At 65.0% G+C, this 56,875-nt stretch carries 48 protein-coding genes and 1 pseudogene (1 of these 49 cut by a window edge); 16 read left to right on the top strand and 33 right to left on the bottom strand.

The genetic code is table 11. The annotated features are described in order from the left end of the window. The 5 genes in view from ABIB24_RS19300 to ABIB24_RS19280 are tightly spaced (at most 52 nt apart) and all read right to left on the bottom strand, a layout consistent with a single transcriptional unit that may run on beyond the window. Positions 1-176, bottom strand: partial view of a 2,3-butanediol dehydrogenase gene (locus ABIB24_RS19300; RefSeq protein ID WP_230386520.1) — the start only. It extends 889 nt beyond the left edge of the window; the window shows 176 of its 1,065 coding nt (coding positions 1-176); it begins with the start codon at positions 174-176; its stop codon lies beyond the left edge, outside the window. 52 nt (positions 177-228) lie between these two features. Next, positions 229-1,335 carry an acetoin dehydrogenase dihydrolipoyllysine-residue acetyltransferase subunit gene (locus tag ABIB24_RS19295; protein ID WP_274078656.1) on the bottom strand — a complete coding sequence of 369 codons (1,107 nt, stop codon included), beginning with the start codon at positions 1,333-1,335 and terminating at the stop codon, positions 229-231. Continuing rightward, positions 1,332-2,354 (bottom strand): alpha-ketoacid dehydrogenase subunit beta, encoded by a 1,023-nt coding sequence (locus ABIB24_RS19290; RefSeq protein WP_013970705.1) that lies wholly within the window; start codon positions 2,352-2,354, stop codon positions 1,332-1,334. The genes ABIB24_RS19295 and ABIB24_RS19290 overlap by 4 nt, the downstream gene beginning before the upstream one ends. Before the next feature lie 33 nt (positions 2,355-2,387). Next, positions 2,388-3,365 carry a thiamine pyrophosphate-dependent dehydrogenase E1 component subunit alpha gene (locus ABIB24_RS19285; RefSeq protein ID WP_085592049.1) on the bottom strand — a complete coding sequence of 326 codons (978 nt, stop codon included), beginning with the start codon at positions 3,363-3,365 and terminating at the stop codon, positions 2,388-2,390. Positions 3,366-3,387: 22 nt separating this feature from the next. Next, the gene (locus ABIB24_RS19280; protein ID WP_137162904.1) at positions 3,388-4,443 is read right to left on the bottom strand and encodes an ATP-NAD kinase family protein; all 1,056 of its coding nucleotides are present in this window, start codon (positions 4,441-4,443) and stop codon (positions 3,388-3,390) included. Positions 4,444-4,726: 283 nt separating this feature from the next. Between ABIB24_RS19280 and ABIB24_RS19275 the strand changes: the two genes are divergently transcribed. Then, complete coding sequence (locus tag ABIB24_RS19275; protein ID WP_354317021.1) at positions 4,727-6,580, top strand: sigma-54-dependent Fis family transcriptional regulator; 1,854 nt, start codon at positions 4,727-4,729, stop codon at positions 6,578-6,580. Between the two features lie 192 nt (positions 6,581-6,772). On the opposite strand, the gene accC is transcribed toward ABIB24_RS19275, so the two are convergent. The 6 genes from accC to ABIB24_RS19245 all read right to left on the bottom strand — a co-directional run bounded on the left by accC (position 6,773) and on the right by ABIB24_RS19245 (position 14,991). Next, on the bottom strand, positions 6,773-8,128 hold the full coding sequence (gene accC, locus ABIB24_RS19270) for an acetyl-CoA carboxylase biotin carboxylase subunit (RefSeq protein WP_003257054.1): 1,356 nt from the start codon (positions 8,126-8,128) through the stop codon (positions 6,773-6,775). Between the two features lie 17 nt (positions 8,129-8,145). Then, the gene (gene accB / locus ABIB24_RS19265; protein ID WP_075044486.1) at positions 8,146-8,607 is read right to left on the bottom strand and encodes an acetyl-CoA carboxylase biotin carboxyl carrier protein; all 462 of its coding nucleotides are present in this window, start codon (positions 8,605-8,607) and stop codon (positions 8,146-8,148) included. A gap of 100 nt (positions 8,608-8,707) precedes the next feature. Continuing rightward, positions 8,708-9,163: a type II 3-dehydroquinate dehydratase gene (gene aroQ / locus ABIB24_RS19260; RefSeq protein WP_003255330.1), complete on the bottom strand. Its 456-nt coding sequence runs from the start codon at positions 9,161-9,163 to the stop codon at positions 8,708-8,710. Between the two features lie 179 nt (positions 9,164-9,342). Beyond that, positions 9,343-11,115: a protein-disulfide reductase DsbD gene (locus ABIB24_RS19255; RefSeq protein WP_354317018.1), complete on the bottom strand. Its 1,773-nt coding sequence runs from the start codon at positions 11,113-11,115 to the stop codon at positions 9,343-9,345. 313 nt (positions 11,116-11,428) lie between these two features. Beyond that, entirely contained in the window at positions 11,429-13,390 is a 1,962-nt protein-coding gene (locus tag ABIB24_RS19250; protein ID WP_274120386.1) for a methyl-accepting chemotaxis protein, read from the bottom strand. A 242-nt stretch (positions 13,391-13,632) separates the two neighbouring features. After that, complete coding sequence (locus ABIB24_RS19245) at positions 13,633-14,991, bottom strand: diguanylate cyclase (RefSeq protein WP_274120385.1); 1,359 nt, start codon at positions 14,989-14,991, stop codon at positions 13,633-13,635. A gap of 248 nt (positions 14,992-15,239) precedes the next feature. On the opposite strand from ABIB24_RS19245, the gene ABIB24_RS19240 reads away from it, so the two are divergent. From ABIB24_RS19240 to ABIB24_RS19220, 5 genes are all read left to right on the top strand, one after another. Further along, positions 15,240-16,307, top strand: coding sequence for a DUF2333 family protein (locus ABIB24_RS19240; protein WP_013970713.1), 1,068 nt, complete (start codon positions 15,240-15,242; stop codon positions 16,305-16,307). A 2-nt stretch (positions 16,308-16,309) separates the two neighbouring features. After that, positions 16,310-16,846 carry an NUDIX hydrolase gene (locus tag ABIB24_RS19235; RefSeq protein ID WP_025337566.1) on the top strand — a complete coding sequence of 179 codons (537 nt, stop codon included), beginning with the start codon at positions 16,310-16,312 and terminating at the stop codon, positions 16,844-16,846. A gap of 319 nt (positions 16,847-17,165) precedes the next feature. Next, positions 17,166-17,537, top strand: coding sequence for a translation initiation factor Sui1 (locus ABIB24_RS19230; protein WP_003257057.1), 372 nt, complete (start codon positions 17,166-17,168; stop codon positions 17,535-17,537). A gap of 152 nt (positions 17,538-17,689) precedes the next feature. Beyond that, positions 17,690-19,603, top strand: a complete 1,914-nt coding sequence (gene speA, locus ABIB24_RS19225) for an arginine decarboxylase (protein ID WP_025337567.1) — start codon at positions 17,690-17,692, stop codon at positions 19,601-19,603. A 234-nt stretch (positions 19,604-19,837) separates the two neighbouring features. Then, on the top strand, positions 19,838-20,293 hold the full coding sequence (locus ABIB24_RS19220) for an REP-associated tyrosine transposase (RefSeq protein WP_085705929.1): 456 nt from the start codon (positions 19,838-19,840) through the stop codon (positions 20,291-20,293). Between the two features lie 93 nt (positions 20,294-20,386). Here ABIB24_RS19220 and ABIB24_RS19215 read toward each other — a convergent pair whose 3' ends face one another. Next, positions 20,387-21,724 carry an MATE family efflux transporter gene (locus ABIB24_RS19215; protein WP_354317016.1) on the bottom strand — a complete coding sequence of 446 codons (1,338 nt, stop codon included), beginning with the start codon at positions 21,722-21,724 and terminating at the stop codon, positions 20,387-20,389. 249 nt (positions 21,725-21,973) lie between these two features. On the opposite strand from ABIB24_RS19215, the gene ABIB24_RS19210 reads away from it, so the two are divergent. Then, positions 21,974-26,875, top strand: coding sequence for an alpha-2-macroglobulin family protein (locus tag ABIB24_RS19210; protein ID WP_354317015.1), 4,902 nt, complete (start codon positions 21,974-21,976; stop codon positions 26,873-26,875). 161 nt (positions 26,876-27,036) lie between these two features. On the opposite strand, the gene ABIB24_RS19205 is transcribed toward ABIB24_RS19210, so the two are convergent. Beyond that, positions 27,037-27,330 carry a hypothetical protein gene (locus ABIB24_RS19205; RefSeq protein ID WP_025337571.1) on the bottom strand — a complete coding sequence of 98 codons (294 nt, stop codon included), beginning with the start codon at positions 27,328-27,330 and terminating at the stop codon, positions 27,037-27,039. A gap of 77 nt (positions 27,331-27,407) precedes the next feature. On the opposite strand from ABIB24_RS19205, the gene pbpC reads away from it, so the two are divergent. Then, positions 27,408-29,762, top strand: coding sequence for a peptidoglycan glycosyltransferase PbpC (gene pbpC / locus ABIB24_RS19200; RefSeq protein ID WP_354317013.1), 2,355 nt, complete (start codon positions 27,408-27,410; stop codon positions 29,760-29,762). A 213-nt stretch (positions 29,763-29,975) separates the two neighbouring features. Continuing rightward, positions 29,976-31,640 carry a ShlB/FhaC/HecB family hemolysin secretion/activation protein gene (locus ABIB24_RS19195; protein WP_354317012.1) on the top strand — a complete coding sequence of 555 codons (1,665 nt, stop codon included), beginning with the start codon at positions 29,976-29,978 and terminating at the stop codon, positions 31,638-31,640. A gap of 135 nt (positions 31,641-31,775) precedes the next feature. Here the strand turns inward: ABIB24_RS19195 and ABIB24_RS19190 are convergent, their stop codons facing one another. From ABIB24_RS19190 to ABIB24_RS19155, 8 genes are all read right to left on the bottom strand, one after another. Then, positions 31,776-32,552 (bottom strand): response regulator transcription factor, encoded by a 777-nt coding sequence (locus ABIB24_RS19190; protein ID WP_274078648.1) that lies wholly within the window; start codon positions 32,550-32,552, stop codon positions 31,776-31,778. 119 nt (positions 32,553-32,671) lie between these two features. Next, entirely contained in the window at positions 32,672-33,142 is a 471-nt protein-coding gene (locus ABIB24_RS19185; RefSeq protein ID WP_274078647.1) for a prepilin peptidase, read from the bottom strand. A gap of 275 nt (positions 33,143-33,417) precedes the next feature. Further along, entirely contained in the window at positions 33,418-33,987 is a 570-nt protein-coding gene (locus ABIB24_RS19180; RefSeq protein WP_075044499.1) for a DUF4136 domain-containing protein, read from the bottom strand. Positions 33,988-34,006: 19 nt separating this feature from the next. Next, the gene (locus ABIB24_RS19175) at positions 34,007-34,642 is read right to left on the bottom strand and encodes a DUF4136 domain-containing protein (protein ID WP_085617875.1); all 636 of its coding nucleotides are present in this window, start codon (positions 34,640-34,642) and stop codon (positions 34,007-34,009) included. A gap of 21 nt (positions 34,643-34,663) precedes the next feature. Then, positions 34,664-35,413, bottom strand: a complete 750-nt coding sequence (locus ABIB24_RS19170; protein ID WP_015268825.1) for a methyltransferase domain-containing protein — start codon at positions 35,411-35,413, stop codon at positions 34,664-34,666. After that, positions 35,410-35,715 (bottom strand): MazG-like family protein, encoded by a 306-nt coding sequence (locus tag ABIB24_RS19165; RefSeq protein ID WP_013970728.1) that lies wholly within the window; start codon positions 35,713-35,715, stop codon positions 35,410-35,412. The genes ABIB24_RS19170 and ABIB24_RS19165 overlap by 4 nt, the downstream gene beginning before the upstream one ends. Positions 35,716-35,905: 190 nt before the next feature. Then, positions 35,906-36,757, bottom strand: a complete 852-nt coding sequence (locus tag ABIB24_RS19160) for a MaoC family dehydratase (protein WP_354317011.1) — start codon at positions 36,755-36,757, stop codon at positions 35,906-35,908. Positions 36,758-36,759: 2 nt separating this feature from the next. Further along, positions 36,760-38,112, bottom strand: a complete 1,353-nt coding sequence (locus tag ABIB24_RS19155; protein ID WP_354317009.1) for a 3-oxoacyl-ACP reductase — start codon at positions 38,110-38,112, stop codon at positions 36,760-36,762. 118 nt (positions 38,113-38,230) lie between these two features. Here ABIB24_RS19155 and ABIB24_RS19150 point away from each other — a divergent pair, with 118 nt between their 5' ends. Continuing rightward, a complete protein-coding gene (locus ABIB24_RS19150; RefSeq protein ID WP_354317008.1) occupies positions 38,231-39,508 on the top strand; it encodes an acetyl-CoA C-acetyltransferase in 1,278 nt (425 codons plus the stop codon). Positions 39,509-39,703: 195 nt separating this feature from the next. Beyond that, positions 39,704-40,483, top strand: a complete 780-nt coding sequence (locus ABIB24_RS19145; RefSeq protein ID WP_075044504.1) for an AraC family transcriptional regulator — start codon at positions 39,704-39,706, stop codon at positions 40,481-40,483. Between the two features lie 126 nt (positions 40,484-40,609). On the opposite strand, the gene ABIB24_RS26925 is transcribed toward ABIB24_RS19145, so the two are convergent. The 5 genes and pseudogenes from ABIB24_RS26925 to ABIB24_RS19125 all read right to left on the bottom strand — a co-directional run bounded on the left by ABIB24_RS26925 (position 40,610) and on the right by ABIB24_RS19125 (position 45,967). Beyond that, a complete protein-coding gene (locus ABIB24_RS26925; protein WP_371053097.1) occupies positions 40,610-41,338 on the bottom strand; it encodes a methyl-accepting chemotaxis protein in 729 nt (242 codons plus the stop codon). A gap of 129 nt (positions 41,339-41,467) precedes the next feature. Then, positions 41,468-42,397, bottom strand: a pseudogene (locus tag ABIB24_RS26920) (cache domain-containing sensor histidine kinase); the annotation flags it as partial. A 324-nt stretch (positions 42,398-42,721) separates the two neighbouring features. Next, positions 42,722-43,132 carry a Cu(I)-responsive transcriptional regulator gene (gene cueR / locus ABIB24_RS19135; protein WP_025337583.1) on the bottom strand — a complete coding sequence of 137 codons (411 nt, stop codon included), beginning with the start codon at positions 43,130-43,132 and terminating at the stop codon, positions 42,722-42,724. Next, complete coding sequence (locus ABIB24_RS19130; protein ID WP_137162917.1) at positions 43,129-45,528, bottom strand: heavy metal translocating P-type ATPase; 2,400 nt, start codon at positions 45,526-45,528, stop codon at positions 43,129-43,131. Before ABIB24_RS19130 ends, cueR begins: the two co-directional genes overlap by 4 nt. Positions 45,529-45,580: 52 nt before the next feature. Next, on the bottom strand, positions 45,581-45,967 hold the full coding sequence (locus ABIB24_RS19125) for a hypothetical protein (RefSeq protein ID WP_046616857.1): 387 nt from the start codon (positions 45,965-45,967) through the stop codon (positions 45,581-45,583). Positions 45,968-46,112: 145 nt separating this feature from the next. On the opposite strand from ABIB24_RS19125, the gene ABIB24_RS19120 reads away from it, so the two are divergent. Both ABIB24_RS19120 and ABIB24_RS19115 read left to right on the top strand, forming a co-directional pair. Then, the gene (locus ABIB24_RS19120) at positions 46,113-46,310 is read left to right on the top strand and encodes a heavy-metal-associated domain-containing protein (RefSeq protein ID WP_085693457.1); all 198 of its coding nucleotides are present in this window, start codon (positions 46,113-46,115) and stop codon (positions 46,308-46,310) included. Positions 46,311-46,544: 234 nt separating this feature from the next. After that, positions 46,545-47,726: a multidrug effflux MFS transporter gene (locus tag ABIB24_RS19115; protein WP_137162918.1), complete on the top strand. Its 1,182-nt coding sequence runs from the start codon at positions 46,545-46,547 to the stop codon at positions 47,724-47,726. On the opposite strand, the gene ABIB24_RS19110 is transcribed toward ABIB24_RS19115, so the two are convergent. Further along, a complete protein-coding gene (locus ABIB24_RS19110; RefSeq protein ID WP_075044510.1) occupies positions 47,677-47,874 on the bottom strand; it encodes a hypothetical protein in 198 nt (65 codons plus the stop codon). The genes ABIB24_RS19115 and ABIB24_RS19110 overlap by 50 nt on opposite strands. A gap of 487 nt (positions 47,875-48,361) precedes the next feature. On the opposite strand from ABIB24_RS19110, the gene ABIB24_RS19105 reads away from it, so the two are divergent. After that, entirely contained in the window at positions 48,362-49,075 is a 714-nt protein-coding gene (locus ABIB24_RS19105; protein ID WP_013970739.1) for an ArsR/SmtB family transcription factor, read from the top strand. A gap of 21 nt (positions 49,076-49,096) precedes the next feature. Here ABIB24_RS19105 and ABIB24_RS19100 read toward each other — a convergent pair whose 3' ends face one another. The 5 genes from ABIB24_RS19100 to ABIB24_RS19080 form a co-directional block, all read right to left on the bottom strand. Beyond that, a complete protein-coding gene (locus tag ABIB24_RS19100; RefSeq protein ID WP_075044511.1) occupies positions 49,097-50,044 on the bottom strand; it encodes an adenosine deaminase in 948 nt (315 codons plus the stop codon). Positions 50,045-50,130: 86 nt separating this feature from the next. Further along, positions 50,131-50,817, bottom strand: coding sequence for an SDR family oxidoreductase (locus tag ABIB24_RS19095; protein ID WP_354317005.1), 687 nt, complete (start codon positions 50,815-50,817; stop codon positions 50,131-50,133). Between the two features lie 371 nt (positions 50,818-51,188). Then, positions 51,189-51,773 carry an IMPACT family protein gene (locus tag ABIB24_RS19090; RefSeq protein WP_016484768.1) on the bottom strand — a complete coding sequence of 195 codons (585 nt, stop codon included), beginning with the start codon at positions 51,771-51,773 and terminating at the stop codon, positions 51,189-51,191. A gap of 9 nt (positions 51,774-51,782) precedes the next feature. Continuing rightward, positions 51,783-52,445: a TetR/AcrR family transcriptional regulator gene (locus tag ABIB24_RS19085; RefSeq protein ID WP_003257076.1), complete on the bottom strand. Its 663-nt coding sequence runs from the start codon at positions 52,443-52,445 to the stop codon at positions 51,783-51,785. Between the two features lie 90 nt (positions 52,446-52,535). Beyond that, positions 52,536-53,453 carry a LysR family transcriptional regulator gene (locus ABIB24_RS19080; RefSeq protein ID WP_025337589.1) on the bottom strand — a complete coding sequence of 306 codons (918 nt, stop codon included), beginning with the start codon at positions 53,451-53,453 and terminating at the stop codon, positions 52,536-52,538. A 118-nt stretch (positions 53,454-53,571) separates the two neighbouring features. Between ABIB24_RS19080 and aptA the strand changes: the two genes are divergently transcribed. Then, positions 53,572-54,918 carry an omega-aminotransferase AptA gene (aptA, locus tag ABIB24_RS19075; protein WP_075044513.1) on the top strand — a complete coding sequence of 449 codons (1,347 nt, stop codon included), beginning with the start codon at positions 53,572-53,574 and terminating at the stop codon, positions 54,916-54,918. 73 nt (positions 54,919-54,991) lie between these two features. Next, positions 54,992-56,485 carry a CoA-acylating methylmalonate-semialdehyde dehydrogenase gene (locus ABIB24_RS19070; protein ID WP_023662877.1) on the top strand — a complete coding sequence of 498 codons (1,494 nt, stop codon included), beginning with the start codon at positions 54,992-54,994 and terminating at the stop codon, positions 56,483-56,485. Between the two features lie 140 nt (positions 56,486-56,625). Here the strand turns inward: ABIB24_RS19070 and ABIB24_RS19065 are convergent. Then, on the bottom strand, positions 56,626-56,875 hold a 250-nt coding region (locus tag ABIB24_RS19065), incomplete at its 5' end, for a hypothetical protein (RefSeq protein WP_354317003.1).

Genomic DNA, 56,875 nt, shown 5'->3' with positions numbered 1-56,875 from the left:
GGGTGTGGTGCCTCCACCGGGATGAATACCGGGCCGGCGACGTATTCGTGCAGGTCGGAGCCGCAGATTCCGCACCAGTCCACCTTGATCTGCACCCAGCCGGGCGCAGGGTCGGCCGGCAGGGGCACCTGTTCGACGCGAATATCATTGCGGCCATGCCAGACGGCGGCACGCATGTGGGTGTGGCTCAGGTCATTCATTGTTGTTCTCCAGGCTCACGGAAAGGGCTTAGTGCTTGCGCAGGAACGCGAGCAGTTGCTGGTTGACCTGTTCGGCCGCCTCCATCTGCACCATGTGCCCAGCCTCGGGCAGCACCAGCACTTCAGCCTCCAGCCCTTCGGCATGGCTGGCCGGGATGATCGCGTCCTTGCCGCCCCACACCACCAGGGCCGGGTGCTGCCCCAGCACCCCGCGCAGGTCGTGGCGCTGCCGGTCGCCGTCGGCGATGGCCGATGCCAACAGGCGCAACGCGTCGTCCACCCCTTCCAGGCGCTTGAACTTGAGCATGTCCTCCAGCATCTGCCGGGTGACCAGTGCCGGGTCGGCAAACAGCTGCACCATCTGCGGCTTGAGGGCATTGCGGTTGGCGGCAGCGACGAAGCCTTGCAGGTACTGCCCGTTTATCGCCTCGCCCAGCCCGGCACTGGCCACCAGGCTCAGGCTGGCCACCCGCTGCGGCGCCAGGCGCGCCACGTTCAGGCTGACCGCGCCGCCCATGGAGTGGCCGGCCAGGTGGGCCTTGGCGATGTCCAGGTGGTCGAGCAGGGCCAGCACGGTTTCGCTCAACTCATCCAGGTCGCCCCGTTGCAGGGCCTTGGCCGACTCGCCATGGCCCGGCAGGTCGAGGGCGATCACCCGTCGCTCGGCAGCCAGCGCCGGGTGGTTGAACAGCCAGTTGTTGAGGTCGCCGCCAAAACCGTGCACCAACACCAGTGGCGTGCCGCCTTCGCCCAGCTCGAACCAGCGCAGCAGGCGGCCCCCCACTTGCGCCTTCTGCGGGGCCGGCCCCTGGGCCTGGTCGGCGCCACCCTCGGCGACGAACTCGGCCTGGAAGCGCTGCACCACGGCATCGATTTCAGCTTCTTCGGCTTCGCCTTCCACCACCACCGCCAGCAGGGCACCGACCGGCAGGGTTTCATCCGGTTTGGCCACCTGGCGGCGCAACACTCCGCTGAACGGGGCTTCGACGCTGCTGCTGATCTTGTCGGTCTCGACGTCCAGCACCTCGTCGCCCTTGTTGATTTCGTCACCTTCCTGTTTCAGCCAGGTGTCCACCCGGCCCTCGGTCATCGACAGGCCCCACTTGGGCATGGTCAGGGTATGGATCTGGCTCATGCGGCACTCCTTGCGGCTTCGATCACTTTGCGTACCGCAGCCTCGATCTTCGCCGCGTCAGGGATGTACAGGTCTTCCAATGCATCGGAGAACGGCACGGGAGTATGCGGGGCGGTGACCATTTCGATCGGGCCCTTGAGCGCGCCGAAGGCCTTCTGTGCCACCAGCGCGCTGATGTCGGTGGCCATGGAGCAACGCGGGTTGGCTTCGTCGATCACCACCAGGCGGCCGGTCTTTTCCACGCTTTCCAGGATGCTGTCCTCGTCCAGCGGGCTGGTGGTGCGCAGGTCCAGCACCTCGCAGTCGATACCCTGGCGGGCCAGGTTGTTGGCTGCTTCCAGCGCCACATGCACCATGCGGCCATAGGTGACCAGGGTCACGTCGTCACCATCGCGCAGGAAGTTGGCTTCACCGAACGGCACGGTGTAAACCTCTTCCGGCACCTCGCCTTGCATGCTGTAGAGCAGCTTGTGCTCGCAGAAGATCACCGGGTCGTTGTCGCGGATCGCCTGAATCAACAGGCCCTTGGCATCGTACGGCGAGGACGGGCAGACCACCTTCAGGCCGGGAATGTGCGTCCACAGCGAGGTGAGCATCTGCGAGTGCTGGGCCGCCGCGCGCAGGCCGGCGCCGTACATGGTGCGCATCACCAGCGGGGTGACCGCCTTGCCGCCGAACATGTAGCGGAACTTGGCGGCCTGGTTGAGGATCTGGTCCAGGCAGCAGCCGGCGAAGTCGACGAACATCAGCTCGCACACCGGGCGCAGGCCCTGGGTGGCAGCACCGACCGCGGCGCCGACGTAGCCGATTTCCGACAGCGGCGCGTCGAGCACGCGCCCCGGGAACTGATGGTAAAGGCCCTTGGTCACGCCCAGCACGCCACCCCAGGCGTCATCCTCGCCGGGGGCACCGGCGCCGCCGGCAACGTCTTCGCCAATGATGAACACCGTATTGTCGCGGCGCATTTCCTGGGCCAGGGCTTCGTTGATGGCCTGCTGGTAGCTGATCTTTCTTGCCATGGTGATTCTCCTGTTGTTCTTGTAATCCGCGGCTCAGGGGTAGGCGACGTAGACGTCGGTGAGCAGGTCGGCGGGCTGTGGCTTGGGATCGGACTTGGCGCGGCGCACGGCGTCTTCGATCAGGTCCTCGACGCGAGCGTCGATGGCGTCCAGTTGCGCAGCCGTGAGCAGGCCGGCGCGGGTGGTCTTGTTGCGGAACTGCATGAGGCAGTCGCGGGATTCGCGCAGGTTCTTGACTTCGTCCGGCGCGCGGTAGGTTTGTGCATCGCCTTCGAAATGGCCGTAGTAGCGGCTGAGCTTGACCTCGATTAGCGACGGGCCTTGCCCGGAGCGGGCGCGTTCGATGGCAGCACCGGCGGCCTCGTACACGGCAAAGAAGTCGAAACCGTCGATGGTGACACCGGGCATGCCGAACCCGGCCGCGCGGTCGGCGATATGGTCGCAGGCAACCGACCAGGTCGAGGCGGTGGCTTCGGCGTAGCCGTTGTTTTCGGCCACGAAGATGCACGGCAGGTTCATGATCGAGGCCATGTTCATGGCTTCGAACACGGCGCCTTCGTTGGAAGCGCCATCGCCGAAGAAGGCCACCGACACATCGTCGCTGCCCTTGATCTTGGCAGCCAGCCCGGCCCCGGCTACCAGCGGTGCACCGGCACCGACGATGCCGTTGGCGCCGAGCATGCCTTTTTCCAGGTCGGCGATATGCATCGAACCGCCCTTGCCACCGCACACGCCGGTCTTCTTGCCGTAGATTTCGGCCATCATGCCGTACACGTCCACGCCCTTGGCGATGCAGTGGCCATGACCGCGGTGGGTCGAGGCGATGCAGTCGCTGTCGCGCAGGTGGGCCATCACCCCGGCCGCGGAAGCCTCTTCGCCGGCATACAGGTGGACGAAGCCGGGGATCTCGCCGGTGGCGAACTCCACGTGCAGGCGTTCTTCGAAGGCGCGGATGGTGCGCATCACTTCATAGGCATGCAGCAATTGTTCGGTACTGAGTTGATTGGACATCTTGTTGTTCTCCAGGGTTGTCTCAACACGGGTTTGCAGGGTGCAACCGGTGGCCGCGCGGTACGGCCAGCAGGTGATGGCGGGCGGCATGCGCCAGCACGGCCTCGACATCCACGCTCAACGGGCCTTGGTGATCGAGGGTGATGGTTGGGGTGTCGTGCTCGGCAAATTCGATTTCGCGCTCGCCGTCCAATGCCAGGGTGCCGCTGGCCAGGCTCAGGCGATGGGCTACGCCGGGCGTCAGCGGGCCGCTGGCGGTGATGCCGCAGCCTTGCAGCAGGCCGGGTGCCAGTGGTGCGAGCAGCGCCTGCTCGGCGCCGGGGTTCAGGCGTACCCAGGCGCCGTGCGGGTCCTGGCGCGAGACTGGGCACCACAGGCCGCACAGGGCCGAGAGGCCAATGGCATGGGGTTCGGCGAAACAGGCGAAGACTTCGCAAAGGTCCTCGCTGCGGCTCAGTGCCCGAGCGCCGATGAAGCGCTGGGGCGACACCGCCACCTCCACCAGGGCCCATTCGGCAAGCTGTTGTTCGGGCACCTTAACCAGCAGGCGCTTGTTGCGGCGCAGGCCGATGCTGGCCGGTACCCGGCCGCTGGCAAGCAGGCCACCGGCCAGGCCGGCGCTGGTGGCCTCGCGCAGTTCGGGGAAGGCATTGTTGGTGCCGGTGGACAAGGTCAGCAGCGGTACGTCACCGGCCTCGGCAGCGACTGCCTTGTGGGTGCCGTCGCCGCCAAGCACGGCGATCATCGCCACACCGCGTTCGACCATGCGGCGGGTGGCCAGGCGGGTATCGGCAACGGTCTGGGTCAGCGGCAGGTCGAGTATTTCGATGGCCGGCCAGTGCTGGTCACGGGCGACCGGGCCCTGGCTGGCCTTGAGCACGGCGGCGGCAATGCCGGTCATGTCACTGGGCAGCAGCACCTGGCCGATGCCGGTGGCACCGAAGGCGGCCAGCAGGCGCTGGATCGCCGAAGCCTTGTCGGTGCTCGAATAGAGCCCGGCGTTGGCGGTCAGGCGGCGCAGGTCGCGGCCAGAGGCAGGGTTGGCAATGATCCCGACGGTTGGGGCGGGTAGCGGCATGGCGCACCTCGTATTCTTGTTTGCCAGGGCAGGAGCAAGCACGGTGCCAGCTTCTTCTGAATTGGCTGAAGTGCCTGCAATAGAGCGGTTTTATTGCGCTCCGGCAGGTGCTGATGGTTCTGCTGGCGAGACGCCCGGTGCCAGCGCGGGGCCGACGTTGCCGAGACGCTGAGACGCTGCGTCTCAAGCCGGCCGGTAATCACGCAGTGCTTGTCGGGGCATGCCCGGAAGCGCTTAATGGCCGGACAACGATAAAAACAGCAACGAGAACCGGAGGGCCTGAATGCTTGCCGCGAACTCCCGAGCCCATGTCGACTGCGTCAGCAGGGTGCTGAAGAATGCCGACCGCCTGCCGCAGGCGCCGGTGCCACCGCTGATCCTCGATTCATGGCGCCGTTCCATGGAGCTGTACCGCCTCGACCCCGGGTCCCAGCAGGGGCCGCGCATCCTGTCCCAAAGCCTGCTCAACGAATGCCGCGAGCGCGCCGAACTGTTCCTGCGTATCGCCAGCGATGCCGTGGCCCGCCTGCATGAGCGGGTGCGCGGTGCCGACTACTGCGTGCTGCTCACCGATGCCTTGGGGCGCACCATCGATTACCGGGTCGAGTCGGCCATCCGCAACGACTGCCGCAAGGCCGGGCTTTACCTGGGCACCTGCTGGTCGGAGGGCGAGGAGGGCACCTGCGGCGTGGCGGCGGTGTTGACCAGCAAGGCGCCGGTCACTGTGCACAAGCGCGACCACTTCCGCGCTGCGTTCATTGGCCTGACCTGTACGGCGGCACCGGTGTTCGACCCGCTGGGCGAGTTGCTGGGCGTGGTGGATGTCTCGGCATTGCAGTCGCCGGATGATCGCCGCAGCCAGCACCTGATCCGCCAACTGGTCGAGCAGACTGCCCGCGAGATCGAAAATGCCTTTTTCATGCACAGTGCCCAGGGCCATTGGGTGATGCGTGCCCATGGCACGCCGGGCTATGTGGAAAGCCAGCCCGACTACCTGCTGGCCTGGGATGGCGATGGCCGCCTGCAGGCGATCAACAGCCTGGCGCGTCAGCGGCTGGTGGAGCACCTGGGGCGTTTGCCCGAGCACATTGGCGAGCTGTTCGACATGGACCAGCTGCGCCGCGTCAACGCATCGTCTGCCCAGCGCCTGCCGGGCCTGGGTGGGCTGTACGGCCGGGTCAGCGCACCCCGCCAGCGCCAGCGTGCGCAGCCGTTGCGCCAGGCCCAGGACGCCCGCATCGAGCAGCATTTACGCCTGGCCACGCGGGTCAAGGACTGCAACCTGGCGGTGCTTGTGCAAGGCGAGACGGGGGCCGGCAAAGAGGTGTTCGCCCGCCAGCTGCATCAGCAAAGCCTGCGTCGCGATGGCCCGTTCGTCACCCTGAACTGCGCGGCCATTCCGGAAAGCCTGATCGAGAGCGAGCTGTTCGGCTATGTGGCCGGGGCCTTCACCGGGGCTTCCAGCAAAGGCATGCAGGGGCTGTTGCAGCAGGCCGATGGCGGCACGCTGTTCCTCGACGAAATAGGCGACATGCCGCTGAACCTGCAAACCCGGTTGCTGCGCGTGCTGGCCGAGGGTGAAGTGGCGCCGCTGGGCGCGGCGCGGCGGGAGCGGGTGGATATCCAGGTGATTTGCGCGACCCACCGTGATTTGGCAGCGATGGTGGAGGATGGGCGTTTTCGTGAGGACCTGTACTTCCGCCTGGCCAATGCCCGCTTCGAGTTGCCGCCGCTGCGCGAGCGTGAGGACCGCTTGGGGTTGATTCACCAGTTGCTGGCCGAGGAGGCCGAGGCCTGCGGGGTCGAGGTGGTGTTGGCGGATGATGCGCTGCAGGCGCTGCTGGTTTACCGCTGGCCGGGGAACTTGCGCCAGCTGCGGCAGGTGTTGCGCTATGCCTGTGCGGTGAGTGAGGGCGGGCGGGTACAGGTGCAGGACCTGCCGCAGGAAGTACGCGGCGAGGTGCTCGCTTCGGCGGAAAGCAGCATGTCTTGTCCGGCCCGGCAGTTGCTGCTGGATGCGCTGATCCGCCATCGATGGAAGCCGGCCGATGCGGCGCGGGCTCTGGGGATATCGCGGGCGACCTTGTACCGGCGGGTGCATGAGCACCACATCGAGATGCCGCGGATGAAGGGGTAGGGCCCTGGGGGCGCGTTGCGCCCCTTTCGCGACACAAGGCCGCTCCTACAGGCACAGCGCCAGCCCAAGGGTTGCGCGATCTCCTGTAGGAGCGGCCTTGTGTCGCGATGGGCCGCAAAGCGGCCCCAGGATCCCCCAGGCAATAAAAAACCCCGGCACAAGTCCGGGGTTTCGGTACATCACACTACGCGATCACTCCTGGCTAGCCAGTTTGTGCTCGAGGTAGTGAATGTTGACGCCGCCTTTGCAGAAACCTTCATCACGCACCAGGTCGCGGTGCAGCGGGATGTTGGTCTTGATGCCGTCGACGACGATCTCGTCCAGGGCATTGCGCATGCGCGCCATGGCTTCGTCGCGGTCCTTGCCGTAGGTGATCAGCTTGCCGATCAGCGAGTCGTAGTTCGGCGGAACCGAGTAACCGCTGTACAGGTGCGAATCCACACGCACGCCGTTGCCGCCCGGGGCGTGGAAGTGCTTCACCTTGCCTGGGCTCGGGATGAACTTCTTCGGGTCTTCGGCGTTGATACGGCATTCCAGCGCATGGCCACGGATGACCACGTCTTCCTGGCGGAACGACAGCTTGTTGCCAGCGGCGATGCTCAGCATCTCCTTGACGATGTCGATACCGGTCACCATCTCCGACACCGGGTGCTCAACCTGCACGCGGGTGTTCATCTCGATGAAGTAGAAGCGGCCGTTCTCGTACAGGAACTCGAAAGTACCCGCACCACGGTAGCCGATCTCGATGCACGCATCGACGCAGCGTTTGAACACTTCCTGACGGGCTTTCTCGTCGATGCCCGGGGCTGGCGCTTCTTCCAGTACCTTCTGGTGGCGGCGCTGCAGCGAGCAGTCACGGTCGCCCAGGTGGATGGCGTTGCCCTGGCCGTCGGACAGTACCTGTACTTCCACGTGACGTGGGTTGGTCAGGAACTTCTCCAGGTAGACCATCGGGTTGCCGAAGGCTGCACCGGCTTCGGTACGGGTGAGCTTGGCCGAGGAAATCAGGTCCTCTTCCTTGTGCACCACGCGCATGCCGCGACCACCACCGCCACCGGCGGCCTTGATGATCACCGGGTAGCCGACGTCACGGGCAATCGCCAGGGCGACTTCTTCATCTTCCGGCAGCGGGCCATCGGAGCCCGGTACGGTCGGTACGCCCGACTTGATCATCGCGTCCTTGGCGGAAACCTTGTCGCCCATCAGGCGAATGGTGTCGGCTTTCGGGCCGATGAAGGCGAAACCGGATTTTTCCACCTGCTCGGCGAAATCGGCGTTTTCCGCCAGGAAGCCGTAGCCCGGGTGGATCGCGGTGGCGCCGGTCACTTCGGCGGCAGCGATGATTGCCGGGATATGCAGGTAGGAATCCTTGGACGATGCAGGGCCGATGCAGACCGACTCGTCTGCCAGGCCCAGGTGCATCAGTTCACGGTCGGCAGTGGAGTGCACGGCGACGGTCTTGATACCCAGCTCTTTGCAGGCACGCAGGATCCGCAGGGCAATTTCCCCGCGGTTGGCGATCAGGACTTTTTCGAGCTTCCCAGACATCGTTGGCTCTCCGCGATTCAAACGACGGTGAACAGCGGCTGGTCGAACTCAACCGGCTGGCCGTCTTCTACCAGGATGGCGTCGATGACACCGCCAACATCGGCTTCGATGTGGTTCATCATCTTCATGGCTTCGACGATGCACAGGGTGTCGCCTTTCTTCACGCTCTGGCCAACTTCAGCGAAGTTCGGCGAGGTCGGCGAAGGCTTGCGGTAGAAGGTACCTACCATCGGCGAGCGGATCACGGTGCCTTTCAGGGCCGGGGCAGCGGCAGCGGCTTCAGCGGCCGGAGCGGCAGCGGCGACCGGGGCAGCAACAGGGGCAGCGGCTACCGGAGCCGGTGCGAAGTACTGCTGGGCAGCTGGGGTCTTGCTGTGACGGCTGATACGGACCGACTCTTCGCCTTCCTTGATCTCCAGTTCGTCGATGCCAGACTCTTCCAGCAGCTCGATCAGTTTCTTGACTTTACGGATATCCATTAATCATCAACTCCCAAAGGTTCGGTCAGGGGGCGAAATACAAAAAAACGTATCTGAAACGTTTCTCTCGAACCCTGGCCCACTGAGGCCAGGGTTTTCATCATTTGGGCTGTGCGTTGGCAGCCAGTTGTTCCAGCGCGGACTCCAGGGCCAGGCGATAACCGCTGGCGCCCAGGCCGCAAATCACCCCTACGGCAACATCGGAAAAGTAGGAGTGGTGGCGGAACGGTTCGCGTTTGTGCACGTTGGACAGGTGCACTTCGATGAATGGGATGCTCACCGCAAGCAATGCGTCACGTAATGCGACGCTTGTGTGGGTGAAAGCAGCCGGATTGATCAGGATGAAGTCCACACCCTCGTTGCGTGCGGCGTGAATGCGGTCGATCAGTTCGTATTCGGCGTTGCTCTGCAGGTACTGCAGATGGTGGCCTGCGGCGCGGGCACGTTGCTCCAGGTCCTGGTTGATCTGGGCCAGGGTCACGGCGCCGTAGTGGCCAGGCTCGCGGGTACCGAGCAGGTTGAGGTTGGGGCCGTGGAGCACCAGTAGCGTTGCCATCTGCGGATTCCTTGGATTTGTAGGGCAATTCGACACAGCGCGGCGAGTGTGCCGTAAAGCGACGGCAAGTGTCCAGTTCCCGGCAATAGCCAGCACGATGTCCGAGGTTCGCGCGAAGTATGTGACCAAATAATTAAATTTGGTCACTGATTTCAGGATTTTTCACAGCTCGCGGGAAGTTATAGACCGACTTTGCCGCGCACGCGTGTCAGAATTTGCGCGAATTCACCGGCATTTATCTCGCCAATGACCCGATCAGCGGTTATTTCGCTACCGTTCGCAGCAAAGAACAACAGGGCGGGAGGGCCGAACAGCTGGTAGCGGTCGAGCAGGCTGCGTTGTTCGGCATTGCTTTCGGTGATGTCGAAACGCAGCAGCTTGAAGCCAGCCAGTTGCGCTTGCACCTGTGGAGCGGTGAGCACCTCGCGCTCGATCACCTTGCAGCTGATGCACCAGTCGGCGTACCAGTCCAGCAGTACCGGCTCGCCGGCCGCCTTGGCCTGGGCCAGGGCTGCGTCCAGAGCGGCGGGGGTAGTGATGGTCTGCCAGCTATCCGCCTGCACCGCCGGCCCGTTGCCGGTGGCCACAAGGGTTGCCGGCGGCAGCGGGCGCAGTGGGTCGCCGTGGCCGCTGAGGGCGCCGTACCAGCAGGCCAGGGCGTACACCAGCAGGGCCAGGCCGAGCAGTTGGGCCAGGCGCTGGCGCGCGGTCTTGACGACAAATTCGAGGGCACCGAGGAACAGCGCCACGCCAGCGGCGAGGAAACCGACCAGCAGCAAGGTCAGCGGGCCTGGCAGCACACGGCTGAGCAAACCGATGGCCAAGCCCAGCAGCAGGACGCCGATCGCGTTCTTCACCGAGTTCAGCCAAGGGCCGCTTTTCGGCAGCCAGGCCGCGCCACCGGTAGCCACCAGCAGCAATGGTGCGCCCATGCCCAGGCCCAGGGCGAACAGCTTGAATGCGCCGCCCAGGGCATCGCCGCTGGCGCTGATGTACAGCAACGCACCGGCCAGCGGCGCCGACACACAGGGCGAAACCAGCAGGCTGGAGAGTACGCCCAGTATTGCCGCGCCCAGCAGCGAGCCGCCCCGGGTGTGGCTGGCGACATTGTTCAGGCGGTTGCTCAGGGCTTGCGGCAGTTTCAGTTCGAACAGGCCGAACATGGCCAGGGCGAACACCACGAAGAACAGCGCGAAGGGCACCAGCACCCAGGCCGATTGCAGGCGCGCCTGCAGGTTCAGGCCGGCGCCGAACAACCCCATCAGGGCGCCGAGTACCGCGAAGCTGGCTGCCATCGGCAGCACGTAGGCCAGCGACAGCGCCAGCCCGCGCAGGCCGCCGGCCTGGCCACGCAGCACCACGCCGGAGAGGATCGGCAGCATCGGCAGCACGCAGGGGGTGAACGTCAGGCCCACCCCGGCGAGGAAGAACAGCAGCAGCGACTTCCAGGTCCAGGCGTGTTCAGCGCTGGGCGGGGTGCTTGCGCCGCCTTCGCCATCGATACTCAGGCGTGCGGTTTCCGGGGGGTAGCACAGGCCTTTGTCGGCGCAGCCCTGGTAGCCCACCAGCAGGGTGAAGGCACGCGGGTCGTTGCGCGGCAGTTCGATATCGAGCACGCCGTGGTATACCTCGACATCACCGAAGAACTCATCATGCTTGGCCTCGCCTTTGGGGATGTTTGGTGTGCCCAGGGCAATGTCGGCCGGTTCGGTGCGGAACTGGAAGCGGTGGCGATAGAGGTAGTAGCCGTCGGTAGCGACGAAGCGCAGCTTGATGGTTTGCGCATCGGCCTGGACCAGGCTGAGCTTGAAGGCCTCGTGTACCGGCAGGAAGTCGGCGTTGTTGGCCAGCGAAGCTGCGCCGAGGGTGGCGCTGGGGCGGTTGTCGAGCAGGCCCGTGGCGAAGGCAGGGCTGGCCAGCAGCAGGAACAGCAGGAAAAACAGGCGGCGCATGGCGGACTCGCGAGGTGGAACGTGCTGGGCATGATAGCGGAGTTGGTGCGGGTTGGGGCCATGCTGGTGGCGGGGGCGACACATGGCCGCTGGCTCATGTGCTGCCTGTGCCGGCCTCTTCGCGGGTAAACCCGCTCCCACAGGGCCTGCTCCAACCTCGAGGCATATGCTGTACCTGTGGGAGCGGCCTTGTGTCGCGAAAGGGCCGCAACGCGGCCCCGGCAATATCAGCTGTGATGCACAGATACTGGGGGCGCTTCGCACCCCTTTCGCGACACAAGGCCGCTCCCACAAAGGTACAGCGTATGCCTTCTCAGACCCTGAAGGCCCGCACCGCCCGGTTCAGTTCACCACCCAGGCTCAGCAGCTGCTCGCCTTGCTCGCGCCCCTCGCCAATGCGCTGCAGGTTGTCCTCACCCAGCTCGTGAATCCGCTCGCTGTGGTCGCGAATCTCGCTCACGGCACCACTCTGCTGCGCCGTGACATCGGCAATCCGCACCGCAGTGTCCGAAATGGTGCGAATGGCACAGACAATCTCGTCCAGCGCCCCATCCGCCGCCTGCGCCTGGTTGGCCGTGGCCTCGGCATGCTCAAGCTGCGCACGCATCCCGGCCACCGAACTTCTGGCTGCCTGCTGCAAGCGGTCGATCAGTGCCTGAATCTCGCCGGTCGCCCCGGTGGTGCGCTGTGCCAGCGAACGCACCTCATCGGCCACCACGGCGAAACCACGGCCCATCTCACCGGCGCGGGCCGCTTCGATCGCGGCATTCAGCGCCAGCAGGTTGGTCTGCTCGGCAATCGAGCGGATCACTGTCAGCACGCCGCCGATGGTGGCCGACTCCTCCGCCAGTTGTTCGATCATGCGGGCGTTGCCCTGCACCTCGTCGACCAGCTCACGCAAGCCCGACAGGCTCTGGCCGATCACCGCCTGGCCCTGTTCCACTGCACGCCCGGCATCGCGGCTGGCGTCGGCTGCGGCACTGGCGTCGCCGGCCACTTGCTGGATGGTTGCTTCCAGCTCACCCAAGGCATCGCGGATCTGCCCGGTGTCGCCGGCCTGGCGTTCGGCGCCGTCATGCAGGGCGGCGCTCATGCCGGCCAGGGCGTGGCTGCTGCCAGCCACCTGCTCGGCGTTGTGGCGGATGGTGCCGACCAATTCCACCAGGTATTGGCGCAGGCGGTTGAGCGATTCCTGGATGTCGCGCAGTTCGCGGTTGGTCCTGCCCAGGGCGATGGCCTCGGCGAAGTCACCCTCGGCCCAGCGCGACAGGGCCGGGGCCAGGCCGGTCAGGGTGCGCGCCAGGCGGCGTTGCAAGGTGTCGATCAGCAGGGCGATAAGCAGGATCAGGCCGATCATCAGGCCCTGGATGATGCGCACTTCGCCGGCAATTTTCCCATGCTGGGCGCGTACCTCGGGCTCCAGTGCTGCAATGGCCTGCTGCACGGCCTCCAGGCGTTGGCCGGTGCTGGCCGCCAGGGCGACGCGGCGCTCGATCTGTTCGCGGGTGCGCTGCAGTTCCGCCGGGTAGCGGCCGAGCAGGCTCTGCAGTTCGCGCTTGAGGCCGACGGCAATGTCTTCCTGCTGGGCGCTGGCCTGGGTTTCCAGGCCCATCATCGCGGCGAAGTCGTCGGCACCGGATTCGGCGCTACGGGTTACGCCCAGCAAGGGCAAGGCGTCGATCGCCTGGGCCTGGGCACGGATCAGTTGCAGCTCGCGCTCCACTTCGTCGGCCAGCTCCGGGCGGCCGCTGCTGACCAGCTTGTCCCGGGCCAGCGACAGGCGACCGAGGTGCACAGTGGCGTCAAACAGTGGCACCAGGTAGCGGTTGGCGTCGGCGCTGCCGCTGTCGCGGGCGTAGCCGGCCAGTTGTTCGAAGTTGGCGCCCAGTTCCCGCTCGGCCTGCAGCAGCAGGGCTTGCGGGTCGCCGGCCAGCTTGCCGGCGGCCAGCAGCTCCTCGGCGGTAAAGGCCTGCAGGCTGTCAAGGCTGGGGCGCAGTTTGTTGGCCAGTTCGCTGGGCCACTCGGCCAGCGCGGCCTGCAGCTGCTGGTTGGCCTCCATCGCCGCGGCGTGGCGCAGGGCATCGCCACTGCCCAGGTACGCCTGGATGTTGCGGGCCGCCTGGTTCTGGAACTGCTGGGACAGGCCCAGGTAGCGCTCCATCAACTGGTAGGGGCGCTCAAGGGCCCGCTGCGACCACCAAAGGGTGGCGCCCAGGGCGATACACACGGTTACCAGCAACAGGGTGTTGAAATTGGTCAGCCACTTCAGGCGCATAGCCGCGAGCTTCCTGCGGGGAGGGGAGAGGTCGGTGGCTGAAGTTATTGCGATTTTGTGACGGGGTGATGACGACAGGGGGTTGGCGCCATAAAAAAGTGGCACAGTGCCTCCATTTCAATCTGTGCCGGCCTCTTCGCGGCTAAAGCCGCTCCCACAGGGACTGCGCAATCCCTCAGTCCGGTGGAGTACCTGTGGGAGCGGCTTTAGCCGCGAAGAGGCCGGCACAGGCAAAGCCTGATTCAGGGCTCTACACGCACCACGCAATTACGTCCGGCATGCTTGGCCCGATACAGCGCCTCGTCCGCCGCACTGGCCATGGTCAGCGCATCCAGCCCCTCATCCATTTGCACCACCCCGGCACTGAAGGTGCACTGCAAGTCCCGTGGCTGCGCCGGGTAGAGAATCTCGGCAAAGCGCCGGCGGATTTCGTCCAGCACCTTGTGCGCCGCGTCCAGCGCGGTATTGGGCATGACAATGGCGAACTCTTCACCACCGTAACGGCCAATGAAATCGGTCTTGCGCAAGCGCTGCTTGAGAAACAGCGCCAGGCTCTTGATCACCCGGTCGCCCATGGGGTGGCCATGACGGTCGTTGATCTTCTTGAAGTGGTCGATGTCGAGCATGGCAAAGCTCAACGGCTGCTGCTCGCGACGGGCGCGGAAGCTGCAGTCTTCCAGCAGTTGCAGGATGTGGGTGTGGTTGTACAACCCGGTCAGGCTGTCGCGCACCATGCGCGCCTTCAGGTGCCGAGCGCGGGCGGCGCGGTTGCGCACGGTGGTGATCAGGTGGCGTGAGCGAAACGGTTTGGTCAGGAAGTCATCACCGCCTTCGCTCATGGCATCCAGCTGCTTGTCCAGGTCGTCCTCGGCAGACAGGTAGATGATCGGCACGCTCACATAACGGTCGCTGTGGCGGATCACCTTGGCCAGCTCAGGGCCGGTGCAGGCCGGCATGTACAGGTCGAGGATGATCAGGTCGGGCTGGAAGTCGGCCAGCTCGGCCATGGTGCGGATCGGGTCGGTCAGGCTGCGGGTGATCATGCCGGCACTGGCCAGCACGCGCTCGGTGTACAGCGCCTGGGTGCGCGAGTCGTCGATGATCAGCACGCGCAACGGGTCGTGCTGGGTGGCATTGGTCAGCAGTTCGACCTTTTCCAGCAGGCTGGAGGCTTCCAGGGTGCCGGTGAGGAAGTCCTGGCCACCGGCGCGCACGGCGGCCAGGCGGGTCGGGGTGTCGGTTTCGTGGTGGCTGAAGAACAGCAGCGGTATATGCCGGGCCAACCCCTGCTGCACCTGGGCAGCCAGCAGCAAGCCTTGGCCGGCACCGTTGAAGTCGACATCCATGATGATGGCCGAGGGCGGGTATTCGCCGATCGAGGCCTGAAACGCCGCGGCGCTGGGCAGCGCCTGCACCACCAGGCCAAAGAATTCCAGTTGCTGGGCCAGGCGCTGGGCACGTTCGTGGTCCTGCAGCAGGATGTACACCGGCTTGCGCAGGGGCGGCAGCAGCACCTGGTCGAGCGGGTCGTCCTTGCGCAGGCCGCTACGCGTCAGCTGTTGGGCGGGGCACAACGGGCTCGGCTCGGCTGCTTGGCTCATGTCCTGGCTACTTGTAGGTTGGGGTGTGCAGGGGCAATGATGGCTCTATGCTAGCAGTTCTTTTCAGGCGCGTGAGTGCGCTGCATCAACAAAGCGGCCAGAACGAATATTCAGTTGCTGACCGATTGGTCGCTTATGCGTAAGGCGGTGTCTGCTTTATAGTGCTGCCACGCGGGCTTGCCGTGGCACCCTGGCGCAGGCCTGTGGTCCAAGCCCCTGAACCGTCGTGACTGATTAAGGACAAAGCCATGCTGGACTGGAAAAACCGCGAGGCCAAAGCCGAGCCCCGCGAGCGTGTCGACGGCCGTGGCGCCGCCGCCCGTAGCTACCTTGGCGGCCTCTGGAGCCGTGCCCTGGGGACCCTGATCGGGTTGTACCTGCTGGTGTGTATCGGCCTGGGCTGGTACTGGAGCCAGGAGCCGGAGCTGTTCCCGGTGCAGCAGAACGCCCAGGCCGCAGCCGAGCGTACCGGCCAGCAGATGGTGGTGGGCTACACCACTATCGAAACCCTCAAGACCGTGGCCGGCACCTTGCTGAACAAGCCCGGTGGCTACATTTCCAACGACCGCTTCCCGCCAGGGCTGTGGATGGACAACATGCCGAGCTGGGAATATGGCGTGCTCGTCCAGGTGCGCGACCTGTCCCGTGCCCTGCGCAAGGACTTCGCCCGTTCGCAGTCGCAGTCGACCGAAGACGCCGACCTGGCCAAGGCCGAGCCGCGTTTCAACTTCGACAACAAGAGCTGGATCCTGCCATCGAGCGAGTCGGAGTTCGAAGAGGGCATCAAGTCGCTGACCCGCTACCAGACCCGTCTGGCTGCCGGCGACAAGGGCGCAATCTTCTACACCCGTGCCGACAACCTGAACAACTGGCTGGGTGACGTGGCCACCCGCCTGGGCTCGCTGTCGCAGCGCCTGTCGGCCAGCGTTGGCCGGGTCAAGCTCAACACCACGCTGAAGACCGAGTCGCTGGTCGCCGGCCAGGCACCGCAGGTGGACGAGGAGCTGGTGGAAACCCCATGGCTGCAGATCGACAACGTGTTCTACGAAGCCCGTGGCCAGGCCTGGGCGCTGTCGCACCTGCTGCGCGCCATCGAGGTGGACTTTGCCGACGTGCTGGCGAAGAAGAACGCCACGGTCAGCGTGCGCCAGATCATCCGTGAGCTGGAAGCCTCGCAGGAAGCCCTGTGGAGCCCGATGGTGCTCAACGGCAGCGGCTTCGGCATGTGGGCCAACCACTCGCTGGTCATGGCCAACTATATTTCCCGGGCCAACGCGGCGGTCATCGACCTGCGTCAGCTGCTGTCGCAGGGTTGACGATGGCGATCAGCCCGAACGAGGCCGCCCACCGGGCGGCTTCCGACCGAGAACTGGTCACCTGGGTGGACGAAGCCGACCAGGTGCTGGGTGCCTTGCCCCGCGCCGAACTGCGCGAGCGCGGCCTGATCGGGCGTTGCACGTTCATTCTGCTGTTCAACAGTGCCGGTGAGCTGTGCGTGCACCGGCGCACCCTGAGCAAGGCGCTGTACCCGGGGTACTGGGATGTGGCGGCAGGCGGCATGGTGACGGCCGGGGAGGCGTATGCCGATTCGGCGGCGCGGGAGCTGGCCGAGGAGCTGGGGATCGACGGTGTGGAGCTGCGTTTTCATGAGCGGTTCTACTTTGACCAGCCAGATAACCACTTGTGGTGTGCGGTGTATTCGGCGGTGTCGGATGCGCCGTTGCGGTTACAGCCGGAAGAGGTGATCGAGGCACGCTTCATTGGCCTGGAGCAGGCTGAGCAAGAAAGCCTGACCAAGCCGTATTGCCCGGACTCATTGGCGGCGTTGCAGCGCTACAAAGCCAGCCTGGGATGACGCCGGGGACCGCTTTGCGGTCCTTTCGCGACACAAGGCCGCTCCTACATTGATCGGCGTACGCAGGGCCTTGTAGGAGCGGCCTTGTGTCGCGATCGGGCTGCGAAGCAGCCCCAGTGTCGAAAGGAGTCGCAAAACATTCGCAAAATGCCGCATTCCAGTACTTAGCAACAGCCGGATTTATCGTTACACTGCGCGCCCTTTTCGGGCTGCCGCAGGTCTTGCGGCAGTAGCGCCGCCCCTGCCAGAGTGGGGCTTCGCGGTCGGGCTCAACCCCCTGGGGCCGACCAGTTTTTGTCCTCAGCACAGAGGAACAAAAGTGGCCAAGAAAGCTTCTTCCTTCGCCGCCCTTGGCGGTCTCGTTTACTCCACCGACACCGGTCGGCACTGCCCCGACTGTAGCCAGCCGGTGGATGCCTGCACCTGCAAGCAGCAGGTCATCCCCGAAGGCGATGGCATTGCCCGTGTGCGCCGCGAAAGCAAGGGCCGCGGCGGCAAGACCGTGACCACCGTCACCGGCGTGCCGCTGCCGCTCGATCAGCTCAAGGAGCTGGCCTCTACCCTCAAGCGCCGCTGCGGTACCGGTGGCGCCCTGAAGGATGGGGTCATCGAAATCCAGGGCGACCATGTCGAACTGCTGATCGGTGAGCTGACCAAGCAGGGCTTCAAGGCGAAAAAATCCGGCGGCTGATGCGGCCACGCGATTTTTTGCCCAGTGCTTTCTAAACTCGTTGCCGTGACCAGGGTCTACCCCAGGGCACGGACGAATCGTCATTTTTGGCTTTTACACTGCGCCCGCCTCCTTGCGGGGCAGTGTCTTCGACTTATCTATAGGGGACTTGAATGTCCGTACGACGCACACGCAAAGACGATGGTAGCCAATGGACCGTGGCCGACAGCCGCAGTGTTTATGGTATCCGCCATTGGGGCGCTGGTTATTTCGCCATCAATGAAGCCGGGCGCGTCGAAGTACGCCCCAACGGCCCCAAAAGCGCACCGATCGACCTGTTCGAACAGGTCGACGAGTTGCGCCAGAGCGGCCTGTCGCTGCCATTGCTGGTGCGCTTCCCCGACATTCTGCAAGACCGCGTACGCCAGCTGACCGGCGCCTTCGATGCCAACATCGCGCGCCTGGAATACCAGAGCAAGTACACCGCGCTGTACCCGATCAAGGTCAACCAGCAGGAAGCGGTGGTGGAAAACATCATCGCCACGCAGAACGTCTCCATTGGCCTGGAAGCCGGCTCCAAGCCCGAGCTGCTGGCAGTGCTGGCGTTGGCGCCGAAGGGTGGCACCATCGTCTGCAACGGCTACAAGGACCGCGAGTTCATCCGCCTGGCGCTGATGGGCCAGAAGCTCGGCCACAACGTGTTCATCGTTATCGAGAAAGAGTCGGAAGTGGCCCTGGTGATCGATGAGGCTGCCGAGCTCAAGGTCAAGCCGCAGGTCGGCCTGCGCGTGCGCCTGTCGTCGCTGGCCTCGAGCAAGTGGGCCGATACCGGTGGCGAGAAGTCCAAGTTCGGCCTGTCCGCTGCCCAGCTGATCTCGGTGGTGCAGCGCTTCCGCGATGCCGGCCTGGACCAGGGTATCCGCCTGCTGCACTTCCACATGGGTTCGCAGATCGCCAACCTGGCCGACTACCAGCACGGCTTCAAGGAAGCCATCCGTTACTACGGTGAGCTGCGTGCGCTGGGCCTGCCAGTCGACCATATCGACGTTGGCGGTGGTTTGGGCGTGGACTACGACGGTACCCACTCGCGCAATGCCAGCTCGATCAACTACGACATGGACGACTACGCCGGCGTTGTTGTGGGCATGCTCAAGGAGTTCTGCGACGCGCAGGGTCTGCCGCACCCGCACATCTTCTCCGAGAGCGGCCGTTCGCTGACCGCGCACCACGCCATGCTGGTGATCCAGGTGACCGACGTCGAGAAGCACAACGACGACGTGCCGACCATCGAGAACAAGGAAGCCCTGCCCGAGACCGTGCAGTGGCTGGTCGACCTGCTCGGCCCGACCGACATCGAGATGGTGACCGAGACCTACTGGCGCGCCACCCACTACATGGGTGACGTGGCCGCGCAGTATGCCGATGGCAAGATCAGCCTGGCCGAGAAGGCCCTGGCCGAGCAGTGCTACTTTGCCGTGTGCCGCCGCCTGCACAACTCGCTGAAAGCCCGCCAGCGCTCGCACCGCCAGGTGCTGGACGAGCTGAACGACAAGCTGGCCGACAAGTACATCTGCAACTTCTCGGTGTTCCAGAGCCTGCCGGACACCTGGGCCATCGGCCAGGTACTGCCGATCATCCCGCTGCACCGACTGGACGAAGAGCCGATGCGTCGTGCCGTGCTGCAGGACCTGACCTGCGACTCCGACGGCAAGATCAACCAGTACGTCGACGAGCAGAGCATCGAGACCAGCATGCCGGTGCATGCGGTGAAGGAGGGCGAGGACTACCTGCTGGGTGTGTTCCTGGTCGGTGCCTATCAGGAAATCCTCGGTGACATGCACAACCTGTTCGGTGACACCGACTCGGTGAACATCTACCAGAACGCCGACGGTAGCGTGTACCACGCCGGTATCGAGACCCACGACACCATCGAAGACATGCTGCGCTACGTGCACCTGTCGCCGGAGGAGTTGATGACGCACTACCGTGACAAGGTGGCCAGCGCCAAGATCACTGCGCGGGAGCGGACACAGTTCCTGGATGCTCTGCGCCTTGGTCTGACCCGGTCTTCGTACCTGTCGTCGTAATCCTCGGGGGCCGCTTTGCGGCCCATCGCGACACAAGGCCGCTCCTACAGGGGACCGCGAAGCCACATGGATTTGCGGTTTCGCGGGAAATCGCGGTGCGAGCTGTTGTAGGAGCGGCCTTGTGTCGCGAACTGAGGGCGCAGCCCTCACCGCGTCATACTCGGTAATGATCCACCGGCGATGCCTTTGATCGCCACGCCTATCCTGTGAATGCAATGTTCAAAGGAAGTCGACATGGATCGTCACGGCAACCATCGCTTGCGCCAAGGGCGCTTTTCAGAGCCAGGCCGGCTCTACCTGCTAACCACCATCACACGCCATCGCCTCCCCTTATTCGAGAACCTCTGGTTTGCGCGTTCGGCCATTCAGCAATTGCGGCTGAGTGATCGAGAGGGGAGTTGCCGTTCGCTAGCCTGGGTCTTGATGCCGGACCATTTGCATTGGCTGATCGAGCTCGGCCCGACCAGCCTGGGTAAAGTCATGTGTGCCTTCAAGTCGAGAAGCAGTTGCGCGCTCTACCGTACAGGTGCCGAGCGACAGCACATCTGGCAACCCGGCTTTTACGACCGGGCGCTGCGCAAAGAGGAGGATGTAAAGGCCGCTGCCCGCTACATCATCGCCAATCCCATTCGGGCTGGCCTGGTGCGGCGGGCTGGTGATTATCCACATTGGGATTGTGTGTGGCTGTGAATCCGCAGGTGAGGGCTTCGCCCTCATTTCGCGACACAAGGCCGCTCCCACAAAGTCCTGCGTACGCCGATCAATGTGGGAGTGGCCCCGGCATTACTGAACCCAAAGCCCTTTTTCCTGCAGCCGCCACCCCACCCACCCCAACGTCACCGCCCGCAACCCCATGAACCCGAGAAACGCCAACCACAACCCATGGTTGCCAAACCCACCCATGAGCACTCCCAAAGGCAGCGCAATCACCACCGACACCAACATCGCATTACGCATCTCCCGCGCCCGTGTTGCGCCAATGAACAAGCCATCCAGCAAGTAACTCCACACCGCAATCAACGGCAGCAATGCCAGGTACGGCAGGTACGGATAAGCCGCTGCCCGCACACTCTCGATGTCGGTCTGCAAATCGATGAACAAGTGCCCGCCCAGCAGGAACAACCCGGCAAACCCCAGGCTGGTGATCAGCGACCATCCACTGGCCACCACCAGCGAGCGGCGCAATGTGTCGTGGTCGCGGGCGCCAATGGCATGGCCGCACAGGGCCTCCACCGCATGCGCCAACCCGTCAAGCGCATAGGCAGTCAGCAGCAGGCCGTTGAGCAGCAGGGCATTGGCCGCCACGGTAGCTTCACCCAGGCGTGCGCCCTGCACGGTTATCAGCAGGAACACCAGTTGCAGTGCCAGGCTGCGCAGGAAGATGTCGCGGTTCACCGCCAGCAGCGGCCGCCAGGCCTGCCAGCGCTTGAGCGCCGCCCACACGATCTGCCCCGGATAGGCGCGCAGGGCCGGGCGGGTCAGGGCCAGGCCGAGCAGGGCGGCGCTCCATTCTGCAATCACCGACGCCCGCGCCGAGCCCAGCACGCCCCAATTCAGGCCAAGCACGAACCACAGGTTCAAGGCGATGTTCAGCAGGTTGGTGGTCAGCAGGATGGCCAGCGGCGCCCGCGCGTTCTGGGTGCCGAGGAACCAGCCGACCAGGGCGTAGCTGGCCAGTGCCGCGGGCAGGCCGAGCAGGCGGGTATGGAAGAAGTCTTCGGTGGCTTGCTGCAGGGCCGCACTAGGTTGCATCGCCTGCAGCGCCAGCTGGCTGAAGGGCAGGGCCAGCAGGCCGATCAGCAGGGCGAAGCCGACCGCCAGCAGCAGCCCTTGTACCAGCACCTGGCGCAACGCTGCACCGTCGCCACGCCCGGCGGCCTGGGCGGCGAAGCCGGTAGAGCCCATGCGCAGGAAGCCCATCAGGCCGACCATGAAGGTGAACAGCGTGGCGCCCACGGCTACGGCACCCAACTGGTGGGCGTGGGGGAGGTGGCCGATGACCGTGCTGTCGACCAGGGCTACCAGCGGCACGGAGATGTTGGACAGGATCATTGGCGCGGCCAGGGCCCAGACCTTGTGGTGGGTGGGGCGGTGCTGCCAGTCGGTGGTCAGTGAGGTCATCGGGTGTCCTGGGGAATCCTGGGGCTGCTGCGCAGCCCTTTCGCGACACAAGGCCGCTCCTACAGGAACCGCAAGGCCTTCCAGGTTGCCGCGGTCCCTGTAGGAGCGGCCTTGTGTCGCGAAAGGGGCGCAAAGCGCCCCCGCTTTTCTAAATTGCCAGCAGTGTACCGGCCATGCAGCCAATTCGCGCGACCATAGTTGCGCTATAGTTGCTGCCCTCACGTACACGCTGCCTAAGAGTTCTACTCCATGTTCAACAAAGGATTGTTGCTGGCCTGCGCGCTGGCTTTGCTCAGTGCCTGTGACTCTTCGACGCCGGACAAGCCGGCGCCATCCGAAAAGCCGGCGGCCACAGCGCCCGCCGCCACCCCGGCACCCCAACGCGAAGACCCGGCCGTACTCGCCAAACGCTACGAGGGCCGCGAGCTGACGGTGCTGGATGTTTCCGAAGTGCAACTCGATGGCGCCGCGACGCTGTCGATCAGCTTCTCCGCGCCGCTGGATGCCAAGCAGGACTTCGCCAGCAAAGTGCACCTGGTCGACACCGTCAAAGGCAAGCTCGACGGCGCCTGGGAGCTCTCCGACAACCAGATGGAGCTGCGCCTGCGCCACCTGGAGCCGCAGCGCAAGCTGGTGCTGACCGTCGACAAGGGCCTGCTGGCGGTCAATGGCAAGCAACTGGACAGCGAGTCGATCAGCCGCCTGGAAACCCGCGACATGCAGCCGACCATCGGCTTCGCCAGCCGCGGTTCGCTGCTGCCCACGCGCCTGGCCGAGGGCCTGCCGGTGATCGCCCTCAACGTCGACAAGGTCGATGTCGAGTTCTTCCGCGTGAAGCCGGACATGCTCTCGACCTTCCTGGTCAACTGGGGGCGCAACAGCAGCCTTTACTACTACCAGTCCAAGGAAACCCTGGACATGGCCGATCTGGTCTACAGCGGCCGCTTCGACCTCAACCCCGCACGCAACACCCGCGAGACCGTGCTGCTGCCGATCGCCGGCATCAAGCCGCTGCAGGAGCCAGGCGTGTACCTGGCGGTGATGCGAGCCTCGGGCACCTACGACTACTCGCAACCAGCGACCCTGTTCACTCTTAGCGACATCGGTGTGTCCGCGCATCGCTACCGCGACCGCCTCGATGTGTTCGCCCAGGCCCTGGAAGGTGGCAAGGCGATGAACGGCGTCAACCTGGAAATCCATGACGACAAGGGCAAGCTGCTGGCCCAGGCCAGCACCGATAGCGATGGCCATGCCCAGCTGCCGATCACGCCCAAGGCCGACACGTTGATCGCCACCCAGGGTGTGCACACCACCCTGCTGCGCCTGAGCAGCGCGGCGCTGGACCTGGCCGAGTTCGACATCACCGGCCCGCAGGCCAACCCGCTGCAGTTCTTCATCTTCGGCCCGCGTGACCTGTATCGCCCCGGTGAAACGGTGTTGCTCAACGGCCTGCTGCGCGACCAGGACGGCAAGCCGGTCAAGGCGCAGCCAGTGAGCGTGGAAGTGCGTCGCCCGGATGAGCAGGTCAGCCGCAAGTTCGTCTGGGAAGCCGACGGCAATGGCCTGTACCAGTACCAGCTGCAGCTGGCCAGCGAGGCCCCGACCGGCCGCTGGCAACTGCTGCTCGACCTGGGCGGCGGGCGCAAGCAGGTGTATGAATTCCTCGTCGAAGACTTCCTGCCCGAGCGCCTGGCGCTGGAACTCAAGGGCAGCAGCAAACCGTTGTCTCCGGATCAGGATGCGCGCATCCAGGTCAATGGCCGTTACCTCTACGGCGCCCCGGCTGCCGGCAACCGCCTGAGCGGCCAGGCCTATGTTCGCCCGCTGCGCGAGGCGGTACCGGCGCTGCCTGGCTATCAGTTCGGCTCGGTCACCGAAACCGAGCTGAACCAGGACCTGGAGCTGGACGAAGTCACCCTCGACCAGGCCGGCAAGGCCGTGGTCGATATCGAAAGCCGCTGGGCCGAAGCCCGCTCGCCGCTGCAACTGACCGTACAGGCCAGCCTGCAGGAGTCCGGTGGCCGGCCGATCACCCGGCGCCTGGAACAACCCATCTGGCCGGCCGAGCGCCTGCCAGGCCTGCGTGGCCTGTTCGACGGCGAGGAAACCGACAGTGACGGGCCGGTGGAGTTCGAGTTCCTGGTGGCCGACCGCAACGGCAAGAAGCTGGCGGCCAACGACCTCAAGGTGCGGCTGGTACGCGAGCGCCGCGACTACTACTGGAACTACTCGCAGAGCGATGGCTGGAGCTACGCCTACAACGAGAAATTCCTCACCCAGAGCGAAGAGACCGTCAGCGTCAAGGCCGGCTCCACCGCCAAGCTGAGCTTCCAGGTGGAATGGGGCCCGTACCGTGTCGAGGTGGAGGATCCGGAGACGGGCCTGGTGTCCAGCGCGCGCTTCTGGGCCGGCTACCGCGCCCAGGACAACGCCGAAGGCGGCGCGGTGCGACCGGACCAGGTCAAGCTGGCACTGGACAAACCGGCCTACGCCGACGGCGCTACCGCCAAGGTCACCGTCACCCCGCCCGCAGCCGGCAGTGGCTACCTGATGATCGAGTCCAGCGATGGCCCGCTGTGGTGGCAGGAGATCGACGTGCCCGCCGAAGGCAAGACGTTCGACGTGCAACTGGACAAGCAGTGGGCCCGCCACGACCTGTACATCAGCGCGCTGGTGATCCGCCCGGGTGAGCGCAAGGCCAACGCCACGCCGAAGCGCGCGGTGGGCGTGCTGCACCTGCCGCTGAACCGCGCCGAGCGCAAGCTGGCGGTGAGCCTGCAGGCACCGGAGAAAATGCGCCCGAAACAGCCGCTGACCGTGAAGGTCAAGGCTGCAAATGCCGATGGCAGCGTGCCTGAACAGGTGCATGTGCTGTTGTCGGCGGTGGACGTGGGCATCCTCAACATCACCGACTTCAAGACCCCCGACCCGTTCGCCAGCCTGTTCGGGCGCAAGGCTTACGGTGCTGACCAGCTGGATATCTACGGCCAGTTGATCGAAGCCGGCCAGGGCCGCCTGGCCAGCCTGGCATTTGGTGGTGACGCAGCGATGGCCAAGGGTGGCAAGCGCCCCAACACCACGGTGACCATCGTCGCCCAGCAGAGCCTGCCGGTGACCCTGGACGACAAGGGCGAGGGCCAGGCCACGGTCGATATCCCTGACTTCAATGGCGAACTGCGGCTGATGGCCCAGGCCTGGACCGAGGAACAGTTCGGCATGGCCGAAGGCAAGACCGTGGTCGCCGCGCCGTTGATCGCCGAGCTCTCGGCACCGCGTTTCCTGGCCGGTGGCGACCGCACCAGCCTGGCGCTGGACCTGGCCAACCTGTCGGGCCGTGCCCAGCAGCTGAACGTTGAAATCAGCACTGAAGGGCAGCTGAGCCTGGCGGCCAACGCCGTGCAGAACGTTGCCCTGGCTGAAGGCCAGCGCTCGACGCTGATGATCCCGGTACAGGCCCAGGGAGGTCTGGGGCAGGGCAAGGTGCATGTGCGGGTCACTGGCCTGCAACTGCCGAACGAGCCGACCGGCGCGTTCGAGCGCGAGTGGACGCTGGGCGTGCGCCCGGCCTACCCGGCGATGCTCAAGCACTACCGCGTGGCCTTGAAGGACCAGCCATGGACCCTGCCTGAAGCAGACCTGGCCGCCTTCGAACCCGCCGGGCTTGAAGCCAGCCTGGCCTTGTCGAGCCGGCCACCGCTGAACCTGGCCGAGCAGATCCGTGCCCTCGAAGCCTACCCCTACGGTTGCCTGGAGCAGACCACCAGCGGCCTCTACCCGTCGCTGTATGCCGATGCCGACAGCCTCAAGCGCCTGGGCATCAAGGGTGAGCCAGCCGATGTGCGCAAGCGCAAGATCGAGATGGGTATCGAGCACCTGCTGGGCATGCAGCGTTACAACGGCAGCTTCGGCCTGTGGAGCTCGGACAGCGAAGAAGAATACTGGCTGACCGCCTATGTCACCGACTTCCTGCTGCGCGCCCGTGACCAAGGCTATGGTGTGCCGGCCGAAGCGCTGAAGAAGGCCAGCGAGCGCCTGCTGCGCTACCTGCAGGAGCGCAACCTGATCGAAGTCGACTACAGCGAGAACGCCGAACACACCCGCTTCGCCGTGCAGGCCTATGCGGCATTGGTGCTGTCGCGCAGCCAGCAGGCGCCGCTGGGTGCCCTGCGTGGCCTGTTCGAACGCCGCGCCGACGCCCGCTCTGGCCTGCCACTGGTGCAACTGGCGGTGGCGCTGGACAAGATGGGCGACAAGCCGCGTGCCGAGCAGGCCCTGCAGGCAGGCCTGGGCATCAGCCGCGGTAAAGGCTGGATGGCCGACTATGGTAGCGCCCTGCGCGACCAGGCACTGATCCTGGCGCTGCTGCAGGAAAGCAACCTGGCCAGCCGCCAGGTCGACCAGCGCCTGTTCGCCCTGTCGGATGAGCTGGCGGCCAACCGCTGGCTGTCGACCCAGGAGCGTAATGCGCTGTTCCTGGCCGGCCGTGGCCTGCTAGGCAAGCCGGAAGGCCAGTGGCAGGCGCGCCTGGACAGCGCGGGCGAAGTGCGCGAGTTCAACAATGCCGAGGCCGGCATGAAGCTCGAAGGCCCGTTGCTGGCTTCGCCATTGAGTGTGCAGAACCAAGGCAGCGAAACGCTGTACCAGCAACTGACCTTGTCGGGTTACCCACGCCAGGCGCCTGCGGCCGGTGGCAACGGCATGCAGATCCGCCGTGAGTACCTGGGCATGAATGGCCAGCCGTTGGACCTGCACAACCTGCGCAGCGGTGACCTGGTGCTGGTGCACCTGGCGCTCAAGGCCGAAGACCGGGTGCCGGATGCGCTGGTGGTGGACTTGCTACCGGCAGGCCTGGAACTGGAGAACCAGAACCTGGCGCAGAGTGCCGCCAGCCTGGACAACGCCAGCAGTGCGGTGAAGGAATGGCGCGAGTCGATGCAGAATGCCAGCGTGGTGCACCAGGAGTATCGCGATGACCGTTATGTCGCTGCGCTCAAGCTGGACAGTTACGGCACCACCCACCTGCTGTACCTGGCTCGGGCAGTGACCCCAGGCACCTACCGCGTGCCGCCGCCGCAGGTCGAATCGATGTACCGGCCAAACCTGCAGGCTGTGGGGGATGGGCAAGGGGAGATGACCGTAAAAGCCCGCTAAGCACCTGCCTTGCGCGCACTATGTGGGAGCGGCCTTGTGTCGCGAAAGGGCCGCAAAGCGGCCCCGGCATTTCAAGCGGCGGAGCTGAGATCCTGGGGCTGCTGCGCAGCCCTTTCGCGACACAAGGCCGCTCCCACAGGTCCGAGCCGGGCAGTTCAATGTCAGTGAATCACCCAGCTCATCACCCACAACCCCAGCAGCAGCCAGATGATCCCGAGGATGATCGAGGCGCGCATGAACGCGCGGATTGCCGAGTACAGCAGCACCAGCCCGATGATCAGGGCGAGGATGCTGAGCAGCGAGGTCTCCATGCCCAAGGTGCGCGCCAGGCCATCGATGAAATTGCCACCGGCACTGGCCAGCAGGTTGAACAGCCCGCTCAATGCGTCGACGATGAAGCGGATCAACGACCCCAGCGCCTGGCCCAGCCACTCGAAAAAACCTTCTACATGCATAGTTGCTTCCTGATGAACGAATCGGCGATGTTGCCGTTCCCAAGCCTTTGGCCATCACCTGGCCAGGTCGGTTCCCGATGCCAAGCTTAACGCGGCCGCGTACCCGTGCGGGCAGGCTGTTGCGCGCCACAGTGATCGGCATGCTGGTGCTGTTCGGCCTGTTGTGGCTGGCCGACCGCCTCTGGCCGCTGCCCATGCCCGGCGACGACCTGGCCCGGGTGGTGCTGGCCGAGGACGGCACGCCGTTGTGGCGCTTTGCCGATGCCGATGGCGTGTGGCGCTACCCGGTCAGCCCCGACGAGGTCTCGCCGCTGTATCTGCAGGCGCTGCTGACCTACGAGGACCGCTGGTTCTACAGCCACCCCGGGGTCAACCCGTTGGCCCTGGCCCGCGCAGCCTGGCTGAACCTGCGTGGCGGGCGTGTGGTGTCGGGCGGCAGCACGCTGTCGATGCAGGTCGCGCGCCTGCTCGACCCGCATGAACGCACCCTGGCCGGCAAAATGCGCCAGCTGTGGCGCACGGCGCAGCTGGAATGGCATTTGTCCAAGCGCGAAATCCTGCAGATCTACCTGGACCGCGCGCCTTTCGGCGGCACCCTGCAGGGCGTGGCGGCCGCCAGTTGGGCATACCTGGGCAAGTCGCCCATGCACCTGACCCCGGCCGAAGCGGCGCTGCTGGCCGTGCTGCCCCAGGCGCCCAGCCGCCTGCGCCCGGACCGCCACCCCGAGCGTGCCCAGCGCGCCCGGGACAAAGTGCTGCAACGCCTGGCCGAATACCAGGTGTGGCCGGCCCAGCAAATCCGTGAGGCAGGTGAAGAACCGCTGGTGCTGGCGCCACGTCAGGAACCGGCCCTGGCGCCGCTGCTGGCCCGGCGCCTGAACAGCGCCGACAGCCCGCCGCTGATCCGCACCACGCTCGACGCCGCGCTGCAGCGGCGCCTCGAAGACCTGCTGCTGGGCTGGCGCGCACGGTTGCCGGAGCGCACCTCCGCCGCCATCCTGGTGGTCGATGCGCAGACCATGGCGGTGCGTGCCTACCTGGGCTCCATCGACCTGGCCGACGAGCGCCGCTTCGGGCATGTCGACATGGTGCGTTCGTTGCGCTCGCCGGGCTCCACCCTCAAGCCGTTCCTCTACGGCATGGCGCTGGATGACGGCCTGATCCATTCCGAGTCGTTGCTGCAGGATGTGCCGCGACGCTATGGCGACTATCGCCCCGGCAACTTCTCCATGGGGTTCAGCGGGCCGGTGTCTGCCAGTTCGGCGCTGGCGCTGTCGCTCAACCTGCCGGCGGTGCAGCTGCTGGAGGCCTACGGCCCGAAACGCTTTGCCGCGCAACTGCGCATGGCGGGCATGCCGCTGATACTGCCGCCCCTGGCCGAGCCCAACCTGTCATTGATCCTGGGGGGCGCGGGCAGCCGCCTGGAGGATCTGGTGGGTGGCTACGCTGCGCTGGCGCGTGGTGGCAACAGTGCGCGGGTACGCCTGCAACCGCAGGATCCGTTGCTGGAACGGCGCCTGCTGTCACCAGGGGCTGCTTGGATCATCCGGCGTATCCTCAGCGGCCAGGCGCGCCCCGACCGCGACCCGCATGCCGAGCTGGTACAACGCCCGCAACTGGCCTGGAAAACCGGCACCAGCTATGGCTTTCGCGATGCCTGGTCGATCGGTGTGGGCCCGCGCTACCTGATCGGCGTATGGATCGGCCGCCCCGACGGCACACCGGTACCCGGCCAATTCGGGCTTGCTTCGGCGGCGCCGCTGATGCTGCAGGTGCACGACCTGCTGAGCAACCGTGACAGCCAGCGTGGCATCGGCGTGCCGGTGGAGCGGGTGCCTGCCAATGTTGGCGTGGCGGCGATCTGTTGGCCGCTGGGCCAGCCGATGAACAAACAGGACCGCAACTGCCGGCGTCAGCGTTTCGCCTGGACCCTGGACGGCACTACGCCGCCAACCCTGCAGGCCGCCGACCAGCCACTCGGCCTGGGCCTGCGCGAAAGCGTATGGGTCAACGACCAGGGGCTGCGCGTCGATGGCAGTTGCCCGGGCGCCAAGGCCCGCGACATCGCCCTATGGCCCGCCCCGCTGGAGCCTTGGCTGCCACGCGTGGAACGGCGTGCGGCGCGCCTGCCGGCCATCGACCCGGCCTGCCCGCCGCAGGTGCCGGCCAGCGCGCCACCGCTTTCGATCGTGGGCGTGCGCCCGGGCGACAACCTGCGCCGCCCGGCCACCAGCAGCGAACCGTTGCAACTGTATGTGTCGGCGCTGGGCGGCGGCGGGCGGCGCTGGTGGTTCCTCAACGGCCAGCCATTGGGCGAAACCCAGGGGCAGGACAGCCTGCTGGTGCGCTTCCAACAGGTAGGCCAGGCGGAAATCAGCGCGCTGGATGAAAGCGGCGAGACGGCGCGCGTGGCGTTCCAGGTCAGCGAGTAGCTGTTCGACGAGGGCCGAGGCAGCACCTACGCTTGCAAGTAACGGGTGTGACCGGCTGGCGCCCCTGATGCCTGTCAGTCAAGCAATTTGGGGCCGCTTTGCGGCCCTTCGCGGGCACGCCCGCTCCCACAGTTCAGGAAATGCGCGATCTCGGTGGGAGCGGGCACGCCCGCGAAGGGCTGCAACGCAGCCCCAGGGAACATGGAGCGCCCTATGCGTCCTCTGGCCGTGCCCCTGTTGTTGCTGCCTTGGGCGCTTGCGGCCCATGCCGAGCCTTTGCCGGGTTTTCTCGACAGCCATGAGTACGAACGTCGCCTGCCCGGCGCCAACCTGCCGATAGACGCCTACCGCCCGGTCAGCGCTCACCTGCAGCTGGCCGGGGTGGATGGCGACAGCCCCGCGTGGGCGCCTGCGGATACCCCGCTGGTGCTGCATAAAGTGCGCTTCGAAGGCGGCACGGTGTTCCCCTTGAGCGACCTGCGCGAACACTACCAACCGCTGATCGGGCGTCAGACCACGTTGGGCGAGCTGCAGCAGTACACCGCGCGTCTGACCCAGCGCTATCGGCAGGAAGGCTACCTGTTGTCATACGCCTACCTGCCGCCGCAGGAGGTGGCCGATGGCCGGGTCAATGTGGTGCTGGTCGAAGGCTATATCCGTGATTACCGCGTGGACGGCGATATTGGCCCGGCCAGCGCCTATCTGCACCAGCTGCTGGAGCGGCTTGCCACCGAGCGCCCGCTGACCCGGGAAACGCTGGAGCGCTACCTGGGCCTGGCCGAGCGCCTGCCGGGGGTGACGATAGAGCCGCAGCTGGCCGTGGCGCAAACCGCTGATGGTGCTGCGCGGTTGACCGTGCATGCGCAGCGCAAGCCGTTCAGTGCTGCTGTTACCGTTGCTGATGGCAACCGCGACGATGCGCAGGCGCTGCTGACGGCAACCAGCCACGCCCAGACCCGCTTTGCCGAACAGATCGAGGCCAGCCTGTTGCTGCCGCCGGGGGATGACCAAGTGCATTACCAGCGCCTGGCCTACAGCCAGTACCTGGACGCGGGCGGCAGCCAGCTGCTGCTGTCGGCTTCGCGCTACCGCAGCGAGCCCGGCACGCGGATTCGTCTGGACGATGGCCGTGACATCACCCGCAAGCGCGACAGCGATCGCTATGCGATCGGCCTGCGCCAGCCGGTGATCGTCAGGCCGGATGAATGGATGGTGGTGCAGGGGCAGGTGTATTCGGTCAGTGAGCACTTCGAGGACCGGGTGGATGGGTTGCCATCGGCACGGGACTACGACACCTACGTGCGTGCGCTGTCATTCGAGGGCGACTGGCGCAAGGTGGAAGAGGGCCGTTTGCGTATCGTCAGCGCCGGGGTCTATCAGGGCCTGGATTACCTGGGGGCGCGCAGCGATGCCGACTACAATCTGGATTTTCTGCGGTTGCGGCTTTCCGGCCTGCAAAGTGACACGTTGCTCGGTAACTGGCAGGGGGTGATGTCCGGGGCGTTGTACTGGAGTGATGACCGCTTGCCCGACAGCGAGCGTGCGGGGTTTGGCGGGCAGAGTTTCGGCCGTGGCTACCCGCGCGACCAGGCGGACGGGGACAAGGGCTGGGGTGTGGCTTACGAGGTGAATTACAGCATGCACGCCAACTGGCTGGCGTTGGTGCAGCCCTATGCGGTGTTGGATACGGCGCAGGCCTGGCATAACCGGGGGCCTGTGGAGGATGCCCACCTGGCTTCGGCGGCGCTTGGTGTGCGGTTGGGCGATGGGCGCTTGTTCAATGTGGCGCTGGAGCTGGCCAAGCCTTTGGCGGATGTGGCATTGGACAGCCTAAATCGTGGGCCACGCGTGACGTTAAAACTGGCTATCCAGTTGTAACAGGTGAACCGAGGATCTGTAGGAGCAGCCTTGTGCTGCGAAGAGGCCATTTCAGGCGCAATCTTTTGTAAGCCATGAGGGCCCTTTCGCAGCGCAAGGCTGCTCCTACAAAAAAGCGGTGCGCCTATCGGTAACTCAATGGGTAGTAAACCGCTGATGCACCGGCGACGAACTGGGTGTCAGCGCCAGGGCCAGCTGGGTGCGGTTGTGCATGTGGGTCAGGCGCAGCACCTGCGACACATACAGCTTCACGGTGTTCTCGGTAATGCCCAGCTCACAGGCGATCTGGTAGTTGGTCTTGCCCTTGCCCACCAGGCGGGCCACCTCCAGCTGGCGTGGCGACAGCTTCCCGAACGCCGCTGGCAGCTCGCTTTCGCTTTCTTCCACATCCGTGGCACGTCGATGAGTACCTTGGCCCCGGGCCTTTTCCAAATCCTGGTAGAGCTCGTCAATCGATTCGGCCAGATCCTGCAGGCGCTGATTCAATCCGCCGAGGTCGTGGAAGTTGCGCTGGCGTTCCAGCAATGCCTCTTCCTGCCGACGTACGCCTTCAAGCAGTTCATCGAGCTCCACCGGCTTCTGGTAGTAATCGGCAAAGCCTTCGCGCAGCGCGCGGATCACGTCCTGTTTCTCGGCACGCCCGGTCAACATGATGGCTTCGAACATGCGCTGGCTGCCGTCGACCTCCTTCAGGGTGCGCATCAGTTCAACGCCATCCCGTCCCGGCATGTGCAGGTCGCAGATAAGCAGACCGATGGCTGGGTCTGCCATATAGCGCTCGATGGCTTCGTCAGCAGAATGGGCCGGTACGCAAACATAGCCCTTGGTTTCGAGGAATTCACAGAGTTGTTCGACAATGACCGGTTGGTCATCCACCACCAAAACCTTCAACTCACTCACTTGTCTGGACACGATCCACTCCCTGTTCGTATACGGCCCTGCTCCCGGGCCAGACGCTCTGGCAGTTTAAAAGTAGTCGCACCAAGCGAATATGTACAAGTTTTGTACAAGGTGTCGGACCACAGGCTAGCTCATTGGACCCATACCGCTGTCAACAGAAAGCCGGCCAGCACATAGGGGACGAACGCCTGCTTGTCACCCATTTCTTCGGTCAGGGCCTGCAAACGCTTTTTCACCTTTGGGTTGAGCAAGGTCCACAGGCGCCGGCGGGTGAGCAGCCACAGCAGCACGCTGACACCGGCGCCGATGAAGGTGCCAAGCACGTATTGCGGGCTGGTGGCCAGGGCCAGGGCGCCCATCAGCTTGACGTCATCGGCGCCTAAACGGCCGAGCATGTAACCGGGCAGCGTCAGCAGCATGACGATGGCCAGCGCCCAGCCTGCATCGCTGGCATCGGCACCGATCCAGCTGTGGCCGGTGGCGAACAGCCAGGCTAGGGCGCAGGTAGCCACGCCAAGGGTGAGCATGTTGGATATCTGGCGTTGACGCACGTCCTGTTCGGAGCACAAGGCAAGCCACAGCAGGAGAACAATGCTTTGCATTGGCAGGTCGCCCTTCCCAAATGTTGAACACATCTACCCGGTCAGTCAGGTTTCCTTAAGTGAAGATAGACGGGAACCTGCGGGGAGTGGAGCGGGAGAAAGAAAAAGGCGTGGCCGGGATGGATTTTGTCGTAGCTGGCACAGGTACTTGCCGTTGAAAATCCTGCGCGACCCCTGTGGGAGCGGGCGAGCCCGTGCCATCCACCGCGGTGCCTGCTTCGCGGGCATGCCCGCTCCCACAGGTCCGCGGCGCCCATGGAGTTTGTGTTTGAACGTTACTTCTTGCTCCCCGGCGGGTAGTTGGCCAACACCTTGGTCACGGTGTTCTGGATCGCGCTGTTGCGTTCCTCGGGGCTTGGCGGGTAGTTGTTCATGATCTGCTCGGCACTGCCGCGCCACACCAGCTTGCTGTCACGCCCATCGAAGAGGTCGATCTGGATGGTGGCGACCTTGTAGTCGACGCTGCGGGTTTCGTTGTACATCGGCCCACCCCAGTAGCCGCCCCAGTAGCCCCCCCAGCCACCGCCGTAGTTGGTGGTGATCTGTTGCTGGCGCTGCTCGACGATCAGGTACGCGCGCACTGTCAGGTCTGGCCGCGCGCCACTTTGCACCGGGCGCAGGCCGCGCTGGTCGAGTTGGTTTGCCACTGCCTGGCGAATGCGCTGCTCGGTCAGGTCGCTCTTGATTCGTGGGTCGTCCGGGCGGTACTGCAGGCCTGGTTCCTGCCATGCCCAGCTGCGGTAGGCGGCAAAGTCACGGCTGGCATCGAAATCCTGCTGGACGTTATTGCTGGAGCAGGCGGCGAGCAACAACGCGAATGACAGTAGAACGAGACGGCGCAACATGATGGTTCTCCGTTGGATATCAACTGGGAGGATAGCCGTTGAGCGCCTTGTGCACAGAATCGCGCAGGGCGCTTTCGCGTTCACGCGGCGAGTCCTTGTCGCTGCCGCTTTCGGCGCTGGCACTCCATACCGGCTGGCCGCTGCGGGCGTCGTACAGGTCGATACGCACCACCATCACTTGCACCTCATAGGTGCGCACGATGGGCACGCTGGCATAGCCACCATAGCCATGGCGGTAGCCGCCATAACCGACACCACCGTAGGGGTACGGGCCGTAGTAAGGGTCGTAGGCATCGTAGTCACGTACCTGGCGCAAGCGCTTTTCCAGGCGTATGTCGGCGCTGACCAGCAAGTCGCCGGGGCCGCCCCGGGCGGGGCGCAGGCCATGCTGGTCCAGCGCGCCGCTGACGGCATCGGCCAGTTGCCCCGGGTCGGTATCGACCGAGCCACTGGGCAACTGGCCGTTGCGCCAACTCCAGCTACGGTAGTGCCCGTAATCTCGGGCCGGTGTCGGGTAGGCACTGGCATCGAAGGTGCTGGCCGCCTGGGCAGGCGCCGGTGGTAACGGGCGGCTGCTGGCCACATAGGGGTTGCTGCCCTGGCAGCCAGCCAGGGCAAGCGGCAGCACGGCCAGGCACAACAGACGGTACGGCATGTATTCCTCCCGGCGGGCAGGTCAGCGGGGGCGGCAGACCCAGTGCAGGTAGCGGCCGAGCCCGGCGAAGCTGGGGTGTCGACGGTAGGCCAGTTCCATTTCCAGCAGGTCGAGCAGCTCGGCCTTGCCTTGGAATTCCTTGGGCATGTAGTCGTGGAACACCCGCACGCCACTTTCGCTTTCAACCTGCCACATAGGATCAAGTTGCGCCCTGAGTTCGCGTGGATCAAGCGGTTTTTGCGGGGTCAGGCTCTGCTTTTCACCTTCCAGCCGGTTGCTGCGCAACTTGCGGAAATGGCCCTTGAGCAGGTTGCGATAGACCAGGGCGTCGCGGTTGTAGAAGGCCAGCGACAGCCACCCGGAAGGGGCCGTGAGCTGGTGCAGCACCGGCAGGATGCTTTCGGGCTCGGCCAGCCATTCGAGTACGGCGTGGCATAGCACCAGGTCGTAGGGTTCGGTCAGCTGGCCGAGCAGGTCTTGCCAGGGGGCCTGGATGAAGGTGGCCGGTTGGCCGGCTTCGGCAAAGCGCGCCCGTGCGCCGTCGAGCATCGGCGCGGCGGGTTCGGCCAGGGTCAGCTGGTGGCCGCGCTGGGCCAGCCACAAGGCCATGTGACCCAACCCGGCACCAATGTCGAGGATGCGCAGCGGGCGGTCGGGCAGTGCTTCGGCCAGGTCGGCCTGCAGCACGGCCAGGCGGATGGCGCCCTTGGCGCCGCCGTAGATCTTCTCGGCAAAGCGGGTGGCCAGCTCATCGAAGTGACGGTCGTTCATCGGGCGAAGCGCCTCTCGCTGTCGGCCAGCTTGGCTCGCACTACCTGGTCCATGTCCAGGCCCAGTTCGCTGCACAGCAGCAACAGGTACAGCACCACATCGCCGATTTCCTGGCCGGCATGGGCCAGCTTGTCGGCGGGCAGCTGGCGCGATTGGTCTTCGCTCAGCCACTGGAAGATTTCCACCAGCTCGGCCATTTCGACGCTGGCGGCCATGGCCAGGTTCTTCGGGCTGTGGAAGCCACGCCAGTCGTTGTTGTCGCGGATCTGGTGCAGGCGTTGGGTGAGTTCTTGCAGGTTCATCGGGGGTCTCCTAATGCTGCATAGCTTCTGCGCAGGCCCGATGCAAAGCAAGCGTATACCGCCAAGACAGGCATGCTCCCTGTAGGAGCGGCCTTGTGTCGCGATGGGGCGCGAAGCGGCCCCAAATTATCAGCTTCGCCGCTGGCATCGCCGGGGCCGCTTTGCGGCCCATCGCGACACAAGGCCGCTCCTACAGAGGTGCCCAGCGCCCGACCATATGCAGAACCCCTCCATGCCCATCCAGCCGCAGCTCTCCCGCAGCCCCCGCCTCACTGGCACCGAGCACCACCTCCGACGGCAACCGCACCGGTTTGCGGAAATCCACCTCGAAGGCATAGCCACTGTGCGGCAGGTGCCCGCGCAGTGCCGCCAGGGCCATGGCCTTGCTCCACATGCCATGGGCAATGGCCGTGGGGAAGCCGAACAGCCGCGCACTGGCTGCGCTGAGGTGGATCGGGTTGTAGTCCCCGCAGACCTTGGCATAACGCCGGCCGATATCGCTGTCGGCGTACCAGCGGGTCGCCTCTGGCAACGCTTGCGGTTCGTCCTCGGCAGGCTCACCTGCCTCGCTTTCCAGCTTCAACCCGCGCACCAGCATGCGGCTGGTCTCGCGCCAGAGCAGGCCGATGCCGTCTTCGGCTTCGGTGACCAGGTCGAAGGTGCCGCCCTTGGCATGCGCTTGCAGATTGCCTGCATGCACCGCAAAGCGCAGCCCTTCGATACCGCCCAGTGGGCGCAGCACCTCGATGCGGTTGTGCAGGTGCACCAGGCCGAGCAGCGGGAAGGGGAAGTTTGGCGCGGTCATCAACTGCAACTGCAGCGTGAACGCCATGACATGTGGATAAGTACCCGGCAGGCGGCCATCGTCGGTGAAGTGGCACAGCCGACGATAAGCGGCCAGGTTGCTCGGCTGGACGCGGATGAAGCAGCGCAGGCCGTCGTCCGGCAGCTGGTCGCCGCTGATGCTGCGCTTGCTGGCCGCGCGTAGGTACAGGCTGGCGCGCGAAGCCGGGCTGTGCAGGTCGTGCCAGTGTCGGCTCATGTTCAGGCCCCCATCAAGGCCTGGCCGCATACCCGCAGCACCTGGCCGTTGACTGCGCCGGAGCCCGGCTGGCTGAGCCAGGCGATGGCTTCGGCGACATCCTGCGGGCGGCCGCCCTGGCCCAGCGAACTCAAGCGTCGCCCGGCCTCGCGCAGGCCCATGGGCATGGCGGCGGTCATGTGGGTTTCGATGAAACCGGGTGCCACGGCATTGATGCTGCCGCCGCGCTCGGCGAGCCGGGGCGCCCACGCCTGGGCCAGGCCGATCAGCCCGGCCTTGCTCGCGGCATAGTTGGCCTGCCCGCGATTGCCGGCGATGCCGCTGACCGAGGCCAGCAGGGTGATACGTGCGTTTTCACCCAGGGCGCCGTTGTCGTACAGCGCCTGGGTCAGCACCTGCGGTGCCTTGAGGTTGACCGCCAGCACCGCGTCCCAGTATTCCGGGGTCATATTGGCCAGGGTCTTGTCACGGGTGATACCGGCGTTGTGCACCACGATGTCGATGCCATCGGGCAGGGCTGCAAGCAGTTGCGTTGCCGCGTCGCCGGCGCAGATGTCCAGGGGCAGCGCCTTGCCGCCCAGGCGTGCGGCCAGGGCGTCGAGGTCCTGGCTAGCTTGCGGCACATCCAGCAGCAGTACGTCGGCACCGTCCCGGGCCAGGGTTTCGGCAATGGCGGCACCGATGCCGCGCGCGGCACCGGTTACCAGGGCGCGGCGCCCAGCCAGCGGCCGGGTCCAGTCCTCGACCTGGCTGGCGCAGGCATGCAGGCGCAGCACCTGGCCGGAGATGAAGGCGCTTTTGGGCGAGAGGAAGAAGCGCAGGGCACCTTCCAGCTGGTCTTCCGCGCCGGGGCCGACATACAGCAATTGCGCGGTCGCACCGTTGCGCAGTTCCTTGGCCAGCGAGCGGTTGAAGCCTTCCAGGGCCCGTTGGGCAATGCTGGCCAACGGGTCGTCGAGGCTTTCTGGTGCGCGGCCCAGCACCACCACATGGGCGCACGGCGCCAGGCTGCGCAGCAGTGGCTGGAAAAATTCGCGCAACTGCTTCAACGCGTCGCTGTCGGACAGGTGACTGGCATCGAATACCACGGCCTTGATCTTCGGCCCCAGGCCAGCCACCCACGCTTCGGCCTGGAGTTTGTCGGTATTGAAGCTGTAAAGCGTGTCGGTTAGGCGCGGGGCAATGGCTTCGACCTGGCTCGCCAGTGGCCCGCCACCCAGTACCAGGGCACCCTCGACCGGGCGCAGGCGGCCGGCCTGCCAGCGCTCCAGCGGCGCCGGGCGTGGCAGGCCAAGGGCATCCACAAGACGGCGGCCGAGGTTGGAGTTGGCAAAGCCGAGGTAGCGATCGCTCATGAGTGGGTCTCCCGGAAGGCAAGCTTGAAAGTGTGGACCAACTTTGTGGCAAGGTCGTTCGAATGCGGTAAAAACACCTAGGCTGTACGGATCAAATTGTTTCAGGAGGAACAAGCGCATGCGTTCACTTCGCCGGGTCGCGATCCTGGGCGGCAACCGAATTCCCTTCGCCCGCTCCAATGGCGCCTACGCCACGGCCAGCAACCAGGCGATGCTCACCGTCGCCCTCGAAGGGCTGATCGAACGCTACCGCTTGCATGGGTTGCGCATGGGGGAAGTGGTGGCCGGTGCGGTGCTCAAGCACTCGCGTGACATGAACCTGACCCGTGAGTGCGTGCTGGGCTCGCGGCTGTCGCCGCAGACGCCGGCCTACGACATCCAGCAAGCCTGCGGCACCGGGCTGGAGGCGGCGTTGCTGGTGGCCAACAAGATTGCCCTGGGGCAGATCGACTGCGGCATTGCCGGCGGCGTGGACACCACCTCCGATGCGCCGATTGCGGTAAACGAAGGCCTGCGCCACATCTTGCTGCAGGCCAACCGCGGCAAAAGCCTGGGCGAGCGGCTCAAGCCATTCCTCAAGCTGCGCCCTCACCACCTGAAGCCCGAATTGCCGCGCAACGGCGAGCCGCGCACCGGGTTGTCGATGGGCGAGCATTGCGAACGCATGGCCCAGGCCTGGCGCATTGGCCGTGCCGAACAGGACGAGCTGGCGCTGCTCAGCCACCAGGCGCTGGCTGCCGCGTATGCCGAAGGTTGGCAGGATGACCTGCTGACGCCGTTTCTGTCGTTGACCCGTGATAACAACCTGCGCCCCGACCTGACCCTGGAGCAACTGGCCAGGCTCAAGCCGGCCTTCGATCGCAGCGGGCAGGGCACGCTGACGGCGGGCAATTCCACACCGCTGACCGATGGTGCTTCGCTGGTGTTGCTGGGCAGCGAGGAATGGGCCGAGCAGCAGGGGCTGTCGGTGCTGGCCTATCTGGTCGATGGCGAAACCGCTGCGGTGGATTTCGTCAATGGTCGCGAAGGCTTGCTGATGGCGCCGGTGTATGCGGTGCCGCGGCTGCTGGCGCGCAATGGCCTGACGCTGCAGGACTTTGACTATTACGAGATTCACGAAGCCTTTGCTGCCCAGGTGCTGTGCACGCTCAAGGCCTGGGAAGATGCCGATTATTGCCGTGAGCGGTTGGGGCTGGATGCGCCGCTCGGGGCGATCGACCGCAGCAAGCTCAACGTCAAGGGCAGTTCGCTGGCGGCCGGGCACCCGTTTGCCGCGACCGGGGGGCGGATATTGGCCAACCTGGCCAAGTTGCTGGCGAGGGCGGGGAAGGGGCGGGGGTTGATTTCGATCTGTGCGGCGGGTGGGCAGGGGGTGACCGTCATCGTCGAGCGCTGAAGCCACGCCTTGTGGGAGCGGCCTTGCGTCGCGAAAGGGGCGCGAAGCGGCCCCGGGGTTTCAGCGTCACAGCAAAAATTGTTGGGGCCGCTTTGCGGCCCTTTCGCGACACAAGGCCGCTCCCACAGAGACCGCGCCTGACTTGACCACGAATCAGCTGTTAGGCTTGTCTGGTCAGAACTACAAGAAACCGCCATGCCGATCATCGGACACCCCCGCGCCATACCGGCGCTGGACTACCTGCCCAGGCCACTCTATGCCCGTGCCGAAAGCCTCGGCGCCGGCTCCTGGACCACCCGCCACCAGCACGACTGGGTGCAGTTCTCCTACGCCATCAGCGGCGTTCTCGGGGTGTATACCCACGAAGGCAGCTACTTCGCCCCGCCCCAGTGGGGCGTGTGGATACCAGCCGATGCCGAACACGAAGTGGTCACCTCTATGCAGGCCGAAATGCGCAGCCTTTACGTGCGCCGGGATGCCTGCCCGTGGGCACCGGAGCAATGCCGGGTACTGGAAGTGACCCCGCTGGCGCGCGAACTGATCAAGCAGTTCTGCCTGTTCCCGGCCGACTACCCGGAGGGTGACAGCGCCGAGGCGCGGCTGGTGGCGGTGCTGCTCGACCAGTTGCGCATGCTGCCCGAGGTCGGTTTTTCGCTGCCACTGCCACGGCACCCGGGGTTGCTGGCGCTGTGCAATGGTCTGATCGCTGCACCGGACCAGTCGCAGACCTTGCAGCAGTGGGCGCGAGAGTTGGGGTGCTCGGAGAAGACGCTGATGCGGCTGTTCCAGCGGGAGACGGGCTTGAGTTTTCGCAACTGGCGGCAGCGTATGCGGCTGTTGTCATCGCTGGCGTTGCTGGAGGCGGGGGAGAGTGTGACCGAGGCGGCGTTGGGGTGTGGGTATGACTCCACCTCGGCTTACATTGCGGCGTTCAAGCAATTGTTCGGCGCGACGCCAGGAGAATTGAGGCTTTAGTGATTGGTCGCCTGTGCCGGCCTCTTCGCGGGCGCGCCCGCTCCCACAGGATCACCGCAGCTTTGCAAGCTGTGCAGTACCTGTGGGAGCGGGCGTGCCCGCGAAGAGGCCGGCGCAGGCAACACATCAGGTACGGAACCTGCGCACCAGCGCATCCAGCTCATTGGACAACCCGGCCAGGCTCTCCGAATCCATCCGCGCCGCCTGGGCCAGTTCGGCCACCAGTTGCGCATCGCCGTGAATCTGGCTGATGTGCCGGTTGATGTCCTCGGCCACCTGGTGCTGCTCTTCGGCCGCCGTGGCGATCTGGGTGTTCATGTCGCGGATCACATCCACCGACTCGCGGATCTGCCCGAAGCTGTCACGGGCCAGGCCGATGCGGCTCACCGACTGCTGTGAAACCTCCAGGCTGGCGTGCATCTGTGCGGCCACTTCGGCAGTGCGGCTGGCCAGGTTGCCCAGCAGGCCGTCGATCTCGGCGGTGGAGTCGGCAGTGCGCTTGGCCAGCGCCCGCACCTCGTCGGCAACCACGGCAAAGCCACGGCCCTGCTCGCCGGCCCGGGCCGCTTCGATGGCGGCGTTGAGCGCCAGCAGGTTGGTCTGTTCGGCAATCGAGCGGATGGTGCCGAGGATCGACTGGATGGCGTTGCTGTCACGCTCCAGCTGCTGGATCGACTGCGCCGACTGCTCGATCTCCTGGCTCAGGCGATCGACGCTATGTACCGCGGCATCGATCTGCTGCTGGCCTTCGCGGGCCTGTTGCTGGCCGCTATCGGCCGACTGCGCCGCCTGGCTGCAGGAACGTGCCACTTCGTTGGCAGTGGCGACCATTTCGTGGAAGGCGGTAGAGACCATGTCCACCGCTTCGCGCTGGCGGCCTGCAGCTTCGGCCATGTCGCTGGAAACGCGGGTCGAGCTGCTGGAGGTGCTGAGGATCTTGCTGGCGGCAGCACCGATGTGCTGGATCAGGCTGCGAATGGCACCGAGGAACTGGTTGAACCAGCTGGCCAGTTGCGCGGTTTCGTCGCGGCCACGGATCTCCAGGTTGCGGGTCAGGTCGCCCTCGCCCTGGGCGATATCTTCCAGGCCGCTGGTGACGCTGTTGATCGGGCGTACGATCAGCTTGGCGAAGGTGGCACCGACCACGGCGAACAGCGCGGCCAGTACCAGGGCCACCACGCCGATCAGCCAGGTCAGGCGGGTGGTGGTCTGCATCACTTCGCTTTGTTCGATCAGGCCGATCAAGGTCCAGCCCAGCTGTTCGTCCGGGTAGATGTTGGCCATGTAGCGCACGCCATTCAGCTCCACTTCGGCCAGCCCCTTGCCGTGCTTGGCCAGCTCGGCGTAGCCGTCGCCAAAGCTCGCCAGTTGCTTGAAGTTGTGCTTGGCGTCACGAGGGTCGACCAGTACGTTGCCGTTGTTTTCCACCAGTAGCACGTAGCCGCTTTCGCCCAGCTTGATCTGCTGGACGATCTCGGTGAGGCCTTTGAGCGAGACGTCGACGTTGACCACGCCGCCAGGGTTGCCCAATTGGTTGGCGACGGTGCGCACGGTGCTGACCAGCACGGCGTCGTCGGCAGCCCAGTAGTAGGCGCCGGTACGCAGGGTTTTGCCAGGGTTGGCCATGGCCAATTGGTACCAGGGGCGGGTGCGCGGGTCGTAATTGACGAACTTCTGCCCGGCCGGCCAGCCGACGTAACCACCGTCATTCACCCCGTAGGACAGGTACGCATAGCTGGGATGCGTGGTGGCCAGGCGGGTCATGAACTCCAGCAGCTTGCTGGCCTGGTCGCCCAGTTCATAGGACGGGGTTGCGCTCATGTACTTGTTCAGTTCGCTACCCGTGGCGGCGACCATCGGCTGCGCAGCCAGGTACTCGACGTTCTGGTTGATGCCCTGGAAGAAGATGTTCATCGCGTTGCTGACCTGGCGGATTTCCCGGCTGCTGCCATCGAGGAATCCGTCGCGGGCTTCGCCACGCAGGTTGAGGACCACCAGGGTGGCCACAAGGACGATGGGCAAGCCGGCGATGACCGCGAATGCCCAGGTCAGTTTCTGTTTGATGCTCATCGACGCTCCCGGATTTTTTATTTTCGATACACGAGGCAGGTAACAATTGCATCGGCAGCATCCGGGTTTAATGTAGGGAAACGCCCGTATTTATTGGATAAAGTCGCAGTTGGTGACTATTCGGTCGTGTTTGGACGTATATGGCATACCAAAGGGGCGCGGGGTGGCTCAGTGACAGCAGCCGCCCGTAGCACCATTGGCCAGGTCCTTCAGGATCGGGCAGTCCGGGCGCTCGTCTCCCTGGCAGTGCGAGACCAGTTCGCCGAGGGTGTCGCGCAGGCTCACCAGCTCTTCGATGCGCCGGTTCAGTTCAGCGATGTGCTGCGTGGCCAGCGCTTTCACATCGGCGCTGGCGCGCTGGCGGTCCTGCCACAAGGTCAGCAGCTTGCCGACCTCTTCGAGGGAAAAGCCCAGGTCGCGGGAGCGCTTGATGAAGGCCAGGCTGTGCAAGTCTTCCGCCTGGTACAGGCGGTAGCCGCTGTCGCTGCGCGTGGCGGGCTTGAGCAGGCCAATGGACTCGTAGTAACGGATCATCTTGGTGCTGAGCCCGCTGCGGCGGGCGGCCTGGCCGATGTTCATGGAGCCTCCTGGGTGTTGCTGGTGGGTTTCCACGCCTTGAGCCATAGCGCGTTGCTCACCACGCTGACGCTGGACAGGGCCATGGCGGCGCCGGCCAGTACCGGGTTGAGGTAACCCAGCGCGGCCAGCGGGATGCCGATCAGGTTATAGATGAACGCCCAGAACAGGTTCTGGCGGATCTTCGCATAGGTCTTGCGGCTGATCTCCAGGGCGGCCGGTACCAGGCGTGGGTCGCCGCGCATCAGGGTGATGCCGGCGGCCTGCATGGCCACGTCGGTACCGCCCCCCATGGCAATGCCGATATCGGCGGCGGCCAGCGCCGGCGCATCATTGATGCCATCACCGACCATGGCGACCACGCCATCCTGCTTGAGTGCAGCCACGGTCGCGGCCTTGTCGGCCGGCAGCACTTCGGCATGCACGTCGTCGATGCCCAGGGCATCGGCCACCACTTTGGCGCTGCCGCGGTTGTCGCCGGTCAGCAGGTGGCTGCTGATGTGTTGCGCGTGCAGGGTATCGATCGCCTGCTCGGCACCGGGCTTGAGGCTGTCACCAAAGGCGAACAGGCCCAGCACCCGCGGCTGTGCGCCGCGTTCGATCAGCCATGACAGGGTGCGCCCCTCGGCTTCCCAGGCCTGGGCCTTGGCGGCCAGGTCGCCGGGTGGCAGGGCGCTTTCATCGAGCAGGCGGCGGTTGCCCAGGGCCAGTTCGCGGCCTTCCACGCGCCCGGCGATACCACGCCCGGTCAGCGACTGGCTGTCGGCAACGTCAGGCACATCCAGACCCTGTTCGGCACAGGCATCCAGTACCGCCTTGGCCAGCGGGTGTTCGCTGCCGCGCTGCAGGGCACCGGCCAGGCGGTGCAGGTCGGCGCTGCTGCCCACCTGCGCCTGGCTGTGGACAACGCGCGGGCTGCCAGAGGTGAGGGTGCCGGTCTTGTCGAACACCACACGGTTGACCGCATGGGCGCGCTCCAGGGCTTCGGCGTCCTTGATCAGGATGCCATGGCGGGCGGCGACCCCGGTGCCGGCCATGATCGCGGCGGGTGTGGCCAGACCGAGGGCGCAGGGGCAGGCGATGACCAGTACCGCGACGGCATTGATCAGCGCGGTTTCCAGTGGCGCGCCGGCCAGCCACCAACCGACCAGGGTAATCAGCGCCAGTACCAGCACTGCCGGGACGAATACCTGGCTGACCCGGTCGACCAGCTTCTGGATCGGTGCCTTGGCCGCCTGGGCGTCTTCCACCAGGCGGATGATGCGTGCCAGCACGGTTTCGGTGCCCAGTGCCTGAGTGCGTACCAGCAGCCGGCCTTCGCCGTTGATGGCGCCACCGGTGACGCTGTCGCCGGGCTGCTTGGGCACCGGCAGGCTCTCGCCGCTGATCAAGGCTTCATCGGCATGGCTGCTGCCGTCTTCGACCACGCCATCGACCGGGAAGCGCTCGCCGGGTTTGACCAGTATCAGGTCGCCGAGGCGCAGTTGGGCAATGGCCACGTCTTCTTCCCGGCCATCGACCAGGCGCACGGCCCGTTCCGGGCGCAGGGCCTCGAGGGCACGGATGGCGCTGGCGGTCTGGCGCTTGGCACGGCTTTCCAGGTACTTGCCCAGCAGCACCAGGGCAATCACCACGGCCGAGGCTTCGAAGTACAGGTGAGGGGCCATGCCGGTGGGGGCCTGCGCCCACTGGTACAGGCTCAGGCCGTAGCCGGCGCTGGTGCCCAGGGCTACCAGCAGGTCCATGTTGCCAGTCCCGGCGCGCACGGCTTTCCAGGCGGCCACGTAGAACCGCGCGCCGAGAATGAACTGCACCGGCGTGGCCAGCAGGAACTGCACCCACGCTGGCAACATCCAGTGCACGCCAAACGGCTGCACCAGCATTGGCACCACCAACGGCAGGGCGAGCAGCAACGCTGCGCCGACCGCCAGGCGTTCGTTACGCAGGCGGTGCTGGGCAGCGTGCTGGTCGTCCCTGGCGGTTTGCGGCAGGCTGGCGCTGTAGCCGGCCTTTTGCACGGCGTCGATCAGCAGGTTGTCGTCGAGGGCCGCGAGCACTTCGAGGTGCGCGCGTTCGCTGGCCAGGTTGACGCTGACCTGTTCAACCCCCGGCAGCTTGCCGAGGGCGCGCTCTACGCGGCCGACGCAACTGGCGCAGGTCATGCCGCCAATCTGCAGTTCGACGGTGCGGGTGGGCACGCCATAGCCGGCTTCGCGTACGGCGTCGACCAGCGCGGGCAAGCTGTTGGCCGGGGCCTGGACCCGGGCCTGTTCGGTGGCGAGGTTGACGCTGACCTGTTCAGCGCCGGTGACCTTGCGCAGGGCGCGCTCGACCCGGCCGGCACAGCTGGCGCAGGTCATGCCGGAGATCGGCAGGTCGTATGTGGTGGATGCGGGCATGGCTCTCCTCCTTGGACAGGCCTCCAGCATCAACCTTGCCATGCAGGTAAGGTCAATAGCCCAGGCCGGCTCGCTTCAACTCCAGCCCATATTGCCCCATGGCGATGCGGTATTTGTTGATCTGGCCCGCCTGCAGGTTCAGTCGTGTGCTGCGTTGGTCCTCGACACCCGCGGCGCAGCCGGGCATTTGCCCGGGCAGCAGGCGCAGGCGCACGTCCACCGGGCCGGGCGGCAGGTTGAACGAGGTGGATTGCTCCTGGAACACGCGCCCGGAGAGCTGGTCGTTGAGGTAGATGCCGATTTCGCAACTGGTGGCCACTTCCAGGCGCTCCCGGGAAATGATCAGCACGCTGTAGTCCGAGTTGCCCTCGGCACTGGCCGGTGGCACTGCAGCCAGCGTGCTCAATAGCCCGACGACGCCCAATGCTGCCCTGAACATGAAGAATCTCCTGCTTGCGTGATCATCAAAGGCGCAGCTTGGCCGACGCGCGCGCGGATTTCCACCCCGGCTGTTGTCGGCAGATCTTGACCTTGCCCCGATGGCAAGCTTGAGACTCGTGGAAAACCTGAAGGAGGTAACCCCCATGCAAGTGTTCAATGTACAAGGCATGACCTGCGGCCATTGCGTGAAAGCCGTGACCCGGGCGGTGCAGGAGCAGGATGCCGCGGCCAAGGTGGAGGTCGACCTGGCGGCCAGGCAGGTACGGGTGCAGAGCGACTTGGCTCAGGAGCGGATCCTCACGGCCATTCGCGATGAGGGTTATCAGGCCGACGTAGCCTGATCAGGCCATGCGCTGAGCCCTGTAGGAGCGGCCTTGTGTCGCGATGGGCCGCAAAGCGGCCCCAGGATATTGGCATCGATGCATAAATTGCTGGGGCCGCTTTGCGGCCCATCGCGACACAAGGCCGCTCCTACAGGGGCCGCGCCAGGGCCTGTATTGTTGCAAATGTTTTCATGTCGATAGGGTCCACAGCAGGTAGAATCGAGCACTTGCTTAGCCTGCTATGGATTCCTGATGAACCTGCGAATGGTGCTCATCCTGGGCGCACTCAGTGCGTTCGGGCCCTTGGCGATCGACTTCTACCTGCCCGCCTTTCCGGCCATGGCGCAGGCGTTCGCCACCGATGAAAAACACGTCCAGGCCACCTTGGCCGCCTACTTCCTTGGCCTGTCCATCGGGCAACTGGCCTACGGGCCGGTGGCTGACCGCTTTGGCCGACGCAAGCCGCTGATGTTCGGGGTGACCCTGTTCACCCTGGCGTCACTGGCCTGTGCCTATGCTCCCAACCTCGACACCTTGGTGCTGGCGCGTTTCGTCCAGGCATTGGGCGGTTGCGCCGGGATGGTGCTGTCGCGGGCCATCGTCAGTGACAAGTGCGACCCGGTGGCTTCGGCCAAGGTGTTCTCGCAATTGATGCTGGTCATGGGCCTGGCGCCGATCCTGGCACCGATGCTGGGCGGGGTGCTGGTGAACGTGGCCGGCTGGCAATCGATCTTCCTCGCCCTGAGCCTGTTCAGTGCCGGCTGCCTGCTGGCGGTCAGCCTGGGCCTGCCGGAAAGCCTGCCCGAGCACATACCGCGGCAACCGCTGTCTGGCGCCTTGCGCCAGTACTTGCGCCTGCTCGCTGACCGGGTGTTCGTCGGCCATGCCCTGACCGGTGGTATCGCCATCGCCGGCATGTTTGCCTACATCGCCGGTTCACCTTTTGTGTTCATCAAGCTTTACGGCGTGCCGGCCGAGCATTACGGCTGGTTGTTCGGCACCAATGCTGCCGGCTTTATCCTGGTGGCGCAGGTGAATGCACGCTTGCTGGCCAAGCGCGGGCCGGCGTTCCTGCTGGCACGTGCGGTGTGGTTGTACCTGGTTGCGGGCCTGGCGTTGCTGGGCGTGGCGGCACTGCGGCCAACACAGCTGTGGCCACTGCTGGTACCGTTGTTCGTCTGCATCTCCAGCCTCGGCTGCATCATCCCCAACGCCTCTGCCTGTGCCATGAGCGGGCAGGGCGCGCGTGCTGGCAGTGCCTCGGCGCTGATGGGCTGCCTGCAGTTCAGCGTCGCCGCCGGCGCAGCGGCGCTGGTCGGGCTGCTGCATGATGGCAGTGCGGTGCCGATGGCGCTGGTGATCAGCCTGTGCGGGGCGCTGGTGGTCAGTGTCGCGCTGCTGACCCGACGCTTGCCGGCCAAGGCTCCCGCATAAGCGGGTGAGGTGCCTGCAGGCGGGTTTCCAACGTGGCGACGAAGGCACGCGCCTCGGCCTCGCTGCGGAAACTGACCACGTGTTGATCGAGCTGGACCTGCCAAGGGCAGGCGGGGTTTCGGCTCGACGCACTGACGACAATTTTCATCGCGGCATACCTCCAAAGGGGGGAGAGCGGATGAAGTGTAGCGCTGCACCTTGTGCCTGCCATGACCTGAATCAGTGTCCTGACTGACGGTCGGCAAGAACGTTTTCTACATGTTTTTTCCTGCTGGGGTGCAATGCCCGCAAACACGTGGAACCTTCGCTTTGGCTTGCGCTACTTGTGGAAATTGGTTGTCGGCCGCGTCCGAAGTTGCATCCGGTGTTTTTTCCGCCTGTGGTTCCCTTGCTCCCGCCATGTGGGCCGGGCTGCTTGCCCGCGCGGCCCGGGCAGCTTTCACGCACTGTTTCACTGCTTGCCATGGGTAGGCATACCCAGTGGTTTTTTGCCGGTGGTGCCACTGCGCAGCGCTGCCTGAATGGCGTTTTTTGCGGCTTATACTGGCGAACCAGGCCAGTGCCAGCGAGAGGCGCTTCCCTGCCAGGGGTGGCCATCGCATCCACACAGTGAACTTGCAGGGAGTTACAGGGACATGAACGCAGCCAGCAGTATCAGCCAGATTGCCAGCCTGATGGCTGACCCCAAGCGCAGTGCCATGTTGTGGGCATTGATCGACGGCACGCCGCGGCTGGCCAACGAGCTCGCGGTAATGACAGGCCTGACCTCGTCATCGGCCTGCGCTCACCTTTCGTTGTTGTCATCGGCCGGTTTGCTCCGGCACGAAGCGCGGGGGCGCAAGCGCTACTTCCGGCTGGCCACCCCGCAAGTCGGGGCAGCGGTGGAGGCGCTGGCCAGTGTCCAGTTGGAGAGCGCCAGGGGGGAGCGGGCCAAGGCGCCGGTATCACCGCTGCCCATGTCGATACGCAGGGCGCGTCGCTGTGGCGATCACCTGGGCGGGGAACTGGCCGGTGAGCTGTATCACCGTCTGGTGGTGGCCGGCTGGCTGGAGGGTAGTGGTCGACAGCTGATGGTAAGCGAGGAGGGGCGGACGCAGTTGGCTTTGGTCGGGGTCTACATCGATGCCTTGGCGCCGCATCAGCAACGTGGCTGTGTGATCTGCCGCTGCACCGAGTGGAACGACCAGGGGCCGCACCTGGGTGGCGTGCTGGGGCAGGCCTTGTTCCGGCTGTTCCTGCAATCTGGCTGGATGCGCGAGGCCGAGGACTCGCGGGCATTGCATATTTCTGCGTTGGGTATCCAGCAGATCAATCGCATTGCCCGCGTGCCGACGTTGCAGGTCGGTTGACCGCGATCGCGGTCAGATCACTCAGGCCAGCCGGGCATCCAGGCTGTTCTGGGCCAGGCGACGGGCCTGGTCTTCGGTCATGCCCAGGTGGGTGTGCAGGGCGTGGAAGTTTTCGGTGACATAGCCACCGAAGTAGGCCGGGTCGTCAGAGTTGACCGTGACCTTCACACCGCGCTCGAGCATGTCGAGGATGTTGTGCTGGCTCATGTGGTCGAACACGCACAGCTTGGTGTTCGACAGCGGGCACACCGTGAGCGGGATCTGCTCGTCGATGATGCGCTGCATCAGGCGCTCGTCCTCGATGGCGCGCACGCCGTGGTCGATACGCTTGACCTTCAGCAGGTCCAGGGCTTCCCAGATGTACTCGGGCGGGCCTTCCTCGCCGGCATGGGCAACGGCGACCAGGCCTTCACTGCGGGCGCGGTCGAACACGCGCTGGAACTTGCTCGGTGGGTGGCCCATTTCCGAACTGTCCAGGCCAACGGCGATGAACGCATCGCGGAACGGCAGGGCCTGGTCGAGGGTTTTCTGTGCCTCATCTTCGCTGAGGTGGCGCAGGAAGCTGAGGATCAGGCCGCTGCTGATGCCCAGTTGCTGGCGACCGTCCTTGAGCGCCTGGTTGATGCCGTTGAGCACCACTTCGAAGGGGATGCCGCGGTCGGTGTGGGTCTGTGGGTCGAAGAACGGTTCGGTGTGGATCACGTTCTGCGCCTTGCAGCGTTGCAGGTAGGCCCAGGTCAGGTCGTAGAAGTCCTGCTCGGTGCGCAGCACGTCGGCGCCCTGGTAATACAGGTCGAGGAACTCCTGCAGGTTGTTGAAGGCATAGGCACCGCGCAAGGTCTCCACATCGGCCCAGGGCAGGGCGATCTTGTTGCGCTCGGCCAGGGCGAACAGCAGCTCGGGCTCCAGCGAGCCTTCCAGGTGCAGGTGCAGTTCGGCCTTGGGCAGGGCGTTCAACCAGTCATACATGGTGGGTCATCTCGATCAGGTACGGTTGCCGCCATTCTACAGAGCCTGGCCGGGCATTGCGCACGGCCAGGCTGCGACCTGGTGAATCACCAGACCAAGGGTTCGCCCTTGTAGTTGATGAAGCGCAGGCCGCCCTTGCCGCTTTGCGCCTTGATCTGTTCAAGCATGCCGCGGGTGCTGGTCAGCACGTCGATCTCGGCGTTTTCACCGCCCATGTCGGTTTTCACCCAGCCCGGGTGCATGGCCAGCACGCACAGGTCGGGGCGTTGTTGCTCGACGACGAAGCTGTTGATCATCGAGTTCAGGGCCGCCTTGCTGGCCTTGTACAGGCAGATTTCGCCGCCATCGGGGATGGTCACGCTGCCCAGGATCGAGCTCATGAAGGCCAGCACGCCGCTGCCTTCGCGTACCTGGCCGACCAGGCGGCGGGCCACGCGGATCGGCGCCACGGCGTTGGTCATGAACAGGTCGCCGATGTCCTTGTTCTGTACCGCCTCCAGGTCCTGCGGCAGGGGGCCCATGACCCCGGCGTTGACGAATATCAAGTCGAACACTTGGCCTTGCAGGCGTTGCTTCAGGCCATCGAGCTGGGCCGTGTCGTTCATTTCCAGCTGTTCGATGCGCACGCCGGATACATCCGCCAGGGCGCCGGGCTGCTGCGGGTTGCGTACGGTGGCGGTGATGTTCCAGCCGTCTTCTTGCAGGCGTTGCACCAGGCCCAGGCCCAGCCCGCGAGAGGCCCCGATGATAAGTGCGTTTTTTGCGTTAGCCATGTGGATGCGCTCCGTGATCGGTTGGCAAAGAAAGGTATTGAGGATAATGCACTGTGGTGCCGGGCGCCTTGTCGTAGGTTGTACGAAAAATCACCAGTTGCCTCAGGCCCTTGTGCGGCGTGGCCTTCGGCTTGTTGGCGCACGGGTTATCCACAAGCTGGTCCACAGTTATTGTGTGCAAGCGCAGATGGCTGTGCAGGGCTACGCAGGCTGTGGGCCTGGGGATAACGTCAGGAGCATCAACGGTTTGCGGCTGTCATCAAATGGTGATCAAAATATGATCAAGGCTCTGCAGCCCTTGAGTAATGCCGCCTGCAAGCGAGTGCCCCAAGCTTATCCACAGGCCGGCCCACAGTTGTTGTGGGCAATGTTCAGCGTGCTTCGAGCAGAATGCGCCCGCGGCTCAAGTCGGCCAACTGCTGCTGCAGTGGCGCCAGGTGGGCGTCACCCAGTGCAATCAACAGGTCCACGCCATTGGCGGTGAACTGCTCGTCCAGGACCAGGCCGTCAACCTCCGCCAAGCGCAGCTTCACCAGCGCCAGTTCGCTGAAACTGCAACTGCAGGTGAATTCGCTGCGCTGCACCAGCAGCCGCTTGGGTGCCTGTTGCAGGCACTTGTTGGCACCGCCGCCATAGGCCCTGGCCAGGCCGCCGGTGCCCAGCTGGATACCGCCATACCAGCGGATCACCAGCACCACCACCTGGTCGCAGTCCTGTGCTTCGATGGCCGCGAGGATTGGCCGCCCCGCGGTACCGCCAGGTTCGCCGTCATCGCTGCTGCGGTACTGGGCGCCAAGCTTCCAGGCCCAGCAGTTGTGGGTGGCGGCCAGGTCGCTGTGGCGTTCGATGAAACTCATCGCGTCGGCGGCACTGCTGATCGGCCCGGCGAGGGTGATGAAGCGGCTTTTGCGGATTTCCTCGCGGTATTCGCAGAGGTCGAGCAGGGTAGATGGCATAAATGACGATCAGGCAGCCGGCTTGATGCCGCAGCCCTTCAGAATGATGTGGATAAGATTGTTGCTCGCGTCTTCCATGTCCTGCTTGGTCAGGCGGCTGCGGCCGGTTACCTGGCAGATCTGGGTGGCAAAGTCGGCGTAGTGCTGGGTGCTGCCCCACAGCAGGAAGATCAGGTGCACCGGGTCGACCGGGTCCATCTTGCCGGCTTCGATCCAGGCCTGGAACACCGCGGCGCGGCCGCGGAACCATTCGCGGTAGTCGGCACTGAAGTACTCGCTCAGGCAGGTGCCGCCGCTGATCACCTCCATGGCGAAGATCCGCGAGGCTTGCGGGTTGCGCCGGGAGAACTCCATCTTGGTGCGGATGTACTGGCTAAGCGCTTCGCCCGGGTCGTCGTCGACGCTCAAGGCGTTGAAGGTGCTGTCCCACAACTCGATGATGTTGCTGAGCACGGCAATGTACAGGCCCAGCTTGTTGGTGAAGTAGTAATGCAGGTTGGCCTTGGGCAACCCCGCCTTGAGGGCGATGGTGTTCATGCTGGTGCCCTTGAAACCATGGCGGGCAAACTCGTCTTCGGCGGCCTGGATAATGGCCTGTTCGTTCTTCTGGCGGATGCGGCCCGCGGGCTTGCCCGAGGCGGAGAGGCGATGCGCAGGGACTTCTAGGGTCATGGACGATTCCGTACGGGTCAGTGGCTGCGGCTGTCGGACAAGATTACCTGCCTGTGCCGAAGTGACAAGCGTTTGCGGCACAGACTGGCATCAGCGTGTCGCAGCCAGGCTTTCGAGGAAGCTTTCCAGCACCAGGTTCGGCCGCCGTCCCTTGCGCGTTACCCAGCTGAGGCTCAGGTCATAGAAGCGTTGCCGGGGCTTGAGGGCACGCAAGCGGCCTTGCTGCACCCAGAACGTGGCGTAGTGGTCTGGCAGGTAGCCGATGTAGCGACCGGTAAGGATGAGAAACGCCATGCCTTCGCGGTCCGAAGCACTGGCCGTGCAGTTCAGCGCCTGGTAATGCGCCTGGATTTCGGCCGGCAGGCGGAAGGTGGGGGTGATGGCTTCCTGGCTGTTGAGGCGGTCGTCGTCGATCTGCTGGTCATCGGCATAGAACAGTGGGTGGCCGACCGCGCAGTACAGCAGCGAGCGCTCGCTGTACAACGGCTGGTACTCGAGGCCCGACAGCGGGCTGGTCTGTGGCACCACGCCGACATGCAGGCTGCCATCGAGCACGCCATGCTCGACCTGGCTGGGCGCGATCATGCGGATCTGGATGCGCACATCGGGGCCGCGGTCCTTGAGCTCGGCCAGGGCATGGGTAATGCGCATGTGCGGCAAGGTCACCAGGTTGTCGGTCAGGCCAATGTTCAACTCGCCACGCAAATGCTGGTGCAGGCCGTTGACCTCGGTGCGAAAGCTTTCCAAGGCGCTGAGCAGCTGCAGCGCCGAATGGTAGACCTCGCGGCCTTCCTCGGTCAGCGAGAACCCGGCGCGGCCGCGCTGGCACAGGCGCAGGCCCAGGCGTTGCTCGAGGTCGTTCATCTGCTGGCTGATGGCCGAACGGCCAATGCCCAGCACGTTTTCCGCGGCCGAGAAGCCGCCGCACTCGACGACACTGCGGTAGATCTTCAGCAGGCGGATGTCGAAATCGCTGACTTGGGCGAGTGGATCGGGGCGTCGGCTCATTAGTTTAGTCAGGGTCTGTCTGAAGATTAGAAATGTTGGCTTTTTCAGACTTTATCGCCGTGCCAATTTAGCTGCAACAACATCCATCGTTGCCTAATCGTCTTCCGAGGAACCGCCGATGAACATGCCCGAAACCGCTACCGCCGGTATCGCCAGCCAGCTCAAGCTGGATGCCCACTGGATGCCCTACACCGCCAACCGCAACTTCCAGCGCGACCCACGCCTGATCGTGGCGGCCGAAGGCAACTACCTGGTCGACGACCAGGGGCGCAAGATTTTCGATGCCCTGTCCGGCTTGTGGACCTGCGGTGCCGGGCACACCCGCAAGGAAATCACCGAGGCGGTGGCTCGCCAGATCGGCACCCTGGACTACTCCCCGGCCTTCCAGTTCGGCCACCCGCTGTCGTTCCAGCTGGCCGAGAAGATCACCGAGCTGACCCCGGGCGACCTGAACCATGTGTTCTATACCAACTCCGGTTCCGAGTGTGCCGACACCGCGCTGAAGATGGTGCGTGCCTACTGGCGTCTGAAAGGCCAGGCCACCAAGACCAAGATCATCGGCCGTGCCCGTGGCTACCACGGCGTGAACATCGCCGGTACCAGCCTGGGTGGCGTCAACGGCAACCGCAAGCTGTTCGGTCAGCTGCTGGATGTCGACCACCTGCCTCACACCGTGCTGCCGGTGAACGCCTTCTCCAAAGGCATGCCGGAAGAGGGCGGTATCGCCCTGGCTGACGAGATGCTCAAGCTGATCGAGCTGCACGACGCCTCCAACATCGCTGCCGTGATCGTCGAGCCGCTGGCAGGTTCGGCTGGTGTACTGCCGCCGCCGAAGGGTTACCTGAAGCGCCTGCGTGAAATCTGCACCCAGCACAACATCCTGCTGATTTTCGACGAAGTGATCACCGGCTTCGGCCGCATGGGCGCGATGACCGGCTCCGAAGCCTTCGGCGTGACCCCGGACCTGATGTGCATCGCCAAGCAGGTGACCAACGGCGCCATCCCGATGGGCGCGGTGATCGCCAGCAGCGAGATCTACCAGACCTTCATGAATCAGCCGACCCCGGAGTACGCCGTGGAATTCCCGCACGGCTACACCTACTCGGCCCACCCGGTAGCCTGCGCCGCCGGCATCGCCGCGCTGGACCTGCTGCAGAAGGAAAACCTGGTGCAGGCCGCCGCCGAGCTGGCGCCGCACTTCGAGAAGCTGCTGCATGGCGTGAAGGGCACCAAGAACATCGTCGATATCCGCAACTACGGCCTGGCCGGCGCGATCCAGATCGCTGCCCGTGACGGTGATGCCATCGTGCGTCCGTACGAAGCGGCGATGAAACTGTGGAAGGCAGGCTTCTATGTACGCTTCGGTGGCGACACCCTGCAGTTCGGCCCAACCTTCAACACCACGCCGCAGGAACTGGACCGCCTGTTCGACGCAGTGGGCGAAACCCTGAACCTGATCGACTGATCTTTCCGATTCTGATGCCAGGCGCGTGAACACATCGCGCGCCTGCCTCAACCTTCTTTATCTGGAGTTTTGCATGAGCATTGTTCAGCACCTGATCCACGGCGAACTGGTTACCAAGGGTGAGCGCACCGCCGATGTCTTCAACCCGTCCACCGGCCAGGCCGTGCGCAAGGTCGAGCTGGCCAGCCGCGCGACCGTGCAGGAAGCGATCGACTCGGCCAAGGCTGCCTTCCCGGCCTGGCGCAACACACCACCGGCCAAGCGCGCCCAGGTGATGTTCCGCTTCAAGCAACTGCTGGAGCAGAACGAAGCGCGTATCTCGCAGATGATCAGCGAAGAGCACGGCAAGACCCTAGAGGATGCTGCCGGTGAACTGAAGCGTGGTATCGAGAACGTCGAGTTCGCCTGCGCCGCGCCGGAAGTACTGAAAGGCGAGTACAGCCGCAACGTCGGCCCGAATATCGATGCCTGGTCCGACTTCCAGCCGCTGGGCGTGGTTGCCGGTATTACCCCGTTCAACTTCCCGGCCATGGTGCCACTGTGGATGTACCCACTGGCCATCGCCTGCGGCAACGCCTTCATCCTCAAGCCTTCCGAGCGCGACCCGAGCTCGACCCTGTTCATCGCCCAGCTGCTGCTGGAAGCCGGCCTGCCGAAGGGCATCCTCAACGTGGTGCACGGCGACAAGGAAGCGGTGGATGCGCTGATCGAAGCGCCGGAAGTGAAGGCCCTGAGCTTCGTAGGTTCGACTCCGATCGCCGAGTACATCTACGCCGAAGGCACCAAGCGCGGCAAGCGTGTGCAGGCCCTGGGTGGTGCGAAGAACCACGCGGTGCTGATGCCGGATGCCGACCTGGACAATGCCGTGAGCGCACTGATGGGGGCTGCCTATGGTTCGTGCGGCGAGCGTTGCATGGCCATTTCGGTGGCGGTGTGCGTGGGTGACCAGGTGGCAGACGCCCTGATTGCCAAGCTGGAACCGCAGATCAAGGCCCTGAAGATTGGTGCCGGCACCTCGTGCGGCCTGGACATGGGCCCGCTGGTGACGGCTGCTGCCCGTGACAAGGTGGTGGGCTATATCGATGACGGTGTTGCTGCTGGCGCCAAGCTGGTGGTGGATGGCCGTGGTTTCCGTGTGGCCGGTAATGAGGATGGCTATTTTGTCGGTGGCACCCTGTTCGACAAGGTGACCCCGGAGATGCGCATCTATAAGGAAGAGATCTTCGGCCCGGTGCTGTGCGTCGTGCGTGTGAACAGCCTGGAGCAGGCCATGCAACTGATCAACGATCACGAGTATGGCAACGGCACCTGCATCTTCACCCGTGACGGTGAAGCGGCGCGCCTGTTCTGCGACGAGATCGAAGTGGGCATGGTCGGTGTGAACGTACCGCTGCCGGTGCCGGTGGCCTACCACAGCTTCGGTGGCTGGAAGCGCTCGCTGTTCGGTGACCTGCATGCCTATGGCCCGGACGGTGTGCGCTTCTATACCCGTCGCAAGGCGATCACCCAGCGCTGGCCACAGCGTGCCAGCCATGAGGCTTCGCAGTTTGCCTTCCCTAGTTTGTAAGGGATGAGCAGAAGCGGGGAGGGCGACAGGCCTCCCCGCTTTGTTTTTGGGGTTTGGTTGTTGGGTGCGTCAGGGCGGCTAGGGGCCTGTCTTGAGATGGTATTGGCTTTGAGAGGTGCCTGCCTTGTGTTTTCTGGCGCCTACAAGATCGAGCGCCGCCCGCGCGGCGCTTCGCAGCACAAGGCTGCTCCTACATCTGTTTCGGGCCAGTCTCTCCTGTGCCTGGCGCGCGCGACTGCCTTGTCTGTTCCATTCAATATCGAAGGTTGCGCCTGTTGCTCCTCATCAATCTCCTGCCATGCACCCAGGGTGCGCGCGCCAATGGCGCAGGAATAATTGGCCCGAAACAGATGTAGGAGCAGCCTTGTGCTGCGAAGCGCCGCGCGGGCG

Source organism: Pseudomonas sp. UYEF17 (assembly GCF_040546125.1).
GTDB classification, from domain to species: domain Bacteria; phylum Pseudomonadota; class Gammaproteobacteria; order Pseudomonadales; family Pseudomonadaceae; genus Aquipseudomonas; species Aquipseudomonas putida_Z.
This window is presented reverse-complemented; position numbering and strand designations above follow the sequence as displayed.

Bases quoted from the DNA above. Each gene is read 5' to 3' on its own strand.
- ABIB24_RS19295 (WP_274078656.1), bottom strand. From the start codon at position 1,335: ATGAGCCAGATCCATACCCTGACCATGCCCAAGTGGGGCCTGTCGATG.
- ABIB24_RS19290 (WP_013970705.1), bottom strand. From the start codon at position 2,354: ATGGCAAGAAAGATCAGCTACCAGCAGGCCATCAACGAAGCCCTGGCC.
- ABIB24_RS19285 (WP_085592049.1), bottom strand. From the start codon at position 3,365: ATGTCCAATCAACTCAGTACCGAACAATTGCTGCATGCCTATGAAGTG.
- ABIB24_RS19280 (WP_137162904.1), bottom strand. From the start codon at position 4,443: ATGCCGCTACCCGCCCCAACCGTCGGGATCATTGCCAACCCTGCCTCT.
- ABIB24_RS19275 (WP_354317021.1), top strand. From the start codon at position 4,727: ATGCTTGCCGCGAACTCCCGAGCCCATGTCGACTGCGTCAGCAGGGTG.
- accC (WP_003257054.1), bottom strand. From the start codon at position 8,128: ATGTCTGGGAAGCTCGAAAAAGTCCTGATCGCCAACCGCGGGGAAATT.
- accB (WP_075044486.1), bottom strand. From the start codon at position 8,607: ATGGATATCCGTAAAGTCAAGAAACTGATCGAGCTGCTGGAAGAGTCT.
- aroQ (WP_003255330.1), bottom strand. From the start codon at position 9,163: ATGGCAACGCTACTGGTGCTCCACGGCCCCAACCTCAACCTGCTCGGT.
- ABIB24_RS19255 (WP_354317018.1), bottom strand. From the start codon at position 11,115: ATGCGCCGCCTGTTTTTCCTGCTGTTCCTGCTGCTGGCCAGCCCTGCC.
- ABIB24_RS19250 (WP_274120386.1), bottom strand. From the start codon at position 13,390: ATGCGCCTGAAGTGGCTGACCAATTTCAACACCCTGTTGCTGGTAACC.
- ABIB24_RS19245 (WP_274120385.1), bottom strand. From the start codon at position 14,991: ATGAGCCAAGCAGCCGAGCCGAGCCCGTTGTGCCCCGCCCAACAGCTG.
- ABIB24_RS19240 (WP_013970713.1), top strand. From the start codon at position 15,240: ATGCTGGACTGGAAAAACCGCGAGGCCAAAGCCGAGCCCCGCGAGCGT.
- ABIB24_RS19235 (WP_025337566.1), top strand. From the start codon at position 16,310: ATGGCGATCAGCCCGAACGAGGCCGCCCACCGGGCGGCTTCCGACCGA.
- speA (WP_025337567.1), top strand. From the start codon at position 17,690: ATGTCCGTACGACGCACACGCAAAGACGATGGTAGCCAATGGACCGTG.
- ABIB24_RS19220 (WP_085705929.1), top strand. From the start codon at position 19,838: ATGGATCGTCACGGCAACCATCGCTTGCGCCAAGGGCGCTTTTCAGAG.
- ABIB24_RS19215 (WP_354317016.1), bottom strand. From the start codon at position 21,724: ATGACCTCACTGACCACCGACTGGCAGCACCGCCCCACCCACCACAAG.
- ABIB24_RS19210 (WP_354317015.1), top strand. From the start codon at position 21,974: ATGTTCAACAAAGGATTGTTGCTGGCCTGCGCGCTGGCTTTGCTCAGT.
- ABIB24_RS19205 (WP_025337571.1), bottom strand. From the start codon at position 27,330: ATGCATGTAGAAGGTTTTTTCGAGTGGCTGGGCCAGGCGCTGGGGTCG.
- pbpC (WP_354317013.1), top strand. From the start codon at position 27,408: ATGCCAAGCTTAACGCGGCCGCGTACCCGTGCGGGCAGGCTGTTGCGC.
- ABIB24_RS19195 (WP_354317012.1), top strand. From the start codon at position 29,976: ATGCGTCCTCTGGCCGTGCCCCTGTTGTTGCTGCCTTGGGCGCTTGCG.
- ABIB24_RS19185 (WP_274078647.1), bottom strand. From the start codon at position 33,142: ATGCAAAGCATTGTTCTCCTGCTGTGGCTTGCCTTGTGCTCCGAACAG.
- ABIB24_RS19180 (WP_075044499.1), bottom strand. From the start codon at position 33,987: ATGTTGCGCCGTCTCGTTCTACTGTCATTCGCGTTGTTGCTCGCCGCC.
- ABIB24_RS19175 (WP_085617875.1), bottom strand. From the start codon at position 34,642: ATGCCGTACCGTCTGTTGTGCCTGGCCGTGCTGCCGCTTGCCCTGGCT.
- ABIB24_RS19170 (WP_015268825.1), bottom strand. From the start codon at position 35,413: ATGAACGACCGTCACTTCGATGAGCTGGCCACCCGCTTTGCCGAGAAG.
- ABIB24_RS19165 (WP_013970728.1), bottom strand. From the start codon at position 35,715: ATGAACCTGCAAGAACTCACCCAACGCCTGCACCAGATCCGCGACAAC.
- ABIB24_RS19160 (WP_354317011.1), bottom strand. From the start codon at position 36,757: ATGAGCCGACACTGGCACGACCTGCACAGCCCGGCTTCGCGCGCCAGC.
- ABIB24_RS19155 (WP_354317009.1), bottom strand. From the start codon at position 38,112: ATGAGCGATCGCTACCTCGGCTTTGCCAACTCCAACCTCGGCCGCCGT.
- ABIB24_RS19150 (WP_354317008.1), top strand. From the start codon at position 38,231: ATGCGTTCACTTCGCCGGGTCGCGATCCTGGGCGGCAACCGAATTCCC.
- ABIB24_RS19145 (WP_075044504.1), top strand. From the start codon at position 39,704: ATGCCGATCATCGGACACCCCCGCGCCATACCGGCGCTGGACTACCTG.
- ABIB24_RS26925 (WP_371053097.1), bottom strand. From the start codon at position 41,338: ATGGTCTCTACCGCCTTCCACGAAATGGTCGCCACTGCCAACGAAGTG.
- cueR (WP_025337583.1), bottom strand. From the start codon at position 43,132: ATGAACATCGGCCAGGCCGCCCGCCGCAGCGGGCTCAGCACCAAGATG.
- ABIB24_RS19130 (WP_137162917.1), bottom strand. From the start codon at position 45,528: ATGCCCGCATCCACCACATACGACCTGCCGATCTCCGGCATGACCTGC.
- ABIB24_RS19125 (WP_046616857.1), bottom strand. From the start codon at position 45,967: ATGTTCAGGGCAGCATTGGGCGTCGTCGGGCTATTGAGCACGCTGGCT.
- ABIB24_RS19120 (WP_085693457.1), top strand. From the start codon at position 46,113: ATGCAAGTGTTCAATGTACAAGGCATGACCTGCGGCCATTGCGTGAAA.
- ABIB24_RS19115 (WP_137162918.1), top strand. From the start codon at position 46,545: ATGAACCTGCGAATGGTGCTCATCCTGGGCGCACTCAGTGCGTTCGGG.
- ABIB24_RS19110 (WP_075044510.1), bottom strand. From the start codon at position 47,874: ATGAAAATTGTCGTCAGTGCGTCGAGCCGAAACCCCGCCTGCCCTTGG.
- ABIB24_RS19105 (WP_013970739.1), top strand. From the start codon at position 48,362: ATGAACGCAGCCAGCAGTATCAGCCAGATTGCCAGCCTGATGGCTGAC.
- ABIB24_RS19100 (WP_075044511.1), bottom strand. From the start codon at position 50,044: ATGTATGACTGGTTGAACGCCCTGCCCAAGGCCGAACTGCACCTGCAC.
- ABIB24_RS19095 (WP_354317005.1), bottom strand. From the start codon at position 50,817: ATGGCTAACGCAAAAAACGCACTTATCATCGGGGCCTCTCGCGGGCTG.
- ABIB24_RS19090 (WP_016484768.1), bottom strand. From the start codon at position 51,773: ATGCCATCTACCCTGCTCGACCTCTGCGAATACCGCGAGGAAATCCGC.
- ABIB24_RS19085 (WP_003257076.1), bottom strand. From the start codon at position 52,445: ATGACCCTAGAAGTCCCTGCGCATCGCCTCTCCGCCTCGGGCAAGCCC.
- ABIB24_RS19080 (WP_025337589.1), bottom strand. From the start codon at position 53,453: ATGAGCCGACGCCCCGATCCACTCGCCCAAGTCAGCGATTTCGACATC.
- aptA (WP_075044513.1), top strand. From the start codon at position 53,572: ATGAACATGCCCGAAACCGCTACCGCCGGTATCGCCAGCCAGCTCAAG.
- ABIB24_RS19070 (WP_023662877.1), top strand. From the start codon at position 54,992: ATGAGCATTGTTCAGCACCTGATCCACGGCGAACTGGTTACCAAGGGT.